The 57671-nt window shown below is 55.4% G+C and carries 51 protein-coding genes and 1 tRNA gene (1 of these 52 running past the window's edge); 18 read left to right on the forward strand and 34 right to left on the reverse strand.

Features of this window, described 5'->3' with window-relative positions:
• The 4 genes from VI215_03430 to VI215_03445 form a co-directional block, all read left to right on the forward strand.
• Positions 1 to 1119: PP2C family protein-serine/threonine phosphatase (locus VI215_03430; protein HEY6191358.1), on the forward strand; the 1119-nt coding region annotated here is incomplete at its 5' end.
• Positions 1120 to 1139: 20 nt separating this feature from the next.
• On the forward strand, positions 1140 to 2747 hold the full coding sequence (locus VI215_03435) for an ATP-binding protein (GenBank protein ID HEY6191359.1): 1608 nt from the start codon (positions 1140 to 1142) through the stop codon (positions 2745 to 2747).
• Between the two features lies 1 nt (position 2748).
• Positions 2749 to 3543 carry a methyltransferase domain-containing protein gene (locus tag VI215_03440; GenBank protein HEY6191360.1) on the forward strand — a complete coding sequence of 265 codons (795 nt, stop codon included), beginning with the start codon at positions 2749 to 2751 and terminating at the stop codon, positions 3541 to 3543.
• Between the two features lie 135 nt (positions 3544 to 3678).
• Entirely contained in the window at positions 3679 to 5472 is a 1794-nt protein-coding gene (locus tag VI215_03445; GenBank protein HEY6191361.1) for a serine hydrolase, read from the forward strand.
• Between the two features lie 171 nt (positions 5473 to 5643).
• Here VI215_03445 and VI215_03450 read toward each other — a convergent pair whose 3' ends face one another.
• The 9 genes from VI215_03450 to udk all read right to left on the reverse strand — a co-directional run bounded on the left by VI215_03450 (position 5644) and on the right by udk (position 19600).
• Positions 5644 to 9714 (reverse strand): FG-GAP-like repeat-containing protein, encoded by a 4071-nt coding sequence (locus VI215_03450; protein HEY6191362.1) that lies wholly within the window; start codon positions 9712 to 9714, stop codon positions 5644 to 5646.
• A gap of 171 nt (positions 9715 to 9885) precedes the next feature.
• Positions 9886 to 11361: a pitrilysin family protein gene (locus tag VI215_03455; protein HEY6191363.1), complete on the reverse strand. Its 1476-nt coding sequence runs from the start codon at positions 11359 to 11361 to the stop codon at positions 9886 to 9888.
• Between the two features lie 26 nt (positions 11362 to 11387).
• Positions 11388 to 12761 (reverse strand): pitrilysin family protein, encoded by a 1374-nt coding sequence (locus tag VI215_03460; GenBank protein ID HEY6191364.1) that lies wholly within the window; start codon positions 12759 to 12761, stop codon positions 11388 to 11390.
• Positions 12762 to 12998: 237 nt separating this feature from the next.
• Complete coding sequence (locus VI215_03465) at positions 12999 to 13517, reverse strand: NADH-quinone oxidoreductase subunit I (protein ID HEY6191365.1); 519 nt, start codon at positions 13515 to 13517, stop codon at positions 12999 to 13001.
• Entirely contained in the window at positions 13514 to 14533 is a 1020-nt protein-coding gene (nuoH, locus tag VI215_03470) for an NADH-quinone oxidoreductase subunit NuoH (GenBank protein ID HEY6191366.1), read from the reverse strand. Before nuoH ends, VI215_03465 begins: the two co-directional genes overlap by 4 nt.
• Positions 14533 to 16215, reverse strand: coding sequence for a molybdopterin-dependent oxidoreductase (locus tag VI215_03475; GenBank protein ID HEY6191367.1), 1683 nt, complete (start codon positions 16213 to 16215; stop codon positions 14533 to 14535). Before VI215_03475 ends, nuoH begins: the two co-directional genes overlap by 1 nt.
• Positions 16216 to 16281: 66 nt before the next feature.
• Complete coding sequence (ald, locus tag VI215_03480; GenBank protein ID HEY6191368.1) at positions 16282 to 17394, reverse strand: alanine dehydrogenase; 1113 nt, start codon at positions 17392 to 17394, stop codon at positions 16282 to 16284.
• 43 nt (positions 17395 to 17437) lie between these two features.
• Positions 17438 to 18661: a pitrilysin family protein gene (locus tag VI215_03485; protein HEY6191369.1), complete on the reverse strand. Its 1224-nt coding sequence runs from the start codon at positions 18659 to 18661 to the stop codon at positions 17438 to 17440.
• A 312-nt stretch (positions 18662 to 18973) separates the two neighbouring features.
• Positions 18974 to 19600, reverse strand: coding sequence for a uridine kinase (gene udk, locus VI215_03490; protein HEY6191370.1), 627 nt, complete (start codon positions 19598 to 19600; stop codon positions 18974 to 18976).
• A gap of 106 nt (positions 19601 to 19706) precedes the next feature.
• Here udk and VI215_03495 point away from each other — a divergent pair, with 106 nt between their 5' ends.
• The gene (locus tag VI215_03495) at positions 19707 to 20801 is read left to right on the forward strand and encodes a glycosyltransferase (protein ID HEY6191371.1); all 1095 of its coding nucleotides are present in this window, start codon (positions 19707 to 19709) and stop codon (positions 20799 to 20801) included.
• A 55-nt stretch (positions 20802 to 20856) separates the two neighbouring features.
• Here VI215_03495 and VI215_03500 read toward each other — a convergent pair whose 3' ends face one another.
• Both VI215_03500 and VI215_03505 read right to left on the reverse strand, forming a co-directional pair.
• On the reverse strand, positions 20857 to 21834 hold the full coding sequence (locus VI215_03500) for a sigma 54-interacting transcriptional regulator (GenBank protein HEY6191372.1): 978 nt from the start codon (positions 21832 to 21834) through the stop codon (positions 20857 to 20859).
• A 105-nt stretch (positions 21835 to 21939) separates the two neighbouring features.
• On the reverse strand, positions 21940 to 23040 hold the full coding sequence (locus tag VI215_03505; GenBank protein ID HEY6191373.1) for a hypothetical protein: 1101 nt from the start codon (positions 23038 to 23040) through the stop codon (positions 21940 to 21942).
• Positions 23041 to 23903: 863 nt separating this feature from the next.
• Here VI215_03505 and VI215_03510 point away from each other — a divergent pair.
• Complete coding sequence (locus VI215_03510) at positions 23904 to 24764, forward strand: site-2 protease family protein (GenBank protein ID HEY6191374.1); 861 nt, start codon at positions 23904 to 23906, stop codon at positions 24762 to 24764.
• A 184-nt stretch (positions 24765 to 24948) separates the two neighbouring features.
• Here the strand turns inward: VI215_03510 and VI215_03515 are convergent, their stop codons facing one another.
• The 6 genes from VI215_03515 to VI215_03540 form a co-directional block, all read right to left on the reverse strand.
• On the reverse strand, positions 24949 to 25644 hold the full coding sequence (locus VI215_03515) for a hypothetical protein (GenBank protein ID HEY6191375.1): 696 nt from the start codon (positions 25642 to 25644) through the stop codon (positions 24949 to 24951).
• A 474-nt stretch (positions 25645 to 26118) separates the two neighbouring features.
• The gene (locus tag VI215_03520; GenBank protein HEY6191376.1) at positions 26119 to 26343 is read right to left on the reverse strand and encodes a hypothetical protein; all 225 of its coding nucleotides are present in this window, start codon (positions 26341 to 26343) and stop codon (positions 26119 to 26121) included.
• Positions 26344 to 27450: 1107 nt separating this feature from the next.
• Positions 27451 to 28086 (reverse strand): response regulator transcription factor, encoded by a 636-nt coding sequence (locus VI215_03525; protein HEY6191377.1) that lies wholly within the window; start codon positions 28084 to 28086, stop codon positions 27451 to 27453.
• Positions 28079 to 28981 carry a sensor histidine kinase gene (locus VI215_03530; GenBank protein ID HEY6191378.1) on the reverse strand — a complete coding sequence of 301 codons (903 nt, stop codon included), beginning with the start codon at positions 28979 to 28981 and terminating at the stop codon, positions 28079 to 28081. Before VI215_03530 ends, VI215_03525 begins: the two co-directional genes overlap by 8 nt.
• A complete protein-coding gene (locus tag VI215_03535) occupies positions 28963 to 29625 on the reverse strand; it encodes a hypothetical protein (GenBank protein ID HEY6191379.1) in 663 nt (220 codons plus the stop codon). Before VI215_03535 ends, VI215_03530 begins: the two co-directional genes overlap by 19 nt.
• Positions 29626 to 29665: 40 nt before the next feature.
• Entirely contained in the window at positions 29666 to 30016 is a 351-nt protein-coding gene (locus VI215_03540) for a hypothetical protein (GenBank protein ID HEY6191380.1), read from the reverse strand.
• A 625-nt stretch (positions 30017 to 30641) separates the two neighbouring features.
• Between VI215_03540 and VI215_03545 the strand changes: the two genes are divergently transcribed.
• From VI215_03545 to VI215_03565, 5 genes are read left to right on the forward strand one after another with little or no spacing between them, the layout of a single operon-like run.
• Entirely contained in the window at positions 30642 to 31538 is an 897-nt protein-coding gene (locus tag VI215_03545) for a hypothetical protein (GenBank protein HEY6191381.1), read from the forward strand.
• Positions 31539 to 31543: 5 nt separating this feature from the next.
• A complete protein-coding gene (locus tag VI215_03550; GenBank protein ID HEY6191382.1) occupies positions 31544 to 33151 on the forward strand; it encodes a hypothetical protein in 1608 nt (535 codons plus the stop codon).
• 46 nt (positions 33152 to 33197) lie between these two features.
• Positions 33198 to 34124 carry a hypothetical protein gene (locus tag VI215_03555; protein HEY6191383.1) on the forward strand — a complete coding sequence of 309 codons (927 nt, stop codon included), beginning with the start codon at positions 33198 to 33200 and terminating at the stop codon, positions 34122 to 34124.
• Positions 34125 to 34127: 3 nt separating this feature from the next.
• Positions 34128 to 35036 (forward strand): PorV/PorQ family protein, encoded by a 909-nt coding sequence (locus tag VI215_03560; protein HEY6191384.1) that lies wholly within the window; start codon positions 34128 to 34130, stop codon positions 35034 to 35036.
• A 52-nt stretch (positions 35037 to 35088) separates the two neighbouring features.
• Entirely contained in the window at positions 35089 to 35631 is a 543-nt protein-coding gene (locus VI215_03565; protein ID HEY6191385.1) for a thioredoxin fold domain-containing protein, read from the forward strand.
• Positions 35632 to 35739: 108 nt separating this feature from the next.
• Here the strand turns inward: VI215_03565 and VI215_03570 are convergent, their stop codons facing one another.
• A complete protein-coding gene (locus tag VI215_03570) occupies positions 35740 to 37035 on the reverse strand; it encodes a type II toxin-antitoxin system HipA family toxin (GenBank protein HEY6191386.1) in 1296 nt (431 codons plus the stop codon).
• A complete protein-coding gene (locus VI215_03575; GenBank protein ID HEY6191387.1) occupies positions 37032 to 37388 on the reverse strand; it encodes a helix-turn-helix transcriptional regulator in 357 nt (118 codons plus the stop codon). Before VI215_03575 ends, VI215_03570 begins: the two co-directional genes overlap by 4 nt.
• Before the next feature lie 650 nt (positions 37389 to 38038).
• Between VI215_03575 and VI215_03580 the strand changes: the two genes are divergently transcribed.
• Positions 38039 to 38587: a DsrE family protein gene (locus VI215_03580; protein HEY6191388.1), complete on the forward strand. Its 549-nt coding sequence runs from the start codon at positions 38039 to 38041 to the stop codon at positions 38585 to 38587.
• Between the two features lie 21 nt (positions 38588 to 38608).
• Here VI215_03580 and VI215_03585 read toward each other — a convergent pair whose 3' ends face one another.
• The 6 genes from VI215_03585 to VI215_03610 form a co-directional block, all read right to left on the reverse strand.
• Positions 38609 to 39622: a glycosyltransferase family 9 protein gene (locus tag VI215_03585; protein HEY6191389.1), complete on the reverse strand. Its 1014-nt coding sequence runs from the start codon at positions 39620 to 39622 to the stop codon at positions 38609 to 38611.
• A 65-nt stretch (positions 39623 to 39687) separates the two neighbouring features.
• On the reverse strand, positions 39688 to 41100 hold the full coding sequence (locus tag VI215_03590) for an aspartate kinase (protein ID HEY6191390.1): 1413 nt from the start codon (positions 41098 to 41100) through the stop codon (positions 39688 to 39690).
• A 144-nt stretch (positions 41101 to 41244) separates the two neighbouring features.
• The gene (locus VI215_03595; protein ID HEY6191391.1) at positions 41245 to 41391 is read right to left on the reverse strand and encodes a hypothetical protein; all 147 of its coding nucleotides are present in this window, start codon (positions 41389 to 41391) and stop codon (positions 41245 to 41247) included.
• 348 nt (positions 41392 to 41739) lie between these two features.
• The gene (locus VI215_03600; protein ID HEY6191392.1) at positions 41740 to 42042 is read right to left on the reverse strand and encodes a ferredoxin family protein; all 303 of its coding nucleotides are present in this window, start codon (positions 42040 to 42042) and stop codon (positions 41740 to 41742) included.
• 133 nt (positions 42043 to 42175) lie between these two features.
• A complete protein-coding gene (locus tag VI215_03605) occupies positions 42176 to 42520 on the reverse strand; it encodes a carboxymuconolactone decarboxylase family protein (GenBank protein HEY6191393.1) in 345 nt (114 codons plus the stop codon).
• 77 nt (positions 42521 to 42597) lie between these two features.
• Positions 42598 to 42670 (reverse strand) — tRNA-Ala (locus VI215_03610).
• 455 nt (positions 42671 to 43125) lie between these two features.
• Between VI215_03610 and VI215_03615 the strand changes: the two genes are divergently transcribed.
• Complete coding sequence (locus tag VI215_03615; GenBank protein ID HEY6191394.1) at positions 43126 to 44469, forward strand: hypothetical protein; 1344 nt, start codon at positions 43126 to 43128, stop codon at positions 44467 to 44469.
• A gap of 25 nt (positions 44470 to 44494) precedes the next feature.
• Positions 44495 to 45199, forward strand: a complete 705-nt coding sequence (locus VI215_03620; protein ID HEY6191395.1) for a T9SS type A sorting domain-containing protein — start codon at positions 44495 to 44497, stop codon at positions 45197 to 45199.
• A 66-nt stretch (positions 45200 to 45265) separates the two neighbouring features.
• Here the strand turns inward: VI215_03620 and VI215_03625 are convergent, their stop codons facing one another.
• Both VI215_03625 and VI215_03630 read right to left on the reverse strand, forming a co-directional pair.
• The gene (locus VI215_03625) at positions 45266 to 46021 is read right to left on the reverse strand and encodes a response regulator transcription factor (GenBank protein ID HEY6191396.1); all 756 of its coding nucleotides are present in this window, start codon (positions 46019 to 46021) and stop codon (positions 45266 to 45268) included.
• A complete protein-coding gene (locus VI215_03630; protein HEY6191397.1) occupies positions 45921 to 48842 on the reverse strand; it encodes a two-component regulator propeller domain-containing protein in 2922 nt (973 codons plus the stop codon). Before VI215_03630 ends, VI215_03625 begins: the two co-directional genes overlap by 101 nt.
• A 267-nt stretch (positions 48843 to 49109) precedes the next feature.
• Here VI215_03630 and VI215_03635 point away from each other — a divergent pair, with 267 nt between their 5' ends.
• Together VI215_03635 and VI215_03640 are read left to right on the forward strand one after the other, a co-directional pair.
• The gene (locus VI215_03635) at positions 49110 to 49595 is read left to right on the forward strand and encodes an MOSC domain-containing protein (protein ID HEY6191398.1); all 486 of its coding nucleotides are present in this window, start codon (positions 49110 to 49112) and stop codon (positions 49593 to 49595) included.
• A 152-nt stretch (positions 49596 to 49747) separates the two neighbouring features.
• Positions 49748 to 50176 (forward strand): hypothetical protein, encoded by a 429-nt coding sequence (locus VI215_03640; GenBank protein ID HEY6191399.1) that lies wholly within the window; start codon positions 49748 to 49750, stop codon positions 50174 to 50176.
• A 206-nt stretch (positions 50177 to 50382) separates the two neighbouring features.
• Here VI215_03640 and nuoF read toward each other — a convergent pair whose 3' ends face one another.
• From nuoF to VI215_03675, 7 genes are all read right to left on the reverse strand, one after another.
• On the reverse strand, positions 50383 to 51681 hold the full coding sequence (nuoF, locus tag VI215_03645) for an NADH-quinone oxidoreductase subunit NuoF (GenBank protein ID HEY6191400.1): 1299 nt from the start codon (positions 51679 to 51681) through the stop codon (positions 50383 to 50385).
• Between the two features lie 8 nt (positions 51682 to 51689).
• Entirely contained in the window at positions 51690 to 52175 is a 486-nt protein-coding gene (gene nuoE, locus VI215_03650) for an NADH-quinone oxidoreductase subunit NuoE (protein HEY6191401.1), read from the reverse strand.
• Between the two features lie 157 nt (positions 52176 to 52332).
• Positions 52333 to 53604, reverse strand: a complete 1272-nt coding sequence (nuoD, locus tag VI215_03655) for an NADH dehydrogenase (quinone) subunit D (GenBank protein ID HEY6191402.1) — start codon at positions 53602 to 53604, stop codon at positions 52333 to 52335.
• Positions 53601 to 54083, reverse strand: a complete 483-nt coding sequence (locus tag VI215_03660; GenBank protein HEY6191403.1) for an NADH-quinone oxidoreductase subunit C — start codon at positions 54081 to 54083, stop codon at positions 53601 to 53603. Before VI215_03660 ends, nuoD begins: the two co-directional genes overlap by 4 nt.
• Entirely contained in the window at positions 54055 to 54591 is a 537-nt protein-coding gene (locus tag VI215_03665; GenBank protein ID HEY6191404.1) for an NADH-quinone oxidoreductase subunit B family protein, read from the reverse strand. The genes VI215_03660 and VI215_03665 overlap by 29 nt, the downstream gene beginning before the upstream one ends.
• The gene (gene ndhC / locus VI215_03670; GenBank protein ID HEY6191405.1) at positions 54582 to 54938 is read right to left on the reverse strand and encodes an NADH-quinone oxidoreductase subunit A; all 357 of its coding nucleotides are present in this window, start codon (positions 54936 to 54938) and stop codon (positions 54582 to 54584) included. Before ndhC ends, VI215_03665 begins: the two co-directional genes overlap by 10 nt.
• A 230-nt stretch (positions 54939 to 55168) precedes the next feature.
• Positions 55169 to 55984, reverse strand: coding sequence for an RNA methyltransferase (locus VI215_03675; protein HEY6191406.1), 816 nt, complete (start codon positions 55982 to 55984; stop codon positions 55169 to 55171).
• A 377-nt stretch (positions 55985 to 56361) separates the two neighbouring features.
• Between VI215_03675 and rfaE1 the strand changes: the two genes are divergently transcribed.
• Together rfaE1 and rfaE2 are read left to right on the forward strand one after the other, a co-directional pair.
• Complete coding sequence (gene rfaE1 / locus VI215_03680; protein HEY6191407.1) at positions 56362 to 57405, forward strand: D-glycero-beta-D-manno-heptose-7-phosphate kinase; 1044 nt, start codon at positions 56362 to 56364, stop codon at positions 57403 to 57405.
• On the forward strand, positions 57405 to 57671 hold the 5' portion of the coding sequence (gene rfaE2, locus VI215_03685) for a D-glycero-beta-D-manno-heptose 1-phosphate adenylyltransferase (protein HEY6191408.1). The gene runs 222 nt beyond the window's last position; only the first 267 of its 489 coding nucleotides appear in the window; the start codon lies at positions 57405 to 57407; the stop codon falls past the right edge of the window. The genes rfaE1 and rfaE2 overlap by 1 nt, the downstream gene beginning before the upstream one ends.

Here is a 57671-nt window from a genome sequence, read left to right on the forward strand (position 1 = left end):
AAGATCAAGGGAGGCCGGGCCTGGAAGTTCAACCCCAAGTCCGGCGCCTACCTGCTCCTCCAGCAGGTGGGAGAGATGGAACCGATAGAGCCCAACTATCAGGTGAAAGTCAAGGATTACCCCGTTTTTCAGCAGTTGTCGGAGATCCGAACGATCGTCGCCGACGAGCAGAATGAATACCTCCGGAACAGGGGCATTCTGCAATACTCCGCCACGGGTATCGGGGACAAAGTGCAATGGCGCGGTTACACGCTCTTTCCCTACGTCCTCGCCTTCAACGCCGATCACCTGGACGATAATCTTCCTTCGACCCTGAATATCATCAGCACCGCCGTCAGCTCCGTCCTCCGGAGCAAGAGGATCGAGCGGAAAGCCGAAGATCTCAGGCGGGACCTCGACAAGGCGCGCGACATCCAGCGAAGCATCCTCCCTCAGCACGAGATGCGGTTCCACAAGTACGAGCTCTACGGAATCTCGTTGCCCGACCGGATCGTCGGGGGAGATTTTTTCGATTATCTCCGCGTGGACGACGATACCGAGCGGCTCGGGGTGGTGATCGGGGACGCGGCCAGCAAGGGAGTTTCTGCCGCGGTGCAGGCGCTCTATACTTCCGGGGCCCTCCGGATGGGGTTCGAGTTCCAGACCAAAATGAGCGTCCTCCTCTCCCGCGTGAACAAGCTCCTCCACAAGACATTTTCCGAGGAGAAGTTTGTCTCTCTGTTTTACGCCGAGTTGACGGACGACCGGAGCGGCCTCGTCCTCTATGCCAATTGCGGACACAACAACCCGGTGTTTCTCCCCGCAAACTCGGACACCCCTCAGTTCCTGGAAGCGACCGGCCAGCTCCTGGGCCCGTTCCCGAACGAAAAGTTCAAGACCGAGAGCATCATGATGGGTAAGGAAGATATTCTGTTACTCTACACCGATGGCGTTTCTGAAGCCACAAACGAGCAGGGGGAAGCGTACGGCGAAGACCGGATGGTGAGATTGATCGTGGAGTTCCGCTCCCGGACACCAAAAGAACTCGCCTCGCTTATTATCGAGGATGTCGAGAAATTCAACACCCTCGGGACGCTCACGGACGACAAGACGGTCGTCGTCATCAAACGAATTTCTTAAAAGGAGGATCGACAGACCTCATGGCCAAATCTCATAAGCAGATAGGGACAATTTCGGCGGTCACAAACATGAGCCTGACCGCACACCTGAGCGACAACGCCCCTCCCGCTGCAAACGGCGGCGGCGCGGCTTCGACGGCCCTCCGGCTCGGCTCGTATGTCGTGCTGCCTGATGAAGACCGCCTCGTGATCGGAAGCGTCACCGGAGTGCGCGCCGCCGGAGGGCATTCTGCGGCAGACGGAAAGAGCTCCAATCGCGCGGCGGGACATGAGATAGACGTGCAGCTGATCGGGACCGTCCGCAACGACCGGTTCGAGCGGAGCGTGACCGCCTACCCGCTCGTCGGAGGGCCCGTCCTCCTCCCGGAACACGACGATCTCAAGAAAATATTCTCCGTCTACCGGGAAAAGAACTTCTCGCCCGGCTCGATTTCCATGCTCGAGGAAGAGCGCATCTATCTCGATCCGAATAAATTTTTCGCGAAGCATATCGCGCTCTTCGGATCGACGGGCTCGGGGAAATCGTGCACCGCCTCCTCGATCCTCCAGAAGATCAACAAGTTCGAAAACACGCACGTGATCCTCCTCGACCTGCACGGCGAATACGAGCAGGCGTTCAAGGAGAACGGAAACATCATCAAGATCACCGAGCTGGAGCTCCCCTACTGGCTGATGAACTTTGACGAGCTCGTCGAGACCTTTATTGACGAGAACGAGCCCTCGGCGAACAACCAGGTGATGGTGATGAAAGAGGCGATTCTCGATTCGAAGCGTGGAAAGAACAACGCCTTAAGAGAATTCCTCACGATCGACACCCCCGTCTATTTCGACTTCCTGGAAGTGAACGCGAGGATGAGGTCGCTCGACACCGAGCGGACGCTCGGTGGCAAGGAGGGCCCGTTCTACGGCCAGTTCACGCGCTTTCTTGTGAGGCTCGAGAGCAAGCTCACCGATAAGCGATATGAGTTTCTCTTCAGGCCGCAGAACTTCAAATCGACCGACACTCTTGTTCCCCTTCTGACCAAGCTCTTCGGGCTCGAAGGAGGAAAGCAGGTCACGGTCATCGACCTGAGCCGGGTGCCGTTCGACGTCATCAACGTGCTCGTCTCCCTCCTGGGAAGGGTCATCTACGATTTCAACCTCTGGAACAAGGCGAGGCAGGATTTCCCGATCCTGATCGTCTTCGAGGAGGCGCATACCTACCTCTCCACGCACGGCAGAAGCTCCGCCGCGCGCAAAACCGTCGAGCGGATCGCGAAGGAAGGAAGAAAGTACGGAGTGAGCTGCATGATCGTAAGCCAGCGCCCGTCCGAGATTTCGGAAACGATCACCGCGCAATGCAACAACTTCATCGCGATGCGGTTGTTGAATCCGCACGACCAGAACTATGTCCGAAAGCTGGTTCCCGACTCGCTCGCGAACGTCATCGACGTTCTGCCGACCCTCCGGCAGGGCGAGGCGTTCATTATCGGCGACGCCGTCCCGGTCCCTGTCCGCGTCATGATCGATATGCCCTCGCCGGAGCCGGCGAGCGGGGATATCAAGTTTTACGAAAAGTGGCAGAAGAAGACCGGTGAGACGGTGGTCGCGGACGTGGTCAATAACTGGTGGAAGCAGATCAGGACCTAGCATCGAAGGACCCAAAGATACCTGGGCAAGCGGCCTCCACTACGAACCGTTCATCGGCCGTTGGAGCCGGAAAGTAGCCGCGGAGTTTCTCGCCTGGATTTCACTCCCTCCGGGGAGCCGCGTGCTCGATGTCGGATGCGGCACCGGCGCTTTATCGCAATCTGTTCTCCAGAATACTTCCCCGGGTTCGGTTACCGGAATCGATCCCTCCCCCGAATTTGTCTCCTTCGCACGGCAACAAATCCCCGACCAGCGGGCAACCTTCAAGGTTGGTTCGGCAGAGTCCATGGAGTTCCCGGACGCCGCCTTCAATGCCACACTATCAGCTCTTGTCCTGAATTTTGTCCCCCATCCGGACCTGGCCGTCGCAGAGATGCGCCGGGTAACCCTTGCCAGTGGATTCGTCGCGGCATATCTCTGGGATTATTCCGGCAGGATGGAGCTTCTCCGGTATTTTTGGGACGCCGCCGGCTCACTCGACGAGAGGGCGCTCGAACTCGACGAGGGCCGCCGCTTTCCCCTTTGCCGGCCGGAACCCCTCCGACAATTATTCGATTCGGCAGAATTACGGAACGTGGAGGTGCGCCCTATAGACATCGACACGGTTTTTCGAGATTTCAACGACTATTGGGATCCGATTCTGGGCGGCCAAGGTCCTGCTCCGGGCTATGCGATGTCGCTTACGGAAGGGCGACGGGAGGAGCTTAGGGACCGTATCCGGGGGACTCTCCCCGTCTCCGGCGATGGTTCCATTCGATTGACAGCCCGGGCCTGGGCTGTACGCGGCACTCCCTGAACGTTTTGAAGATTGCTCCCGTCTAACCGAGGGAGTAGTCCCCAACCACCGTTCAAGGGTATTCAAGTGAACCTCTCTTCCGTTTTAAGCCATTTCCCGTTCACGAGGGCGATGCGAGCATTTCTCTGTTCTGGAATGTCGCTCGTTGTGATCCTTTCGTTTCTCCATCCGATGACCCCGAGCGGAGATGGTAGCGCCCCATCTCCGGGCGGACCCCCCCTTCCCCTCGCCGATTCCGTCCGTTCGACCTCAGCGCGCGATCTGATGGGCCTCTGGCAGGCGAAGCACCGGTACGGTCCCGACGTTCGCGGGACCCTGATCGTCACTCAGACGAACGGAGGGTGGCGGGCGGAGATCGCGGGCCAGACAGCGGAACCCACTCTGAACGGGGACACACTCCGTTTTGAATTGCGGGACGGAAAGAACGCCTTTCTCGGCAGATTCGATCCGGGCCGTGCGAAGATCGCCGGACAGTGGATCCAGATCCAGAACTGCACCTCGCCCGTCGCGCTCACGAAGTACGGCCAGGATACCTGGCGCGGAGAGGTGAAGCCGCTTGATGACGCCTTCACCTTCTACCTGATGGTCAAGTCGAGGCCGGACGGTTCGATCGGAGCCTTCCTCAGAAACCCAGAACGAAACATCGGCTACCTACAATACCCGGTGGACCACATGGAGAAGGTTGGAGACTCGGTAAGACTCTTCGCGGCAAATAAAGGAAACAGCCGGGGACGCCTCCTTGCGGAAGGAAAGTACGACGCGGAGAGGGAGCTTCTCTCGATCTACATCGCGAACCGGGGCGGGACATACGATTTCAGCCGGGTCAGTCCCGGCGAGGCGTGCGATTACTATCCCAGAGGGAGGCCGTCGGTCCCCTATGCGTACGCACCCCCGCCGGCGTTCGACGACGGGTGGCCGACCGGATCGCTTGAGTCGGTGGGCATCTCCCGGGATAGCATGGAACGATTCATCCGGATGATCATCGACAAACCGGGGGATTCAATCCTGGCATCGCAGGTTCATGGCGTCCTGATCGCCCGGCACGGCAAGCTCGTTCTCGAAGAGTATTTTCACGGCGAGAGCCGCGAGAAGCCCCACGATACCCGCTCTGCCGCCAAAAGTCTGACCGCGACCCTCATCGGAGCCGCAATGCAAGCCGGGGTTCCCCTGAACGTATCCACTCCCGTCTACCAGGCGATGAACGGCGGCACGTTTCCACCGGGCCTGGAGCCGCGGAAGCGCGCCGTCACGCTTGAGCATTTGATCACGATGTCCTCCGGGCTGGATTGCGACGACAGCGACCCCAAATCGCCGGGCGCCGAGGATTACGTGACCGACGAAAGCGGGGCGACCGACTACTACCAATACACATTGGCTCTCAAGATGATCCGCGAGCCGGGCGAGAAGTCGGTTTACGCCAGCATGAGCCCGAATCTCGCGGGCGGAGTCCTGAAACATGCCTCCGGGCGATCGCTGCCCGACCTGATGGAGGAGCTCATCGCTCAGCCACTCCACATGAAAACGTACTACCTGGGTCTGACCCCGACAGGCGACACCTACATGGGGGGCGGAGCGAGGTTCCTGCCGCGGGACTTCATGAAGCTCGGCCAGCTGCACCTGAACGGGGGGATATGGAACGGGCACAGGGTTCTATCGGCGGAATGGTGCCGCAAAGCCACCTCCCACCTGGTGTCAATCGGCACCCGGAAGTACGGGTACCTATGGTGGGTGGAAGAATATCCCTACAAGGGGCGTACACTCCGCGCCTTCTTTGCCGCGGGGAACGGTGGCCAGATCGTGATGGGGATTCCGGATCTGGATCTGGTGATCGCATTCTACGGGGGCAACTACGGCGACCCCGCGCTTTTCATCCCGCAGCGGGAGTACGTTCCGAAGTATATCCTGCCGGCGGTGGATTCAGACAAGTAAGGGGAATCCTTCGCTGGGGAACTCCAGCGCGAAGGGGAGCTGGACTAACAAAGAAGCCCTCACGACATCCGTGAGGGCTTCAGTATGATTTCAGAGATTACTATGAGTGAAGAGCGAGATCCTTCGCGGAGTTTACACTGAGCGAAGCGAATGTGCTCAGGATGACAAATCCTACTTCATCAGCACAAGCTTCTTCGTCGCCTGGTAGAGCTGCACTCCGGCCTTCGAACTCACGCTCAGGCGCGCGTAGTAGATTCCGCTGGGGGCTCCTGAGGCGTCCCAGTGCGCGGCGTAGTAACCCGCGGGATGATCGCCGTCCACCAGGCGCGCAATTTCCTGTCCCAGAAGATTATGGATCGTCAGTGTTACGCGTCCCTCCGCCGCCAGCCGGTACTGAATTTCCGTCGTCGGATTGAACGGGTTGGGGTAATTTTGCGCGAGCAGGAACTCGGTCGGAACGATCGACTCCCCTGCCGGGCTCGCCGTCAGGAGGATCGTCGCCTGGGATCCCGAAGACGACGCATTCACGACATACTTCCCGTTCTCTACAAGGTTTTTCCCGGCGCCACCGGCGTTGACGCTCCAGGATCGGGATTCTCCACCGTTCAGCTTCCAGGTGATCGTGAGCGGATAGGCCGCGTTGTCGACCCGTATGGGGAACGCCTGAGGGGCGTCTGCAAGCGCAACTTCGGCAAGCCGCTGCGACGCAAAACGGACGTCGAACGATTCTTCCGGCGCGGGCGGAGGGGCCTCATACCTTGAAATGACCGGCCGGGCATCGGGAGCCGAGGAGAAATAGAGGGTAGCTTTCCGGCCCTTGCTGTCCGTGAGCGCAAGAGAACTGAAGAGGTCGAGTTCATTCCTGCCCGCGGCGATCTTTGGCTGCTGACCAGGCGGCGCGTTCATCGAAAGCGTCCCACCTCCCGATTTTATCTTCACCCAGTAACCGTAACCGGGATCAAGAGATACGGCGGTCTGGTATGAGCCGTTGAACCCGAAAAATGGCGACGAGAGAATGCCCGATGGTGTCGCCACGATCGATCCGGTGCTGATCGACTTCGCGACGCTCCCGATCAGGTTCCAGCCCGTTGTCACAGTGACCGTATCGGCCAGAAAATTCTGCCCGTTGTAACCGAAGACCTGGGCGGTATCCATTTTTATCCAGTATCCCACCCCATTCTCGAGCGTGTCGCGCACGATATATGCCCCCTGATAGGCGAACGCTCTCGAAATGGCGTTGGGGTAGACCGAACTCTTTAAGAAGCTCGCAGGTCGAACCGGGAGAGAGACGAGGTTCCAACCGGTGAGTCCCGATGTAATGATGCTGTTCAGGAAGACCGAAACGGTGCTCGCTCCCCCGTTTGCGACGACGATATCCAAATCCCCGTCGCCGTCAAGATCCGCCACCGCAAGGCCCCTGGGGACCGACCCGGTGTTATAATCGGTGCGCGAAAAGCTCGCCCCGCCGCCGACGTTGTGGAGAACCGATATCGAACCCGTGGTGGCGTTCACCGCGCACACATCGATGTATCCGTCTCCGTCAAAATCTCCCGTCGCGACCGCCCAGGGACCCGAGCCGACCGTGACATCAGTCCGGTTCGCAAAGATTCCGTTGATGTCCTGGCGATAGACGCTGACCGAGGTTGTGCTCGAATTGGCCGCCGCAAAATCGATGCGCCGTTCATTCGTGAAATCCGCCGCTGCGACCGACCGCACGAACCCGCCCACCGTGGATGGGACCGGAGCGGCGACCTTGCCCGATCCGATATTGGAGAGATACGAAATCGTCGAGGTGGCGAGGCTGTTCGCCACGAGGAGATCGAGGCCCCCGTCCCGGTTGACGTCCGCGACTGTGCTCCACCACGGCTGATTTCCCGACGGGTAAGGATGGGGGGTGGAAAAATTGCCCGCGCCGTCGTTCATCAGGATCGCAATATTGTTCGACGAGGTGTTGGTGATGATGATATCGGGATACCCGTCGCCGTCCAGATCCGCAAGGGAGACGGAGGATGGGTTTCCTCCCGCGGAATAATCGACCCTGCCGGCGAGTGTGCCGTCGCCGTTATTCTTCAGGACTGTGACGGTCGTCGCGCCGCTGTTCGCCACGACAACGTCGAGGTCTCCGTCGTTATCGACGTCACCGAGGACGACCGCGTGGGGAGTCGCGCCGGTCGAGTAAGGAACGGCCGCGGCGAATGTGCCGTTGCCGTTATTGAGCGAAACCGCCGCCGCGCTCGGGCCGGAGACTGCGCTCACAATGTCGTTCCATCCGTCGCCGTTCATGTCCGCGACGGCGACCGCCCAGGGGCCCGAACCGACGGTGTAATCGATCCTGGGTGTGAAGGTACCGGGAGAAGAGGGGACGCCGATCGTAAACTGATCCGCGAAGGGCGAGAACGGAGACCCTCCCGCGCCATGCAGCTTATTCGTGGCATTCACCGTCACGACCTCGCCCGCCTGGAACGAATCGGCCGGGGTGAACGTGACTGTCGAGTCGCCGGCCCCGAAGACGAACGATCCCCGGTGCCTGCCGCTGGACGAGCCGCTGACGATCCACGAGGAGGTGTCGTTGAACTGGGTGACATCCATCAGCGTGTCGAACGCCGCGAAGATCGAGACCGTACGGGGAACATTATTCGAGTCCGGAGGGGGAACAATCCTCGTAATGTGGTGAGCCGTATGGTTTCCGAAATTCTTCCCCGTGAAGAATTTGTTGGCGAGCGAAACCGAAATATTGTAGCTGGGGGGATGCGGTGATGTCTGAACCCACCCGAGGTGCGCCTGTTCGCTCACGTTGTACGAGCCCGGAAACAAATCGCCGATCACGTAGTTGCCGCTGACATCCGAATGGATCGTCGCCGAGGTCTGGCCCGTCATAAGGACGATCCAGTCGAACAATCCGGGCTCGCCTCCGTTTTGCACGCTGTCGAGGTTCAGATCGTTAAAGACGGTTCCCCTGATTTCTCCGGGCTGGACGATGACATCTTTCTGGATGATCGAGTCGTTCAGAAGGACGATCGTGCGCACCTGGAACAGTTGCGAGTTGATAAACACGTTTGCCGTGAGCACGCTCGTGGTGTCGGGCGGGAATCGATAGAGGTCGAACCCACCCCCTTCAAAGGCGAGATTGAATGCCGCGCCCACCGGGTTGATGGTCAGGACTCCCGAGGCGATCGGCGCGTTCGTGAGGCTGTCGCGCACGACGCCTTCGACGCCAGCGTTCGCATTCGCAAGCTTGTAGACCCCGTTGTTCCCGAAGTCGCCGATCGTGCATGCGACGTAGATGTTCGTGCTATCGAGAGGGTCGACCTTCATGTTCCACATCGCGTAACCCTTGTCCAGCCCCTTATCGAGCTGCACCCACGTCGCGCCACCGTCCGTAGTCTTCGAAATGCCGCCGATGACCGGATCGTCAAACGCGCCGGCATAGACCGTGCCCGGATGCTGCGGATCGATGTCGATGCACCACATCGACCTCGAGGCGAGCGCCGTCAACGCCCAGTGCTCTCCGCCGTCGGTCGTTTTCCAGACGCCGTCGGAGCTGAGGGTCCCCGCGAACGCCGTCGCGTACGCGATCTGAGGGTTGGTGGGATCGATCGCGAACTTCGGGATCTCCTGCGAGCCGCCCGGTTTTACAAGATGCCAGTTCTGGCCCTGATTCGTGGACTTGGAAATCTGCCCGAATCCCGCTCCGGCATAGAGGATGTCACCGCTATCGGGGCGAACCACCAGCCCGCAAAGCCCGCTTGTCCCCGCATGGCCCTTGAGCGTCCAGGTGGATCCCCTGTCGGTCGAACGGAAAACGGCGGCGTCCGTGAAGTTTCCGGCGTACATCGTGTCGGGATGCGAGGGGTCGTAGCTGATGGACTCGCCGTCGATGCCGTAATTGGCGATGACCGTAAACCAGGTCGTGCCCCCGTTCGTCGTCTTTTTAAGGCCGTTAAACTGGTCGACCGTGAACATCGTCAACGTATCCTTTGGGTGAACGAGAATTTCGCGGAGCAACGATGGCAGGACCGGTGGGAGCGAGCTCCAGTTTGCGCCCCTGTCGCGCGACACCCAGATGCGGTTATCGTTCCCCTGCACGAAGACCGTGCTCGGATTGATGGGGTTTAATCCTACCGCCGCGCCCGGGCCGTTGAATTTCTTTTGCCAGACTTTGAACTGCGAATTGGATTCAGAAAAGGAGAGGAACAGAAGCGGGACGGCGCACAAGAGTGCAACGCGGTACGAAAGTTTCATAGTTCACACCTGAAGGCATAGAGGACATCAGAATCCGCTGATCGGACTGTTTTAATGTACCGAATTTCGGAAAAGAATCAAAGCAAAAAGATGCCAAACGGTGGGATTTTGAGGGGATTGGGATCAGGGGGCTTGACGCTCAATTCGGGGGAGCCCTCAGCAAAGCCGCGACTACCGGCCCCCCTCGGGCGCCGGCGCCGGGCCGAGCACGTCTTCGATCGTCAGATTCCTGATCGTCCCGAGGCTCAGTCCTGCGATCCCCTGTTCGACCTGTTTCCTGTCTCCGACGACGACAATCGCCATCTTTTCCGGGTCAAGGTACTTGCGCGCGACCCGCTGCACGTCTTCCTTTGTGACGGCGCGAACGCGGCTGTTGTACTCATCGAAGTATTCATCGCCCAGTCGGTAGAGGAAAAGATCGACGAGCTGGTCAGCCACCTGGGCGACCGACTGGAAGTTTCCGGGATATTTGAGCGTCAAATAGTTTTCTGCCCTCGAGAGCTCTTCGTCGGAGACCGGCTCGAGGATCCCCTTGATCTCCTTCATGAATTCCGTCAACGCCTTGTCCGTCACCGCCGTCTGGACCGAAGCGGCAGCGCGGAATGCCCCCGGATTCATCAGAAAATCAAATCCGGAAAACGCCCCGTAGGTGTAGCCATGGGTCTCCCGGAGGTTCTGGTTCAACCGCGACCTGAACGATCCGCCGAGAATCGTGTTCATCACGATCAGCGGGAAGTAATCCTCCGTTGCGCGCCTGGCCCCGATCCTTCCGACCGTGATCACCGATTGCGGCGCCCCCGGTTTGTCGACAAGGTAGACCGTCCGCTCCTTCACCTGTTCCGCCGCGGGAAACGGCTGCTGGTCGGTCTCTCCCCTTTCCCATTTGCCGAACGCGTCCTCCAGCCTGGGGAGGATCTCCTTCGCGGTGACGTCCCCGACAACGATCAGGGCGGAGTTGTTCGGTCGGACGTACTTCCTGTGAAATTTTCTCAAATCGTCCACCGACATCGCGCGAAGGCTCTTCTCGTTTCCGATCGTGATTCTGCCGTACGGGTGGTCCGGCCCAAAGAGCGTTTGGTTGAAGAGCACCCTTGAGATCTGCGGCGGATCGTCCCGCCACTGGGTGAGCGTGGTGAGACGCTCCTTCCTGTTCCGCTCAAGTTCTTCTGACGGAAAGGTGGGCCGTAAGACCATGTCCGCGAAGAGCGCGAGCGCGGAATCAACCTTGGAAAGCGAAGCGTGCATCACCACGCCGAGCGTGTGCTGCCCCGCGTACGGGGAGATATTCGCGCCGAGAAAATCGATCGCATCCGCAAGTTGCAGCGCGGTCCTCGAGCCGGCCCCCTCTTCGAGCATCGACGCGGTCATGTCGGCAAGTCCGGGCAACGCGGGCGGATCCATCGCAGAGCCGGTCTGAGCGACCAGTTCCATCTGGACAAGGGAAACGTTATGCTTCTCCATCAATATGACCTGGAGGTCATTCGACAACTTGAGATGCTGGATCGGAGGAAGTTTCAGCGAGGGGATCGGTCCGGGGGAAGGCGGTTTGCTCCGGTCAGGCGCCTGAGCGAAGAGGCTTGGTCCTGCCACAATCAGGACATAGGCCACGAAGCTCGCGGCCGCACGGATGAGCGAAGGGTCCAGCATTCTCATCTCCAAAGCGGGGTCAATCGTCACTTCACGCCCCCTTGTCTCGCCGGAGCCGCCAGATCCCTCTTCCCTTCCGGAACAATGCTCAGGACGACATTCCCGTCGTCCCTGAGAAATGTCCTTGCCGCGTTGCGGATGTCTTCGGGGGAGAGCGCCCTGTATCTTGACAGGTCCTCGTTGAAATAATCCGGGTTCCCTGTTTCGGTGAAATACGCGTTAAGCTGGTCGGCCTTGCCGCCGAACCCGCCGATCTGCTCCAGGCGATCGAGAAAGTTCGCCTCGAACCCGTTGACCGCCCGCTGAACCTCCCGGAGCGTGGGGGGTTCGTCCTTGATCCTTTGGAGCTCTTCGCGGACCACTTCCTCAAGCTCGGCAAGCGTATGCCCTGCCCGGGCGGTCACGACGATCGAGAATTTAGACCCGAGGAAGGACGACTCCTGTCCCGAGGAAACATCCTGTGCGATCTGAAGATCGTACACGAGACGCTTGAAAAGCCTTGCGTTCTTGCTTCCGGTCAGGATGTTCGACAGGACATCGAGCTCCGCATCGCCGGGAGCGAAATGCCGCGGGGTGATCCAACTGATATAGAGCCGGGGAAGCTGGACCTTGTCCTCATGCACGAGCCGCTTTTCCTGCGTGATCGAGGCCGGAGGTATCCCGAGCGGGGGGACGGGCTTCCCCCTGGGAACGTCGCTGAACCATTTTTGCACAAGGGTTTTCGTCCTCGCAGGATCGATATCCCCCGCGATGGCGAGGCTCGCGTTGTTCGGCACGTAGTATTTCCTGAAGAACTCCACGACGTCGTCGAAACTCGCCGCGGTGAGGTCCTCCATAGAGCCGATGGTCGGCCAATGGTACGGATGATCGGGGGGATAAATATTTTCGTCGAGCAGGATCGAGGCCATGCCGTAGGGCTGGTTCTCGTACGACTCGCGCCTTTCATTTTTGACGACATCGCGCTGGGCGTCCAGCTTCGCGGGCGTCATCGCGTCGATCAGGTGAGCGGCCCTGTCGGATTCCAGAAAGAGGGCGAGCTCGAGCGCGTTGCTCGGGACGTTCTCCCAGTAGTTCGTCCGGTCCGCGCTCGTGGAGGCGTTGTTCTGCCCGCCGGCCGCTTCGAGCCATTCGTCGAACATGCCGACCGGCACGTGGCCCGATCCCTCAAACATCACGTGCTCGAAGAGATGCGCGAACCCCGTCCTCCCCGGTTTCTCATTTGCCGACCCCACGTGATACCACATGTTGCACGAGACGACCGGAACCGAATGGTCCTCATGGAGGATCACCTCAAGCCCGTTCGGAAGAGAGAATCTTTCAAATTTCACGGCGAGCTGCGCTTGTGCGAGCGTGAGAACGAGAAACGTCGGCAGGACCGACGCAACAACCTTGGCTGTCATATGGACACCGCTTGGACATGGATGAATCAAAATCTGTAGGGTGGTCCGTCATCCTGACCATTTTTGGGTCGGGATTTTTGTCTAAAGCTGTCATCCCAACATAATTCAGGTCGGGATGTTTATGAAAGACCGTCATCCCGACATGCTTTAGGTCGGGATCTTTATACGTTTTTGTTTCTCGTACCAGTGCTCTCCTCCCTTGTCATTCTGAGGAGCGGAGCTCCGAAGAATCTCCCCTCACCGGTTCGCGCGCAGGAACTCCAACCGGTCCTTAAGCTTTTCCGCGGGGGTGAGCAACTTGTCTTTCCCGAAAATCGCGTCCTGCTGGCTCGTGAAGGTCAGCTCGTAATCCTTGCTCATCACGATCGCCTCTTCCGGGCAGACCTCCTCGCAAAACCCGCAGAAGATGCAGCGCAGCATGTTGATCTCGAACACGACCGGATACCGCTCCTTCGGAAGCTCGCTCTCGGAACCCTGCACCTCGATCGCGAGCGCCGGGCAGACTCGCGCGCAGAGGCCGCACGCTACGCAGCGTTCGATGCCGTGATCCTCCACGAGCACCGGCCTTCCCCGGAACGACGCGGGTGGATCCCACCGCTCCTCCGGGTACTGGCGCGTGAACTTGGGCCTGAACATCTGCGCCATCGTGATCCAGAGGCCCTTCGCGATTTGCGGGATGTACAGCTTCTCGAGGAACGAGAGATCCCTCTTGTGGACAATTTCGGGATGTCGCTTGGAGGCGTCAGTGGGGGTCATAGGACTCCAGCCAGAATCGCGATCCCTGTCGCCAGGAGGTTCACAATCGAGAGCGGCAGCATCACCTTCCACCCCAGCTTCATTAATTGGTCGTACCGGAACCGGGGAATTGTCCATCGAATGATAATAAAGAACAGGACGAGGAAGCACACTTTCAGACAGAATCCCAGCACCTGAATGAGAGCGACCCACGTGTCAGAAAGCCCGATATTATGGAGAAAAGGCACCTGCCACCCGCCGAGGTAAATGGTCGTGATGATCGCGCTCGCGGTGACCATGTTCGCGTACTCGGCAAGAAAGAAGAGCCCGAATTTGAGGCCGCTGTATTCCGTGTGATATCCGCCCACCAGCTCCGGCTCGGCTTCCGGCAGATCGAACGGGAGGCGGTTGGTCTCCGCAAAGGCTGAGATCACGAAGAGCACGAATCCCACCGGCTGGAGAACGATATTCCACCTCCACCCCGCCTGCGCCTCCACGATCTTGTCGAGCTGCAGCGTTCCCGCGATCATGATCACCCCTATGAGAGAAAGCCCCATCGCAAGCTCGTAGCTGATCATCTGCGCGGACGACCTGAGGCCCCCCAAAAGGGAATACTTGCTGTTTGACGACCACCCGCTCAACGTCACGCCGTAAACCCCCAGCGAGGTAAGCGCAAGAACGTAGAGTATGCCGATATTAACATCGGCGATCTGAAGCTTGATCTCCTGGCCGAAGAGAACCAGCCGGTTCCCGAACGGAATGACCGCGAACGTCGTCAGCGCCACCACGATCGAGATCACCGGCGCAAGGTCGTGGAGAAACGAATTGGCATTCGTCGGAACGATGTCTTCTTTCGTAACGAGCTTCAGGACGTCTGCGAGGGGCTGCAGCATCCCCTTCCACCCGACCCTGTTCGGGCCGATCCTGTTCTGTATGGCCGCGGCAACCTTCCGCTCGACCAGGACCGTGTAGGCGACCGTCGTGAGGAGGGCGCCAAGAACAATCGCGATTTTAATCGCCGCAATCAGGATTTCCATCAGGTCCGGACCGCGTTTGCCATTAAAGAACTCTTCCTGAGCTTCATTCCCCTCGATCCTATCTTTGCGTACGTCATGCCCTTGAATGCGCCGACAGTCGAGGCGATCTCGTTGAACACGTCCTCAGCCGTGTTGAATTTCCACCTAGAATTAAGCGCGCCCGCGACATTCGTCAAAATCCGCCAGGTGGGGCGCGCTTCGCGCTTCAAGGATTTGGTCCACCGGTCGTTCGGAGCGCCGAACTTGTCGAGGCGGCTCATCGAAAAGCCGTCGAGCGCCCTGTCCATCTCGGCAGTCGCCACGGCGGGCCGCAACCTTTGAACGTGGCCCTGAAAATTCACAATCGTCCCGTGCTTCTCGGCGTAGGTGGAGCTGGATAAGACGATATCGGCGATCTTTGTCGTTTCGTTCACGCTCGAGGCGTGCACGATCAGCAAATCCAATTTCGACAACACCTCCGCCACATCCGGGTCGGCGGCGAGATCCTCGTCGATGACGTACAGCGCCTTGATCGAGCCCGCGTTGATGCCCTCCAGGACGGATTCAAGGTCGAGCGCGGTCGTCCCGGAGGAGAGCCCGATCTCGGTGGCCCCGTATCCGTTCGGTGTCTTGTCCTCCCGGAGAAGTATTTCGTCCCCCGATCCTTCGATCACGTGTTTCAGAACGCCCATCCTCTTCGCCCCGAGAGAATCCATCAGCTTCATGAGCGCGAAGTTATCCTCGTTCGTCGCGTAGGGAGACGGGACCCCCGCTATTTCCGATCTCTTGAAGGCTTTCAGCTCGAGCGCGGTTCGCGAGATCGCCTCGTCCCAACCGACGGGGACGAGCTTGTCGTCTTTTCTGATCATCGGCTGGTTGATCCGCGTTCCCGCATCGACGGACTTGAAGGTTTCCAGCCTGCCGAAGTCGCACATCCAATAGTCGTTCACATCGGGGTTGAACCGTGGGGTCAGGCGGAGGATCTGGTTGTTGCGCACCCACATCTTGACGTTGCAGCCCCTTGCGCAACCCTGGCAGACGGTATCGGTCGCCGACATCTCCCAGACACGCGCCTTGAACCGGAAATCCTTGCTCGTCAGCGCGCCCACGGGACAGATGTCGATCGTGTTCATCGAATAAGGGTTGTCGAGCTTTTCGTCCGGGAAGGTCGTGAGCTCCACATGGTCCGCCCGCTGCGTGAAGACAAGCTGGGGGCTTTTCGCGACCTCGGAGCAAAACCTGACGCACCGCGAGCACATGATGCACCGCTCGGTATCGAGCATGACATTCGGGCCGAGTTCGACCCGTTTTGGCTTGCGGACTTTGTTGAACTCGAACCTGCTCTGCCCTACACTATAATTGTATGCGTAGTCCTGGAGCTTGCATTCGCCGGCCTCGTCGCAGATGGGGCAATCGAGCGGGTGGTTTATCAGGAGAAACTCCATCACCGCCTGCTGCGCGTTCACGACCCGGTCCGAATTTGTCTTCACGACCATCCCCTCGGCGACCTGGGTGGAGCATGCGATGACAAGCTTGGGAAGTTTCTCCACTTCCACGAGGCACATGCGGCAGTTCCCCGCCACCGAAAGGCGCGGGTGCCAGCAGAAATGCGGGATGGTGATGCCGTTCTGAAACGCCGCCTGGATGATGGTCGAAGTTGCTTCGACCTCGAGTTGCTTGCCGTCGATCGTTATCTTGGGCATCAGCTCTGAGCGGAGAAGATGGGAGATAGAATTGAGCTTGCCTGGGGGATATCCACCTGAGAGATACTAATCGAGGCCATTGAAGGGCTTGAAGGGCAATCCGAACGCGTCCGCCACTCCCTTATAGGTAATCTCTCCCCCGACGATATTGACTCCGAGCCGGAGCTCGTTGTTCGTCGCGACCGCGTTGGCGAATCCTTTGGCGGCGATTTCGGCCGCATAGGGAAGCGTCGCATTCGTGAGCGCCACCGTCGAGGTAAACGGAACGGCGCCCGGCATGTTCGCAACGCAATAGTGCACGACTCCCTCGACGACAAATGTCGGGTTCTCATGCGTGGTCGGCTTGCAGGTTTCGACGCAGCCGCCCTGATCTACCGAGACATCGATGATCACCGACCGGGGCTTCATCGATTTTAGCATTTCCCGCGTGACGAGGTGCGGGGCCTTCGCTCCCGGAATCAACACCGCGCCGATGACGAGATCGGCCTTCGCGATCATTTTGAGGATGTTGTACGGGTTCGACATCAGCGTCACGACGTTTTTCGGCATCACGTCTTCCAGGTATCGGAGCCGGTAGAGATTGTTATCGAGGATCGTGACTCTCGCACCCAGCCCCGAAGCGATCTTGGCTGCGTTCGTTCCGACAATGCCGCCGCCGATCACGACCACGTCGCAGGGCTCCGTTCCCGGGACACCGCCCAGGAGGACTCCTCTTCCCCCCATCGTGGATTCCAGGTACTTCGCGCCTTCCTGCGGCGCCATCCTGCCCGCCACCTCGCTCATCGGAATCAGCAAAGGGAGCGATCCATCTGTTTTCTGAACGGTCTCGTACGCGATCGCGATGCAGCGCGACTTGAGCATCGCATCGGTAAGCGTCCTGCTTGATGCAAAATGAAAGTAGGTGAAGACGATCTGGTCCTTCTTGATCAGAGAATACTCAGGTTCAAGCGGCTCCTTCACCTTCATGATCATATCCGACTGCGCATAGACTTCCGCAGCCGACTTGAGGATCCTCGCTCCGGCCTTCTTGTAGCTGTCATCCTCGAATCCGCTTCCGACGCCGGCATTCGACTCGACCAGAACCGTATGCCCTGCGCGCGTCAACGTCTGCGCGCCCACAGGGACGAGGGAGACGCGATTCTCGTTGGTCTTGATTTCCTTTGGGATTCCGATAATCATATGTTTTCGATCGATCTGGAAATACTGGGTGAAAAAGATGGTATCAGGCTACGGCCTTCGGGGGAACAGGTTTCTCCTCCTTCGAGGGCTTGATGATCACGGTGGAGAACTTGTCCACGTTGAACAATTTTCGAGCGGCCTCGAGGACCTCGTCCGCCTTGACCGAATCGATGGCGGCGATAATCTCCTGCAGGCCCACGAATTCCTCGAAATAAATCTCCCCGCTTCCGAGGCGCATCATTCTGTTCGACATGCTCTCAAGTCCGAGGACAATCATTCCTTTGAGCTGTGCTTTCGTTCGCCGCAACTCCTCCGCGCTGATCCGGTTCGCAGTAAGCTTACTGAGTTCTTTGTTTATCAGCTCGATCGAGTTGTCGATGTTCTTGGAATCGGTACCTATATAGACGCCGAAATTTCCCGTATCGCTGAGGAGATTGGCAAATGAAAAGACGTTGTATGCGAAACCATACTTCTCTCGGATATTCTGAAACAGACGAGAGCTCATTCCCTCACCAAGGAGGGTATTGAGAACCATGAGCGGGTAACGGATCTTGCTCCGTACTCCGTAGCCGACCGTTCCCGTGCAGACATGGGCCTGGAGAATCGGCTTTTCGATAACCTGGCGTCCCGGTCTCAGCCGACGAGAACCGACGGCGCGCCGGGCACCTGATCGCTTCGTGTCCAACCCGCCGAAATACCTCTCGACGATCGCAACGAGCTTTTCGTGCTTCAAGTTGCCAGCGGCGGCAACGACGATTCCACTGGGAACATAATAGCCTCGGAGGTATTTCTTGAGGTCCATCCGGGAAAAGGTTTTGATGCTCTCCGCCCTGCCGATAATCGGGTTCCCGAGGGGATGATCATGAAAGATCGTGCTATCGAAATGGTCGTGGATCAGCTCCTCGGGGTCGTCCTCGAGGTTTTTCAACTCCTCGAGAATCACCTTCTTCTCCTTTGCCATTTCTTTGACATCGAAGAGAGGATTCCGGACTAGGTCCGAGATCACATCGAGGGCTTTCAGGAGATTATCATCAAGAATGCGGGCGTAGAAGCAAGTTTGCTCTTTCGTGGTGAATGCGTTCAGGTAGCCCCCAACGCCCTCCAGGCTACGCGCGATCTGTTGGGCAGAATAGCGCTCAGTCCCCTTGAAAACCATGTGTTCGAGGAAATGGGAGATTCCGTTCTTGTGTCGGTGCTCATCCCGCGATCCGACATTGATCCACACGCCCACGGAGATGGACCGGACATATGGGATCTCCTCAGACACGATCCTGATTCCATTGGGCAATACAGTTTTGCGATAACTGAATTGCTGCATCGACTCAGAAGCTCGGATAATACTCGTGGAGGTCTTGGGCATCTTGATGGGTGGAACGTTCACTGGCGAAAATATATCATTTTCCGGCAAGAGAAACAAGTATTCATGCTCATGAGATGCAGATACCGCATGCGCGCCAATATAATCAGCTAAGAAGACGGTACTGATAGAGAGGTGGAACCCTTCGAAGACGATATGAAAAAGAACAAGTGATCTAGGGCAGAGCCCGCGAAGGATCGAATCAGATGGTTGGGATCCCAATTACAATTGCGGCAGCATCTCCCGAATTTTGGTCACCACCATGTCGATTGCAACAAGATTCTCACCCCCCTTTGGTATTATCACGTCAGCCCACCGCTTACTCGGCTCGACGAATTCCTCGTGCATCGGCTTCACGGTTTCAACATATTGCTTCATAACCGAATCTATCGTTCGCCCCCTCTCCAGAAGATCCCGACGAAGTCGCCTCAGAAGTCTTTCATCGGCATCGGTGTCGACAAATATCTTGATATCCATTAGTTCGCGGAGATCCCGTTCGATAAAAATAAGGATCCCTTCCACGATAATAACACTCCGAGGTTCAACGAGTGTAGTAGCCTTCAACCTCTTGTAGCTGGAATAGTCGTACAATGGCTGCCGGATCGGTTTTGATTGCCTCAAGAGTGAGAGATGTTCCACGAGTAGAGAATTCTCGAGAGCGTTTGGATGGTCGAAATTGATGCGTTCGGGGGGAAGGCCATCGAACGCCGAAAGGTCCTTATAATAGTAGTCTTGCTTTAGGAGCACAACTTTCCCAACGTCAAGCCGTTCTAGTATTTTCGTGGTCACGGTGGTCTTGCCCGAGCCCGTGCCACCGGCGATCCCGATCACGAGGGGAGTTTTTTCCATGCGCTATGAATATAATTCAATCGTTTTGGATTAGCAACCAGGCATTCGTTGTTTAGGAAGAATCCTTTCTCTACATTGCTCCTTCTTTGAATCTGAATCCATGATAATGGAAATTATTCTATTAGGCACAGCAGTCCTGTATGGAGCTTTGGTCGTCTTTCTCAGGTTGGGCCTATCGCGGGCTACCAAAATCAATGGAAGAGATCGTCATGAGCCAGCCATTTCGATTATTGTGCCGGCGCGAAACGAGGAAACTCATCTCGGAGAATGTCTTCAATCATTGTCAGAGATTGACTACCCAAAGGAAAAGCTCCAAGTGATCATAGTCAATGACGGCTCTGTTGATCGTACAGGGGAAATCGCCCAGTCCTTCGTCAGTATTCACTCATGGATGGAGCTCGTCTCAACCAGTAAAGGTGAAGGTAATCTTAGAGGAAAGGCGAACGCCCTTTCCGGTGGAATCGAAGTCGCTCGGGGGGAGGTCCTGATCTTCACTGATGCTGATTGCACCGTCCCCCGTCGCTGGGTGAGGGAAACAGTTCGTTCTTTTGGCGAAAGGACCGGCATCGTCGGAGGATATACACTTCTCGAAGCCGAGAGTGCTTTTGAAGGCATGCAGGCACTCGACTGGCTCTTCCTATTCAGCTTGGCCTCATCGACGGCCGGGTGGAAAATCCCATTGACCGTGATTGGCAATAATTTCGCAGTTCGCAGAACAGCCTACGACATGACTGGGGGGTACGGAAATATCCCCTTCAGCGTCACGGAGGATTACTCTCTTGTTCGTGCAATACTCGAGAAGAGCGACTTTGAAGTGCGATTCCCGGTTAATCCGGAAACTCTTGTGAAAAGCAAAGCCTGCCCAACATGGAAACAATTATACTGGCAGAAACAAAGGTGGGGAGTTGGTGGCCTGGAAATGATTTTTTGGGGAATGTTATTCATGGCTATCGGCTGGGCCTTTCGTTTTTCTCTGCTTCTAGGTTGCTTCTTCTGTTCCCCCTCCCTAGTACTAATGACCGCCGCCTCCTTAGGGCTGATGGACCTTTGGGTACTTTGGATGCCTCTGAGCCGGTTCGGACGACTGTCCTATCTAAAGTATTTCCCCGCCTTCGAGCTCTATTTTTTTCTCTATGCTTTGCTGTTACCAATTATTGCAAAGTTGAGCCGTAAAGTCGTTTGGAAGGAGCGAAACCTCTAAGCAAAAAAAATGCCCCTGATAACCAGGGGCATTGTCCAACATTCTTCCTCAGTCCTTACGCGCGCGCGCGGGAACTCGTAATGTTCAATCGTTTCAGTTTATATCGTAGCGTCTGCTCCGTCATCCCGAGAAATCCGGCAGCTTTTGATTGGTTGAACCCGAATTTTGACAAGGAGCGCTCGATAATCCCCTTCTCGATGGCATCGAGGGACTTGTCGAGGATGAAGTCCTGGCCTGTCGCGATATTGTTGATCATCTTCACGACTTCCGTCTTCTCGTCGACCAATTCCGGTGGCAGCATAAATCGACCACCATTGGAGAAGAGTACCGACTTATCAACAACGGCTTTCAACTCTCTAATATTTTCTCTCCAACTTTGGCGGACGAGCACATCAATCGCATTGATATCGATCACCAATTCGCCTATACCGATTTCCTTACAAAGTTCTGCTGCGAAATGCTTGACGAGAAGCGGGATATCTTCAGGACGTTCTCGGAGCGCGGGGATTTCGATCCGCTCGAAATCGGAAAGCTTATTAAAGAGGTCTTCCAGGAGCTTCCTCTTGTCCACGAGGGATTTAGGATCTTCTTTCACGGTTACGATCAGCCGGATGTCAACTGGTTCCGCACGAGAGCCGCCTATGCGTCTTGCCGTCCGCTCGTTCATGAAAGCAAGAATCTTCATTTGATTGCGAAAACTCGCCTCTTCAATTTCTTCAATTAGAACCGTGCCGCCATTCGCAATTTCGAAAAGACCCCTCTTTGTCGTGTACGGAAGTCCCTCTGTACCGCGATCATACCCGAACAGGACTGCTTCCAGTTCCTTGTCATCCAAGACGGACAGATTTAGAGACATGAAGGGGGTATTACTCTCGGGCGATTGCTCGAAAGAGTAGATGTTCTTGGCGATGGCGCCCTTACCCGAGCCGGCTTCCCCAATGATAACGACATCTCGCCGGATTTTGGAAAGGCGAGAAATTTGTTTTAGGAGTTGATCAACCGCACGACTTTTGCCGATGATAGCGTATTCCATCTCACCCGGCTTTCTCTCCTCAACGGTCCTCACCCTCTTATCCTTTTCCATATCTCCCTTTGTGTGTGAAATTAGAAATTATTCGTGATCTCGTGGGTTCGGCGATCACTTACCACTTGGATTCTGGAACAATCTACCATTAAATATCTTGAAATTGAAAAACTTTGCGAGGACTATCTCGTCCACCCAATCTCTCCAGCGACTGATCTGCTGGGGATTAGTAGCGAGCTCAGTCTCATAGAATTCTCCCTGCACGGAGGTGATGAACCGGAGTCTGAGGCTGAAAAAGAGGACCATCAATAGCTCGATTAGGATAGTAACATATTGACCTATTCGGAATATCTCGCCAAAAGAATTCCACTCTATGCTCTTAATGAAGCCCCAATTATGAACGATATCCATCGAACAAATTAGGAGAAACAGAAACATGATCTTATCGACGTATGCGCCTTGAGGGGGGTCCTTCTTGTATTGATAACCGAAGAAGAGGATGATGGATCCAATCATCAACACGTTCATGTAAATCGTATCTAGAAAAAGCGGCTTCCATAGAAGCACCATGTAGTTCTCACCCTCTAGGTATGGTGCGAGTACTTCAATTCTCCGAATATTTTCTCGTGGATAAAGATCACCTATAGGTTGCCCATTGCTCCAGTTTTGCAATCGGACCTTGGAGGCAAGCTCGGTGGCACTTGGGATTTCGTGCCCATCATCCACGAAACTAGAAAGAGTCTTGTATTGCTTGATATCTTCAGTCGAATACAAATAGAGAGGATCCTGCAACATTGGATAGAAATAGTAAACAAAGAATACCAACACCAAAGCCATCGTTGCGAGATATTTTTGATAAACCTTGAATTGCTGGAAAAGCAGATCCATCACCAGATATACAATTGCGATTGCCAACACCAGGACGTATCCAATCGCAGTGTACTGAAAGAAAATATGGGAGGCATACTTCTCTCTAAAAAAGGCCTCGCCCACAAAATCATAACCGAACGAAAGGATCGATAAGAAAAAATAGGCGGTAAAGTTGAGGAAGATTATCCGCGATCTACGCTGAGGCTCCCTCAGAAAAATAAATAACGATATAACGAAGAGAAGGGATTGAATGATGCGGTTTAAGAAGCTTGAAAGGGGAGCATCTCGATGGGGGAAAATTAGCAACGCGACAATATAAAGGGCACTGATAGATAACCACCCCAAGAAAATCTTCCTGGATATCTTCATAACTCAACCCTTCTAGAGTCCATCTTTGTTGCCTTGGTTCTCTTTGATGTATCGAAATATAGCGAATAGGTGTAACTTTGTCAAGAAAATTCGCAAATAATTTTCAATATGCGTAAAAACGTGACTTCAGGCACAGGCAAAATTTGGAGTACTTTTCTGCCACTCGTATAGGCCTTTTAATTGTTAATTCGAGCGTTGTTCGGTATCATTGTACTGCCTACTTGCTTACAAAACCGCCCGGTTTTCCATGCAAGTGCGAAAAACACAGTTTTGAACGATAAAGTAACCTAAAACCTTCAGATAGGAGTTAATATGGCGAATTCCACTTACCGCAATGTTAAACGTGTTGCTGCACTTGCCACTACTATCATTCTAGTGGTTGCAGTAAACTTAGCAATTTCCCAGGCCGCAGTATCTTCAAGCTCGATCGCAGGAAAACAAGGGTTGTCTTCACAGAGAACTGTGAACCCGAATCTTCCTTCATCGCCGAAGCCAAGAACTGTAAATCCAAATGTGCCGTCTTCGCCGAAACCAAGAACTGTAAATCCAAATCTGCCGTCTTCGCCGAAGCCGTAATATCTTCATCTCCAAGATAAGGCTCTAACCCCTAACCGGGTTAGAGCCTTTTTCATTTTATCCCCCGCCTTTCCTTTCTCACCTCTTTTCGTTATCATTTACTAAAGGGTTTCGAAGTTTCTTCATAGATGGAGGGGAACATTCCGGAGTATCCAGACCTATCGGTCGCCGCAGTTAGTCCCGCAGTCTCAAGAAATTGGTCGACCTATTCCCTACATACGATATTATTCCTCGCGACCTTCTTTACAGTCACTCTCGCGGGGGTGCAATGGTTGAATAAGGATCCATTCGACCTGGGGAATTTTCCCCTTGGCCTCCCCTATTCACTATGCCTTCTGACTGTACTTTCCTTCCATGAGTTCGGCCATTTCTTCGCGGCAAAGTTCCATCAGGTCAAAACGACGCTTCCATACTACATCCCGATCCCCCCATTCTTGCTGAATCCGTTCGGCACGATGGGGGCTGTCATCCGCATCCGATCTCCGCTCCACACAAAGAAGGCGCTGTTTGATATCGGCATCGCGGGCCCGATCGCCGGCCTCGTTCCAACTGTCATTATTCTCATGGTCGGGTTCCTGACCCTCCCCTCAAAAGAGTATCTCTTTTCCATTCACCCCGAGTACAGGGTTCTGGACAAGATTCCGGATACTGGGTTGACATTCGGCTACTCCGGGCTGTTTTGGTTCCTCGCGAAGATCTTCAGCACCAGGGGATTCGTTCCTCCCATGAATGAGATCTACCACTACCCGTTCCTTTGTGTTGGATGGTTCGGCCTGTTTATCACAGCCCTAAACCTGATTCCGGTGGGACAGCTCGATGGGGGACATATACTCTATGCTCTCGTCGGTCGAAAGCAAGGGATCATCGCCCGCGTCTTCTTTGTGCTGTTGATTCTGATCGGGGCATCGAGCTTCCTTCCACTCTTCGGACCGAACGTCCAGCTTGGGACCGTTGGGTGGCTCCTCTGGGCGGCGGTGCTCTACTTCCTCATAAAACTGCAGCATCCCCCTGTGGAGGAGCTGTCTGAGCTAAGTCCTGGAAGGAAACAGTTGGGGTGGGCTACGTTTGTTGTTTTCCTCTTGACGTTTCCCCCGATTCCCATATTTGAGGTGGGAGCGAAGTGATTGGAAGGCTCCATGAGAAGCAGAGCCCGTTTATGGATTCCAATTCGGCGGCCGGAGGAGACCTCAACTGGCATGTTTGGAGCATACCACTGGGGGAGCTTGTGTGGAAGCCGCCGATCGATTTCACGATCAACCAGCCTCAGTCAAAATTCAAGACTCCACGGCTGACTAAACGCGTTTCCACTCAAAAAAGAAAAATGAACTTTACTGAGATGGCGTCAAGATCGTCGTCTCTGAAGTAATGGTCGTTCTGAGGATCGAGCTGAGTGATGACCTGCCCCCGATCATCCGTCAATTGGTCGTGGGAGTTGACGCCCTTCCTCTCCAGGTAGTATCCGGTCAGCGAGCGATGAAACACCCTTTCATACGTTAGACCCAGCGAGAAATTGTCACTGAGCCTGCAGGCGACCCCGCCCCCGCCCTCGACATTTCTGTTAAAGTTACCTATGTTCCCGCTTGTCAGATCGACGAGATTTACATTCGCGAGAAATCCCACGCGGTACAAAAAGACGTCATTGGTATCCGTCCACGGAGTTATTAAGAGTACGCCCGATATAACCATCGAACCGCGGTCTCTCAGGTAGGTATCGAATTTGAAGCTGTCCGCTGAGAAGGTAGGTTCCTCGAGATGCTCACCGCCATTCGTGATACTCCTAAATCCCAAACTGATACCGAAGTGAAAGACTCGCCCGGATTTGCCTTCGATCGCTGAGACCCTTGCCTTGAGCGAGGCAATCGAATCGGACAAATCCTTCACCGTGGACTGAAGGCCAGCCACAGGCGGTGCTTCCTTCTGGGAATAGGAGGTGATAGGCACAACCAATAGAAAAACCATCGTCGCGAGACGACTTGGGTAGAAAAGTGATTCAGATAAGAACATGAACACCTCCTTGAGTTTGAGAAGACTGAGGTCAGGGCGTTGACGGGCACCAGTTTACACACCAACCCCACTCTAAAATTATTTCCAGTCTCAGTTGTCAGTCTCCGCCACTAGCACATGAAACGTCACCATGTGCGGACCCGGATTCGTCATCTCCATGTTAGATTGAAGCACTTGATTGCCACCCGGATCCGTCCACGTGGTGCTCCAGGTTCTCGTTACCTCCAGATCCTGCCCACCCGGAATCTGTATTAACCCACCCCCGGGTGGATGTACCAGAGAATCCGGAACAACATTGAAAATTCTTACTCGATCGCGGTCCCATCCCGACATGTAAAGTTGAAATGTCCAGCCGCCATCGATTGTCCCCACATACAGCTCGGAAATATTGAGTTCGTTCGACATACTCTACCCATCCTTCCTGGTTATTGATTGGTCTTTGAGCGAAGTTACAGGGCACACCTCGGCGACGACCTAAACGCCCCTTGGTACAATTCTCGGCTTTTCAGATGTGAGGTCAACCTTGTGTTTCGTGTGCAAATCGTGAAGGTAGCCGGGTAAGTCACTTTTCTTCAGATCGGTTTTTTCAAAGGCATGCACCTGACCGTCATGTGACGACTTGATATCGACGCCGGCACGATCTGATGCAAGAGTACCTCTAATGTTTCCGGAGCGGTCGTGTATCACAAAGATCTTCATGTTCGTACCTTTCGATTATTAGATACTTTGGATTAGGCGGTTTGCACCTATGAATTATTCTGACTACTACTTACAGCATCCTGCTGCCCATTTGCACCACCACCGACAGTCGCAGCCGCAACACGCTGAGGCACTCAACAAACAAGCGCCGCAACGAACGGCTACACAACCGAGATAGGCTGTCCAAGTTCCAGTGCAAGTCACTAACGAACCGACACAAGCGGTTCCACACTTTGATTTTACCCGCTCCTTCACACAGGACCACCAACTGTGGTTTCGTACTAGATTCAGACCCTTATCAACTCCATATTCCTCCACAGCCGTATCGGCAAAGTTACCCGAGGGAGCTATGACGAAAATGGAGCGGACCTCAGATCGCTCGCCAGATGAAACCCTGATCTGTACGAGCGCGGCCCGGTCTGACGAGCCGGCTTTAGAATAGTCTTGCACATAAAGTGTGATTTTTCCGGTCCGCGAATTCGCCCCGGTAAGCGTCGTCGTCCTCCCAAAGAAGTTGCTTGAGGCAGTTAGAGGCTTGAAGCCTCGACTAGAAAGTCCGGCAGCCAGTACTTTGACCTCGTCGTCACTTGTTAATACCTGGGCAAACCTGCTTCGCAGGGATGATGGTGACAGGCTTTGAGGCGGGGAAATGTGTACTTGAGCCAATGCGGCATCACTGGGATCTGTGAATTGAGCGGCCAAGGGAAACACAGACACGAACGAAAGAGCAGTTAGTGTGAGAAGAGCGCGAACAAGACTTTTCATACTACCTCCGAATAAGTGTGGCCAACCCCCGAGGTGAGACGTCAACTAAACTTTTGAAATCCGGACAAGCGACCGGACTAGAGCTTGCCCAGCGCAGAGTAAATCGTCGTGCTGGAATGCTTGTTAATACTTCCCCCGATCATCCGGGCTCTCGAAGAAGATTGAGAGTGGATGACTCCGGACAAATCTAAGATTACCTATTCAAAAATCAATGGGGTTGATACCTACTTTGAGGTGGGTTGATTTCTACCCTTCAAATAGGTCGACACCTACTCGGCAAATAGGAGGTTTGGTGGGAGGCTCGGAACGTCCGAGCTGATCTGGAAGGTATGAACTGAAGGGCTACAGCTCTGCGATCCCCTTGGAGATGGCAAACTTGGTCAGACCGACTACTTCATGGATGCCGAGCTTGTCCATGATTTGTTGACGGTACTTTTCGACCGTCTTGACGCTGATCTCGAGGTGGGTGCTGATCTCCTTGCTGGATTTTCCTTGTGCGACCAGGTGGAGCACTTCACGCTCGCGAAGTGTCAGCTCCCATTCCCTCGATCCATTCGGCGCCGCCGGCGAGAGAAACACCTTTGCGACTGACGGGCTAAAGAATGCGTTCCCCTTGGAGACTTCCCGAATAGCGCTCAGAAGCTCGCTCGTTATACTCTGTTTCACCACGTACCCGGAAACCCCGGCCTGGATGGCAAGCCGGACCGACTCGGGCTCATCCGACATGGATAGTATGATCACCTTGAGTTTGGGGTTTTCCTTGAGAATCGCGGTCGTCGCATAGAGGCCGTTCTTGTGCGGCATCGCGAGGTCCATAATAACGATCGATGGATCGCAGGATCGAGCGAGCTTGATCGCTTCGTCTCCGTCGGATCCCTCGCCGACCACCAGGATATCCTTTTCAGCGCTCATGAGGGAGACGAGGCCCTTCCGGACTATGGGGTGATCATCGACGAAGAGTACCCGAATTTTATCCATTGCTCGATCCTTTCCCTTTGCCTTCTGAAGTCTGATGGAGGGGGATACGGAGACTGACTCTGGTCCCCTTCCCCCTCACCGATGCTATGTTACACGTTCCCCCGAAACTCTTCACGCGCTCGCGAATTCCAAGCAGGCCGAACTTTCTATCGGCATTCCGGCCGGAACTGTTCGGCTGTCGCGTCTCACTTTCCGACTCGAAGCCGCAACCGTCGTCCTGGATCGCGAGATCAAGGTAGGCCTCACCTGTACTCTCGTCCTGGTCCTGGGTCATTTCGATCACTGCATGCTGCGCCTGCGCGTGCTTTGTGATATTGGTCAGGCTTTCCTGAATTATCCGGTACAGAGCGATCTTATGCGCTTCGCTCAATTGTTCAACCGCTTCGTCTTCGAGGAAGCTCACCGGGATCCCGGTCAGACTGGTATGCTCGCTGCAGAGGCGCCGCAGGGGCTCAAGAATTCCGACTTGACCGTCGCTCCCGGTTCCCCGGGCACTCTCAAGCACCACGGGCCGCAAGTCTTTAAGCACTTTTCTGATCCGGGTCAGGACATCCTGCGTCAAGCCTCGAATTACATCGATGCGACGGTTTTGTTGAGATGGACCCGCTTGAAACTCCTTCTTCAAGACGGTGAGATTGATGTCGATGGCGGCCATGAGCTGGCCGATCTCGTCGTGGAGTTCCCGGCTCACCTTCAGTCGATCCTCCTCCTGGGCGGTAAGGATCTGTTGCGACAAACTCGAAAGCTGCTCCTGCATGAGCCGCGCCTCGGAGAGCAGCTTGGTTGTTTTCCGGACGTGAAGGAGGAGCAAAGCAATAATCCCTCCTGCGAGCACGAGGAACATCGCCGACCCTATCGCGAGGATCCACCAGAGATCTACCGTGGCTTGAGGCACCAAAATGCGACTCCGTAACAAATGTTTGCGGTGATGTTCAGCCACCAGTGGAGGGTCCAAACCGTAACCGCATCCTTGAATTTGAGCCCAATGATCATCTCGCCCATCCCGAACAGAAACGTGTTTCCGGAAAAAAAGGAGAAAACCGCGACTAAAATCCAGAACTTGAAGGTCCGGTAGAGAGGCACCTCTCTGTTCGCCGATAAAGACTCGTTTCTCGCAAGGTCGATGAGTGTGAAAAGAGAAACCGCCACGAGCACCAATGCAGAAATAGTATGTGTGTACTGATCGAACCGTTTGAAGCTTTCGAACTCAACTTTGGCCACGATCCAGAGAATAGCGAAGAGTCCAATGCTCACGTAAAGCAATCGTTGCAGTAACGGATGCCCGGCCTCCTTCTGCCAGCCCGCAAGGAGCAGAATAAGGATCACGTACTCTAAGAGGTCATAAATATGGAGTATCCAGTGGTTATTGATGTTTAAAAAACCAGTTATGTAGCTCGCCACCTCGACGACCAGACACAAAACAACAAAACTGAAAAAAAGGGTTGCTCCCCCTCTCCAGTATGATTTACGCCCGATCCCCATCCCAACAGGGACGAAATCGGATGCCAAATTGAGCCACGAGGAAAGGGGAAGCACCATAAATTTGCGAGTTTAGATGTTCAGAGGAACTATCGAGACGTCAATGCTTCACCATCACCCAGTTCGTGTCGCAGAACGGCGGACACGGAAGTCCGTTCTCCAGAAGCTGGCCCATGGTCAGGTCGTGCCCGTCTCCTGTAACGCCGACCACTACGAATGCAGAAGATCCGTCAGCCTTCTTACCCTGGTAGATTCGAAGCCCAACACAGTTCGGTTGATTCAGGACTCCCATTATCCCATCGCGCCCGAAATACTCACCGAATATAGCCGCCTGGAATCTGTGCGTGAATTGGGTGGCGCTATCGAGCGTCGTGTTGAAATTCTCATGCCCTGTAACGACCTGCGCCGTGGCTTGCTGAAACAGGCCTGTCAAGGTTAGGAAAGATACCATAATCCAGCCATATATTCCAAACCGCCTTGACGATTTGGCGTGCTGGGGCGATTGGTGAACGTTGCGTTTTGACATAAAAACTCCTTCCGTGGTGGTGATTGGGATGTGGTTTATTTGGAGTGAACCCGAAGAAGAAGTTCTTCTTCTAGCGACAAGTCAGTTCCGCCTGACCTCTGCTTCCCCGCCGTTCAAGTCCAGCCAATGTGGAACCGCCGCTATCCCTATCACCCTCCATTGACGCCTCTCCAGCCAGGTATCACTTCAGTGTGACTAATCTAGCGATTCATGGGACGCCGGACAATGGGGTTGATACCTATTGGAGGGGTAGGTCTTTACCTACCCGAAGGGGAGGTGTTTACCTCCAATGGGGAAACCTCGGCTCCGACAAAGAGTTGGATAATGCTTTCATTTTCTTGACTTTATCCCCTAAATTGGTTAGCTTCGATATACTTTCAGCCAAAAATTCTCAAAGCCCAGCGCCTGATTCTTTGTTACTCGTTTAATTTGCCGTTCTGGTTGTTCAAACAGAGTAAGCGGGTAAAGTGGGCTTTGTATCACCGGGTGGTTCCCTGATCTTAGGACCGGATACAGAACCACGCGGTTTTTTTATTTATATTCGAATGGAATGAGGCGCTCTCTCTTTTATAGTATGGTTCTCTCCTCGGCCCTTTTCCTGCTCTCTTGTGAGAAGGAAAAGGACGGGATCGTTGATTCTTCACTCGATTCGCCTTTTCTTTCTTCCCTCCAGCTTAGCACTCCAATTGCCAACCTCGACACCACCACCGGCTCGGCGGTGGTCCACCTGGGCGGCGGATCCTACACAATCACAGAGTCGGCGACGGTCGTAGTGCGCGCACTCGAGCGGCTCGAGTCGATAAGAAAGATAAGCTATTTTCTTTATCAGCCCGGGGAACAGAGCTGGTTCGCATCCGGAAGCATCTTCTTCATCGTTGCGCCCCCGCCGGGAAAGAATAGCTTTCTTCCCTCCGGGACAATGGAACCTTTGCCGAACTACCTTCGGGATACCATCGGGACGTACAGAACTACCTTTTCATTCAATATTTCACGCTGCGACATCGGCGAATACAGAATTGTGGTGGTGGCCGAGAACCAGATTGGTTTGACAAGTAATTCCGTCAGTACTTCGCTCGTGATTGACCGAAACAATCTTCCACCTCAACTGGCCGGGCTTTCCGCACCCGACACGCTCCACAGGCCCGTAACCGGCAGAGTCCCTGTATTTTTCGCGGTCTCCGCCAGCGACCCTGATTGCGAAACCGATATTCTCAAGGTGTTCTTCAAGAGTATTAACTCCTCGAGTCCCAATTTTGAGTTTCAGCTATTCGACGATGGAAAATCGGGCGGGCACGGCGATTCCGTAGCAACCGACGGGCGGTATTCACTCGTGATTCCGATCGACTCCACCGCCACGCTCGGCACGAAGGAATTTCGATTCTGGGCCCGTGATAAGTCGGGCGCTTTGAGCGATTCAATTTCCCACACCATCACCATTCTCCCATGAGCCGGATGAACGGGTGGCACTTCTGGGTTGCGTTATCTCTCCTGTTGCTCATCAGCGAACCGCGATCTGCATACGGGCAGGCCAAATTCCTGGGTCAATACTCGCTTTCAAGCGCCGTCTCGGTTCATTCCTCCCTCCCCCCGAGTAATGGCGTCTCGCTTCTCACACTGCAAGATTCCAACATCATCTGGATTGGGACGAGCAAGGGAGCCGCGCGCAGTATCGATTTCGGGGCATCGTGGGAGAGTTACAAGTCAGATCCCGCGTTTTCCAACCTCGGAATCTTTTCGCTGACCACACTTCATGACACGATTTGGGCCTCCACTGGATTCGAGAAGGAGATCACCGACGGAACCGTACAGACAGGGACCGGGTATGCATTTTCGACTAATGGCGGCGCGCAATGGCAGCATGTCAACCAGACGAAGGACGCGCGGGGGGATAGCATCATTTCCTATGGAGTCAATGATTCGATCTGGATCCTCCCTGTCGTCGTCCCAGAACAGAACGTCACGTTCGATATCGCGCTCTCCCCGGGAGCTGTCTGGATCGCAAGCTGGGCGAGCGGACTGCGAAAGTCGACGAACAACGGAACGACGTGGGAACGAATCCTTCTCCCTGCCGATAACAGAAGCTCCCTCGACCCGACGGATACGCTCTGGACCTACCGCCCTACGGACACGCTCAAGCAACACCGGATCTACGACCGGTTCGACCCGAGGCGCAACAATAACTTCCTGGCGTTCGGGGTCCATACGAATGACGGCAACACCATCTGGTGCGGGACAGCAGGCGGAGTCAACAAGTCGACCGACGGCGGGATAAGCTGGAAACGTTTCACCCATCAGAACGAAGCTCTCCCAATCCTCGGAAACTGGGTGATCGCGATCGACGAACAACCTCTCCCGGGCCATACCAGGGTCTGGACGACGAACTGGGTGGCTCAGGATCCGAGTGAAGAGTACGGCGTCAGCTACACCGATGACGGCGGGCTCTCCTGGAAGAACCTCCTTCAGGGCGTGAAAGCGTATGCCTTCGCGTTCAAGGACTCTGTTGCGTATATCGTTTCCGACCAGGGAATTTTCCGGACACCCGATGGAGGCCTCAGTTTTTCACACGTCTCCACGATCACGGATCCCGCGAGTCATCAGGCGATTCTCGGAGCCAGCATGTTTTCGGTTGCCGTCATCGAGGATACGGTCTTTGTGGGGACAGGGGACGGCATCGCGACCACAATCGACAACGCTCAGAATAGCTTCGGGGCCCGGTGGAATGTCCGGAGAGCCTATCAACAAGTCGGGGCCACGGGGACGGCCTATGCGTACCCCAATCCATTTGCTCCCAACCTCGAGCAGGTTCGAATCCATTACGCCACGGGCCTTGCCGGAGCCTGCCTCTCTTGCAGCCCAGACGTCAGCATCGAGATATTCGATTTCGGGATGAACCGGCTCCGGAGCCTCATCAATCATGCCACCCGTTCCGGCGGGGAGTTCGACGAGATCTGGGACGGGCGCGACGATCAGGGTAGAACTGTCGCCAACGGGGTGTACTTCTTCAGAATCAAGACCGATACCGGCGATCCGGAATTCGGGAAGATACTGGTGCTCCAGTAACATGGCAACCATTGTGAGAGGCATCATCAGGAAAGCTGTATTTTCATTGCTCGGTATCTTGCTCTGCGTTGGGCTCAGCCGGTCCCAGATAGCCGGAAGCGCGGGTGCGTTCGCCCGGATGGGATCGGGCGCCAGGGGGATGGGGATGGGGAACGCCATGACAGCCGTCAACTTCGGGGATATCCAAACATATTATAATCCCTCATTGGGGGCCTTCGCCGAATACAGGTCGGCAGGGCTGACTTTTGGGATTCTCTCGCTCGATCGCTCCCTGAATTTTGTGAATTACACACAGCCGATCCATCCCACCGCGGGAGTATCGTTCGGAATTATCAACGCGGGCGTGAAAAACATCGACGGAAGGGATGGGGATGGCGAGAAGACGGGGGATCTCTCGACGTCTGAGAACCAGTTCTATCTCGCGTTTTCGAACCGGGTCTCGGACCGGGTTTCGCTGGGCGTGGCGGTGAAATTGTATTACAGCAAGCTCTACGACCAGGTCACGTCGACCACGGTCGGTTTCGATCTGGGATTCTCCGCACAACTCACGGATCTTCTTTCAATCGGAGGGGCGATACAGGACCTCAATTCGAAATACACCTGGGACACGAAGGCGATTTACGATCAAAACGGCAAGACGACCACGGACAAGTTCCCCACGCTCCGGCGGATCGGTGCCGCCTTGCGCCTTCCTTCGAACCTGGGTCTGATTTCGGCGGAGTTCGAGAATTCTTCACAACAGACGAACGTTTTCCGGGCCGGCGCTGAGTATTACATCATCGAATACCTCACGCTTCGCGCGGGAATCGACCGGATTGACCCGAGCAGCGATGCGACGGGGGCAAAACCGTCTCTTGGATTTACTATCAGAAATTCATTTATTGGATTGACGCCGGCGGTGACGTACGCGTACGTGTTCGAATCATTTGCTCCGCAGGGAATGCATATTATCACTCTTTCGACCGCTTTTTAATCCATGACCTACCGGTCTATCCCCGTATTGTGCGCCCTGGTTCTTGCCGCCCATTCCATGGGGGAAGGCCAGGTCGGCCAGACCGGACTTGCGTTTCTGAAGCTAGGCGTCGGGGCGAGATCGATCGGCATGGGTGAAGCGTACTCTGCGGTCGCATCCGACCCTTCGGCGATGTACTACAATCCGGCGGCGCTTTCACTCGACCACTCGTCGCAGCTACTTCTGATGCATAAGGAATGGATTCAGGACACCCGGACGGAGTATATCGCGGCAAAGGCCGCGATGAGCAAGCTGACACTCGGCCTCAGCGTGAACTCGACGAGCGTCAACAACATCGAGATTCGGGACCACCCCGGACCTTCGCAAGGCACCTTTGATTCGCATAACGCGGCCGTCGGAATTTCGGGGGCGTACATGGTCGATTCGTGCCTGAGCATCGGCGCCACCGGAAAGCTTTTGTACGAGAAGATTCTCGTCAACGAGGCGTCGGGGTTCGGACTCGATCTGGGCGGGTGGTACCAGACGCCCTGGAACATCCAGCTCGCTCTTGCCGTCAGTAACCTCGGCTCTGTGAACGAGCTCGACCAGGAGGCGTCAAAACTTCCGACGATCATCCGGGCGGGCGGGGCCTATGTCACGGGAATCGAATCCTTCGATGGAACGTTGACGCTGGCTTCGGACCTTGTCTCGTACACCGGCGAGAGTACGACACACCTGCATGTCGGCGCTGAAGTGAACTACCGGCAGGCGCTCTCTCTGCGCGCCGGGTACATGACGGGCTATGACGCGAGATCGTTCACGGCGGGTGTGGGGTTCAGATATTCGCAGTTCCAACTTGATTATGCGTTTGCGCCCACGAAGTTCGACCTGGGATCGACGCATACGTTTTCGCTCATGATCGAATTTAACTGAGAAATCGTTCGGAACGATAGGTGATTTGATGCTGTTCTCTCTTTGAGGCCATATGACAAAAACCTTTACTATAAAAATCATCTGTTACGCGGTTGTTTTGAGCGCACTGGGCATGCCCGCGTCGGGATTCGCGCAATCCACGAAGGAAAAGCCGAAGGCGGAATTGAGCTGGAAGCCGTTTGAAACGGGCTTCGCCAAAGCAAATACCGAGAAAAAGAAGGTACTTCTCGACGTCTATACGGACTGGTGCGGCTGGTGCAAAAGGTTGGACAAGGATGTCTATTCGGACAAGCGGGTGGTGGACTACCTGACCGAGCATTACTACGTCGTGAAGCTGAACGCCGAAGACACCGCGAGCGTCACGTATAAGGATAAGAAGTCGACGAAGCCCCAATTCGCGGGAGCGTTCGGCGTGAAGGGCTATCCCACGATCATCTTCTTCGACTCAAAGGGCGACCCGATCACTTCCCTCCCGGGCTACGTGGACGCCGATAAATTCCTGACCATCGCGAAGTTCATCGGAGAGGATTACTACAAGTCGATGACGTGGGAAAGCTACCAGAAGATGAACGAACCGAAGAACCCGAAGGAGTGAGGGAGGATAGTCCCTCGAAGGGGATCATTTGAAACCTCCAGATGCGCGAAGCGTCTGGAGGTTTTCTGTTCTTAGGGGGTAGAACGAATGGATGAGGCTCCCCCGGGTTCACAATTTGAGGAGCAGAGTCTTCTTTATTTGTTGTATCTGATCCGCATGCACATCGGCCTTCTTTGCATAAGTGACCCAATGTGAAACCGTTTCTAAGATTCGATCTATGATCTCCCCGGATTTCTTGACGTTCATACTCCGGGCAACTTCCAGAAGGTCACTACGCTTGATGCCATCGCGTTTTCCGTTCAAGCTCATCTGGTGCGCCTTCATCCATCTGTTTTTGGGGTCGTACGCATACGTGACATCGTACGCGGGGGACAGCTTCCAGGCGCCGTTTTCGTCCATCAGGAAAGAGATGTTCTTCGTATGATCGTCCTGGTTCCGGGCGATCACATTGAATGCCATTCGCCGATAGAATTCTTCCATATCGGTGTGGGGAAGTTTGAGCTGCCGCATGGCCTGGAACGACTGTTCGTACGAATTGGCGAGAGGATCGTTATAGTCCAGGTGGGCGATCGCGCAGAGCGTTTGCATGTGGAGCTTCTTTACCCCCTCTCGGTCGAATCGTTTGGACATGAAGTGAGCCCGGCCATCTTCTCTCAATAATTCGGCGTCCGTCATCTTGATTCCGCAATCCTGCGCCATCAGATGGTAAGCGTATTCGATCTTCCCGTACCCTTTGGGGTCTCCGAGCTGCTTATCGTTCACCCCGTCAAACTTGATGATCCAGTATTCGTAGTCTTCCAAGCCATCAATCTGACCTGAGCGAACATCTCCTGTTTTCTTATCGTACGCGATGATGGCTTTCGCTCTTGCTCCACCTGCCGAGGTTCCAACCCGGAAGATTTCCAAGAGTCCCTCGCCTGATTTGTCTCTAATATTGACTTTGAGGTTCTTTCGTTCTGCCAATATCGCCTTTGCCAGATCCACCAATTCCTTGATGTCGAGCTCGTGGGAGGTCTCATCAAATGGATGGATCGCAGGCTCATACTCCAAAGCACCCATGCCCCTCCTACCGGTATAGCAGAGCCGCTCCACAGAATTGAAACTATCGGGGTCGCGGCCCTGCTGGGAGAGCCAAGCTTCGATGAGCGTGTTTCCGAATCGATCGGGCAAGCTATCAGCCAACAGTCCCGGCAACCCTTTGTAGGTCTCCCTGCTCAGCGACGGAAAGGAATAGATCATCCTGCTCTTTCGCGCTTCTTCCAAGGGCATTCTGAGCGGAGATAAGTCAAGACCTTTTTTCAAGAATGACTCATCGAATTCAAACGTGGCAAGATCACGGGCATCGTCCCATGCAACTGCGCCCACCATGGTCCCCCATACATTGACCCTTGCGACTCTTTTCATTCGAGACGTGTCTTCCTGTCGCTTTTCGGGGCCCTGGGGCGGGGCGACGCTTTCATGCGCTGGCGCTCCTGGAGTTTTAGCAGCTGCAGGGGGCTCACCTGCGGCTCTTCGCGGAAGACCTTGAGAACATCCAGCTTATCCAGGGCCCTCAACACCTGCACCAGGGTGAGCAGCGTCGGCGCGCGACCGGTTTCCATCTTGCTTATCGTAACACGGTTCAGGCCCGACATTTGTGCCAACTGCGCTTGCGACAGGTTCTTATTCAGTCGAATCTGCCGAATGAAGCCTCCTATTTCTTTGACAATGGCGGGATCAGCCATTGCTTCCAAATTCTCCATGTAGCTTTTAGGCATCATTATCCTACATTATTTATCTGTTCGTAACTTTGAAGCTACATAAGATAACCAAGTTTTCTGAGCAAAGCAAATGTCAGTGTAGCTTTTAAGCTATGTTATCTGCAAGAAGTCAATATAATGAATAGTTTAAGCTACAACAAATAAAAAAGGGGCGTGTGGACTGTATTGCTCGTTGGTTCGGAAAGGATGGTTCGGGGGGGGTCCAATAAAAAGCGAAGGCCCGGGTTCCTATGATGGCCGGGCCTCAGCTTCCACTAATCTACCAATCCACATATCTACTACGCCACAAACATACGAAAGTTTCAGTGCCCCTATCAATCCCCCAAAGGGACGATAAGTGGGCTACATCCCCGCGTGAAAGAGGTCCCTGGTGAAAGCCGGGCCGCGCGCCATTACGAAGGGAATAGTGTCGCATTTTGATCTTTTGCCGTCATCACGACATGTTTCAGGTCGGGATCTTTCTAAGAGCGTTGAAAGATGCTGACCTAAAGCATGTCAGCATGACGAGCTGGAGAGATAGTCGGCCAAACTGAGGCACTACCCATGCTTCAGTCCGTTAGACATTTGCTTGCCAAGTCTTTATATTCGACGTCAGTCAAGTCCCCGGACATTGAGGGGAATATCAAGTCGATACAGAGGAGAAAACCATGTTAAGCGCCAGATCCGTCAATGTGGTCGCCTCATTCATTTTCGGTGTCAGCCTTGCATCGGCGCAATGGCCTGCACCTAAATCGCCGGTGATTCCGGAGGCCGATGGGTATATCTCCATACCCGGGGTGGCGATCCCTCTTGAGAAGGACCACGTCTATCGGGCGATCTTCAATGCCACTCTCGCGGGTTCGGATTCCAAACAGCTTCTTCCGGCCCTCAACAACGCAGGGTCGGAATTGAATGCGCTCGGCGTGGAGGGAATCCCTGTTGAGAAGGCGAAATTTGTGATAGTCTTTCATGGGCCAGCGATGGACGGAATTCTCGACGATGCCCACTACAAGGCCAAGTTTGGCGTGAACAATCCGAACTTGAGGGTGCTCACCGGATTGAAGAAGGCCGGCGTGGAACTATACGTGTGCGGTCAGAATCTTGCGGCTGAGAAGATCGACCCCAAAACAATATCTCCGGCCGTCAAAGTGGCGAGCGATGCATTGATCGTTCTGATGAAATATCAGAACAGGGGGTATGCCCTGCTCGAGTTTTGATCACTCTCCCATGGAGCGGCGTTATTTCGCGAGCATCCGGCCGACACCCGCGAATACCTCCTCCACCCCGAGCTCTTCCATGCAGGGGTTGCCGATCGGACAGATGGTGTAATTGCAGCCGAGGCAGACGAGCTTCTCATTCTGGACGATCTCGGACGGGACGCCCACCGGGCCCTGAAGCTCGGGATTTGTCGGGCCGAAGATCGCGACAACGGGCGTACCGACCGCAGCAGCGATGTGCATGGGCCCCGAGTCGTTGGTCACGAGCAGGTTGCACCGCTTGAGAATCGCGGCGAGCTGCTTCAGATTACTCGGCGGAATTAACATCGCCTTTGCACTCATGAGGTCCTGAATCTCAGCTGCCATTTTTTCCTCCCCCGGACCCCAGACGATTAGAATCTCGGAGTTGTGCGTCTTGGAGATCAGGTCTCCAAGCGCTGCGAACTGCGGAATCCGCCATCTTTTGGTCGACCACCCCCCTCCCGGATTGAGCGCGACGACTCGCTTGCCGGCAAGATGTTCTTTTTCGAAAAATGCCTTCGCAAACTCGTTCGCCTCAGAAGAAACCGGAAAATGCGGCAGGGTCTCCAGGACGGGAACTCCGATCCGCCTTACTGCATCGAGATTGAAATCGGTATTATGAAGCTGGTCTCCCCGCGGCTCCGTGAGGATGTTGTAGCAATGTTTGCGCCAGCCAAACCGGTAGCCCACCCGGTAGCGGGCGCCGCTTCCGAGCGTGACCAGCGCGCTGCGGGGGTTTCCGAAGAGGTCGATGACCATGTCGTATCTGCGCCGCCGGACCTTCAGGATCAATCCCACCCCGCTCTCGCGCCTGCCGTCGAACACGAGGACCGAATCGAGGTCGGGATTTCCCTCGACGACCTCCCGGCTCGGCCTCTCGGTGAGAAAATCGATGCGCGCCTCCGGAAACGCGGACCGGAGGCTCTTCAGGACGACCGTCGAGAGGAGGACGTCTCCGATTGCGCGGAGCTTGACCACAAGTATGTTTTTGACCAGACGGGGATCGACGGTCATTCAGTGATCGTTAATTGGACTGAGAGTGGAAGAATGAAAACCCGGGGTGGATCTTTGATCCGATCTCACCCCTGTTGCAGCGGGGCCTTGAAATGTTCGAGGATCTCGAACGCATCCTCCGCGACTGTGTCGAAGAATTCGCTATGGAGGCTCACGACGGCATCGGGGATGGCGTCATCGTCGATCACGAAGCAAAGGTTCGACCGCGAGGCGCCGAACGAAATCATCGAGACCGGGTACTCCGAGACGGACCCGAACACGCGCTCGACAAGCTTCGGCACGGCACTGATATTGGTGCCGACGAGACAGACGATCCCCTTCCCTCCGTGCAGATCGAGCGAACCGATTTCCTTCAGGCCCTGTGAGATGACCGTGAGATCGCAATTTGAATCGAGCACCACAGAGAGTCCGTAATCGGAGGATGCGGTCAGGTAGGCGATCGCGCCGGCTTCAGTCAACACATTGTGCACATGCCCCCAAAAGATATACGCGCCGTAACGGTTCTTCGGAGTCACCGTGAGAAGCGTCATATCGCGCTTGAAGGCGATCGATTTGACCGAGGGCGCGTCCGAGGGGTTCTTTTTGGTAATCAGCGTCCCGGCGAGATTCGCGCGTCGCGAGTTGTAGACATGAATCGGAATGTTTCTCTCGAGCGCCGGTAGTACCGTTTTCGGATGCAGGACCTTCGCCCCGAAATAGGAGAGATCGAACGCCTCCTCGAATGAAAGGGCCCTGACCTTCCGGGGTGCCGGCACGACCCTCGGGTCGGCTGTAAGAATTCCGTCGACATCGGTCCAGATCTGAACATCCTCGGCAGCTAGCGCAGCCCCCATGACCGAGGCCGAGTAGTCCGAACTTTCTCTCCCCATGGTGGTTCTATGGCCTGAGCGAGTCACGCCGATATACCCCTGCGTGACCGGCACGATACCCTGGCCGGTGAGCGGTGAAACGATCTCGGGGAGGCGTGCCATGAGGATTTCCATGACCGGCGAGGCGGCATTGTGCCGGTCGTCGGTCACCATGAACTCTTTGGTGTCGATCCACTGGGATGGAATACCGGATTCCTCGAGGGCGACCGCCACGATCCGCGAGGAGAGGAGCTCTCCGTACGAATAGATCGTATCGAGCGCCCGGGGTGTAAGCTCCCGCAGTATCACGACCCCCTTGAGCAGTTCTTCGAGCTCTTTGAGAGAAGCCCCGATAATGGCCCTCAGAGCGTGGTGCCGCTGCCGGTCCTTGATCAAGGCGTCGGTCATGTCATAGTGACGCTCGAAGAGCTTGAGGAGGGCGTCTCGGGACTCGCCCGGCTTCCCGTCGGCGGCAAACCTGCCCGCCTGTTCGAGCATGTTAGTCGCCCTGGCGATGGCCGAGATGACTACGAGCGGTTTCTTGTCGAGATGGTCCCGTACAATCCGGACGACGTTCCCGACCGCCTCCGCGTCCTGAGTGGACGTTCCTCCGAATTTCATGACAATCATCGCGTTCCTGCCCCGAGTCTTGACGATAAATTCGATTCGGTCAAATATAGCATTCGAGCACACCACTATCAACCGGAATAAAATCAAAAACCCCTCTCAAAACGCTTTGGAGGGGTTCCTGGAAAATCATGAATTCTGCGTCAATCATTGCTGGACACGCTTGCCCATTTCGTGGTGGAGAAACTTTTCCTTCCTCCGCTTATTGATGAGGAAAATCAGGTAGAGGAAGACCGCCGCGATCAATACTCCGACAATCACCACATTCAAGCCCAGGAATTCGACGATCTGCATGCTTGGTTTCTTCTTGTTATGTAGACGTGAAGCTCCGGCGATTCAGGTTTGCCGGTCTCTCTTATGGTACGGATGAGACGCGCGAAGGGTTCAGATAATCAGATAAAAGGGAGCTTCCGTTCCGCTTTCATGAATACCGGGACCGGCCGGAAATTAAGAACCGAATCACCTATAGATATGATAACAATCCGCCATCACTGTTGCAACAGGGACTACCGGGAGAGATGTGGCGAGAGTCGTGAAAGGTTCGTTCACGCGTTGTTTTGCCACAGGGGCAGTGTGGACGGGGACGACCGGAGTGTCCGCCCCGACGGTCACATGGAGGAATTCAGCGCGGCAGAGCGCAGCTTACTTTTTCTTGCACTCCTTGCCTGTGGTTCCGGCGAGAGCGTCTTTCTTGTGGGTGATCTGCGTTGTGACGGGGGCCTTTTCGTAGTTGATGGGGATCCAGCTCTTCCATTGCTCGGGGACATCGGCCTCCGCAAAGATGGCCTCCACCGGGCATTCCGGGACGCACGCGCCGCAGTCAATGCACTCGTCGGGGTGAATGTAGAGCATCTTGTCATCTTCGTAGAAGCAATCGACGGGACAGACTTCGACACAATCGGTGAACTTGCAATCGTAACAGGGTTCACAAACGATGTACGTCATGTTGGATCCTCAAAAAGAACGTGGTTGATGAAATTGATTGCTATATGTACGGAGATATTTGCAAAATGTCAAGTAGGTTTCGCGCGGAAAGAGAGGTGCCGCACGGGGGTACGAACACAGATTGCCGATGGCATTATGCTTCGTTCAGCTCGTCCAGAAAGGCGACGGCACGGCGAAGGTGGGGTATGACGATGGAACCGCCGACGGTCAGCGCCACGCTGAAGACTTCGAACATCTCCTCCTCCGTGACCCCGTTTTCCTTGCACTTCTGGATGTGGTAGGAGATGCAATCGTCGCAGCGAAGAACCATGGATGAGACAAGGCCGAGCATTTCTTTCGTGCGGACATCGAGCTTCCCCGGCTCATACGTGAGGGTATCGACGCCGAAGAACCGCTTGATCGCCCGGTTGTCCTGGGAGAGGATGCGCTCGTTCATCTTCTTGCGGAAGGATTGGAATTCCTTTACTCGCTTGCCCATAACCTGGTGGAAGACGCTGCGATTGTGGAGGGATACTGGCAGGTAGTACGCCGGATGCCTTCCGGCCAACCTGGTAGTGGAGCTGAAGGGGATCGGACCCTCGACCTCGTGAATGCCATTCACGCGCTCTCCCAACTGAGCTACAGCCCCATACTGTAAAGAACACTGCGACTTGCCGAAAAATTTCTGCCGGGACGACGGGCTGGCAGGGAAAATACTGCTGTAAATATACAAAGTTTGGGTCAGGGAATCAACTGAGGGGCGGGGGCCGGGAGGGTCTTATTTTGTCATCCTGAGTCCCGCCTGCGCGGGATAAACTCCGCGAAGGATCTCGCAGAGCGGGAAAACGAGATCCTTCGGTCGCTACGCTCCCTCAGGATGACACGTTAGGTGAAATTCAGACATGATCCGCAAGCCCGCTCCGTTGGAAATCCGAGTCCCGGGAAGACGAAGCGACATTTTTAGGTAGATATGTTTTTCGTTTCGATGGGTAAAAGTACCCACTACGAGGGAAACTACCTATAGCGTTGGCCCATCTTTTCTGCTATCATTCACGCGATCAAACTCAGCCGTCATCCCTCCAGTATCTTTTGAAAGGAGTTGCCATGAAAACCGTGGTTCAAATACTTGCGATCTTTTTTTGTTTGCATGCCATTTGCAATGGCCAACAAACGATGAATTACATTCCGAAATACTCCTTCACTCCGCCCTCCACCCTAAATTCACTTCTGTATGATAATGGAACAACGGTAGGCTTGGGCCCGGGAACTAACTTCCACTGTCGTTTTCACATTAAGCCTTCTAATTCCGTTTGGGAGTGGGGGGGGTTGTTATTCAACACTGCGATTGAAACAGGGACTGACTATCAAGTTATCGGTGGAAATGGTGGTGCGGGGCTCCAATTGACAGGGACGAAGAATAATAATGGTTATCCCTCATCTCAAATCTCCCTCGACGCGATGTATGGCAACATAATTTTTGGAATCGGCGTCGGTATTTCTGCACCGACGACTAAAATGACTGTCAATCAGTATGGTTTGACCATCGGGACTTCAACGAACCCCACTGGATTGACAGTATTGGGAAATTCTGAACTCTGGGGCTGGTTGGCTATTCACTCGAGTGACCCCTTGTGGGGCATTCACGAAGCACACTCCGGTTCGATGACCGGCACAACCTATGGCCTTTCTGTAGCCGAAATGTCAACATCATCGACTCCCAATATCACCCGGTACGGCGCCGAGATACAAGCAACTGGTCCATGGAACGGCACTGGAGCGACAAATATCGGCTTGCACGTCAACGCGTCAGGGGGCACAATCAACTACGGAGCGATCATCGAAGGTGGAAATGTCGGGATCGGTACAACCTCTCCGACCGCTTTGCTGCATACGGTCGCTTCAGGATCACAATCCGCAAGTTACACCGGAAATTTACTCACAAATGTCGCCACATCCTCGGCAACGAATGCTGTAAAATATGGAGTCGAGATTCAATCCACAGGCACATGGAACGGCTCGGGGGCATCAAATATCGGCCTCCATGTCATGGCCACAGGGGGAGCTAACAACTACGCCGCCAGATTTGACCAGGCCGTCGGAATTGGTGCCAACCCCTGTAGCACGGACATGCTAGCCGTCAACGGCCAGGTGCACGCGTCATCATACATCACCAACTCGACCTTCTGTGATTTTGTGTTTGATCAGGGCTACAAGCTGATGCCGCTGGAGGAAGTCGAACAGCACATCAACGCCGACAAGCACCTCCCGGGCATCCCTTCAGCAAGAGAGGTTGAGGAAAAGGGATTGAATCTCGGTGATATGGAAGTAAAGATGATGCAAAAGGTCGAGGAGTTGACCCTTTACGTTATCAACCAGCACAAAGAATTGAAGAGGCTTCAAAAAGAGAACGAGGCACTAAAGCTACGCGTTTCTTCTATCGGGAAATAACCATAATTCGATCAGGAGAAAAACCATGAATAATAAGATGATTCCGTTAGCCATTCTGCTTCTCTCCCTGACGGCACCGGTGTTAGGTCAGAAAGGCGCGACTCATTCGAACGAAGCCCCGGGAGTTGTAAGCTCTTCTCCGAAGGTCAATGTCATCGATAGCCGCACCTCTCTCAAACTCGAGGACATGGCGTTCAAACCCGGGGAAGACTACCTGGTGAAGGGCACCCTGAGTGTGGGCGGAGGCCAAGCCCTGGAGTTCGGCAAGACACAGAACTTCACAGTCACCGGCTCTGCGAACGTTACGCTTCATGCCGCCAAGAGCATCTATTTCGGCCCCGGATTCAGGGTGGAAAAGGGGGCGGTTTTCTCCGCGACTGTAGACCTTGGGCCACAAAAGCCAGGGTTGGAGAGAAAAGAGGCGAACAAACCGATTCTCAATGCTCCGACGGAACAAAGGATGCCGACAGCCTTCAGCCTCGCTCAAAACTACCCGAATCCATTCAATCCGACGACACGTGTTGACTATGCCTTGCCGAGTGACGAACGCGTATCGATCAAGATCTTCAATACGCTCGGTCAGATAGTGGCCACGTTGGCGGATGAGAATCAGAGCAGGGGTTACAAGTCGGTGGTGTTCGACGCAAGCGCCCTGCCGAGTGGAATCTACTTCTATCAACTCCAGGCGGGCGAGTTTAGAGATATCAGGAAGATGGTCCTGATGAAGTAACTACTGCGGGAGCGTTAAGCACAATGGCGGTGAACCTTCATCGACCGGAAGGATCGCCGCCTTTTTTTATCTTTCGAGCGGCGTGAGGCCCTCCCGGATAGCGAACTTGGTAAGCTCGGCGACCGAGTGAATGTCCAGCTTTTCCATGATTCTCCCCCGGTGCTTGTCGATGGTTTTTGCGCTTACCTTGAGCCTCTGCGCTATGTCCTTCGTCGGCCTGCCTTCCGCTACAAGCTGCAGGACCTCCCGCTCCTTTGATGTCAGAACATTGGAGGCAATGAAGTGTGGGATCTCCGATCCGTTGAGAACAACTTTTTCCACGGGGAATCCGAGGTTTGGACTGATGTAAATCTTCCGTTTCATTACCACCCGGATCGCATCGGCGAGCTCTTCAAAGGCGCAATCTTTCGGTAAGTACCCGCGTGCTCCGGCATTCATCATCTTTCCGATGATATGCATGTCGAAGTACATGGAGAGAGCTATGACGTTCGTCTCCGGAACCTCGGAACTGATCTGCCGCGTTGCCTCGATACCGTTCAAATTCGGCATATTGATATCCATCAAGACGATATCCGGGAGCCGCTTCTTTACTCCGCTCACCGCGCCTATGCCGTCTATTGATTCGCCCACAACCTCAAGATCGGGTTGGCGTTGCAGCAGCGCCTTCAGTCCTTCACGAACGATATTATGATCGTCGACGATCAGAACACGAATCTTTGCATCACTTTGCATGGGGGAGGCCGGCCGGTAACGTGATAGGAACTGAAATTGATATGCGTGTTCCCGACTTGGGCTTGGATGAGATTTGTATTTTTCCCCCATAAAACCGTATGCGTTCGCGGATGTTCAGCAATCCAAACCCTCCTCCGTCATGGATCCGTCCCACAGCGCCGGGGTCAAATCCGATCCCGTCGTCGGAAACTTCGATTTGGATGGAATCCTGGATCCGTCTTAACGAGATCTCGACACTCTTCGCAGAGGAGTGTTTGACGATGTTTGTGACGAGTTCGCGAACCGCATGGAACAGAAAGAGGCGCAGTTCGTTCGGGAGTGGTTTCTGTTGACCGTCATTCTCCACGTAAATGAGGAGATCGTGTTTCCGCTGCATTTCGTCCCCTAGCCAGGAAATCGCATCCTCAAGGCGCATATCGGCGAGCATGGGCGGACTCAGTTGCCGCGTGATGGATTGCGTATCTCTGATCGCCGAACTCAGATGCTCGTTAAGTTCGTCAACTGCCTTGGGGTCGAAGGTTTCCCGAAGGGCGCCGAGCTTGTTCTTGCAAAACGCGAGCGATTGTCCGATTGTCTCGTGCAGGTAGATTGCAAGTTGTTGGCGCTCCCTCTCCTCGGTGGTCGACAGGCTTGCGGTCAGCGCGCGGAGCGACTGCGTGTACTTTCTTTTGTTCACGTACTGGTTCAACGCCAGCACAACGATCACAAGGAATCCCGCTCCCGCCGGCAGGAGGAATGCCGCGCGCTCATAAAACGGCGGCTCGATTACGAAAGAAAGACTCTGTTCCCCTTCCGAGATGCCCCCGAAGAAATCCAAGCCCCGGATGTGGACCAGATGTGTTCCCGGGCTCAGACTATCGAGTGTCATATTGTCCCGGAGCGCCCAGTCGGTCCAGGGCTGATCATCCAAGCGGTAGGATGTCTTGATATCCTGCGTTCGCTGCTCTTCCCAGAAGGCAAACGCGTTCCAGCGAAGCAATGCGGACCGGCCGTCCACAATCGGGGGATAGGGATAGATCCGTACCTTGTGGCTTGCCCTGTCTGAAATATCCAACGCGTCGACGCCGCTCCCCTGCGTGCCCACGTAGACAAGGTTGTTCATGATGGTGACCGGCCATAACTGGATTTGAGCCAGTCCCGATCGATCGTCGAACGACAGGAATGTCCCTTCCCTATAGCTTCCCAGCCCCTCTCCTGTGGCGATCCAGAGAGTCCCATCCGGACCTACAGCAAGATCCCAGATTACATTCGACACCAGACCACTTTCAACCGTAAAATAGCGCAGACGCAGCGTGCTATCGACCCGGCAAAGCCCGTTATGACGGTCCCCGAACCAAACCGTGTTGGCGCTGTCGATGGCAAGGGTGAATACCTCGGGAAACTTCAACTCATCTTCCCTCGTCCAGTGTTTCCATGCGCCGTGATGCCACCGGCTGAGCCCTCCACCGGTGCCGAACCACAGGCTGCCGTCCGATCCCTCGGCAAACGAGTAGACCCGGCCGTTCAGCAATCCCTCCCGGACTCCCCAGGGTTCAAAACGCCCATCCTTGAGGACGTACGCACCCGGTGGTGTCGGATCGACGCCCGGCGCCCCCCTCGTCAATCCCAGAAACCACAAATTGCCTTCGCGGTCCTTGCTGATTCTATGTATTCGAATCCCGCTCGAATCGGGAGTGATGTTCGCATGGTCCCATTTGTTCCCGTCCCAGCGGAAGGCGCCGCCCAGCGCGCTTCCGCTTGAAATCCAGATGTTTCCATCCCTGTCCTGAGCAAGTCCCGTAATCGCGTGAAGCCGTGTCGACCCGATCCGGTCGTAGAATTTCTCGCCCCCTCCGGCCTTATACACCTTTACACCGTCGGAGGTCCCGAGCCAAAGGTCTCCGTTCTTCGCATTGAGTATTTCGCATATGACATTGCTCGCGGCGCGCGAGGAATCCTTCCAGCTTCTCCACCGCGTGGAAGATTTTTTGAAAAGATAAAGCCCTTCGGTGCTACAGATCCAGAGGTCCCCGTTCCCGGACGGCTGGAGGCTCAGTACGTTTCTCACCTGAAAGCTCAGATACTTCAGAGGGCTCCATTCTCCCTCCCTTCGCAGGAAGATTTCGCCTGAGATCGTCAATCCATATCTTTCACCATCGCTGCCGAAGACAAATTGCCTGAAGACATGCTCGTTGGAGGTTGATCCGGGCTGCGGGGTAGATTTTCCGCTCCATGTCCACAACTCTCCGAATCGATCGCTGTAATCGATGGAAGCCATGCCCGACCCGCCCGAGTCTTCATCGATGCCGCTGACCCAAAACCTTCCGGTGCGAGCGGGGATCGCCACCCTGAGGTTGTTCGACTCCCAGCGGTATAACCCCGAGACTAGATTTACCCAAATCGTACCGTGCAGGGTACGGAATATGTTGACTGTCTTTCCCCGGGTAAGTTCTTGGTGTGGGAATTCCTGCAATACTCCGTCACGCAGGATAAATAGCGAGGAAAGCTCCTGGATCAGCAACGATCGCTCATCAATTTGAAGCACTGTCGTTACATGAGTCGGGCCTGCGATCATCCTGAAGCGGTGGTTGTTTCCGGAATACAGGGTTCCCCCGGTTGTAACGAGGACATCGCCGTCCTGGAGGGCGACCAAACCCGTGGCCGGAGATTGCGGGAGCCCCAGACTTTCGGGAACGGCCGTCCACCTGAACCCGTCATACCACGAGACGCCCTTCGGACCAGCCGCCCAGATCGTTCCGCCTCTCCCCTCCGCCACCGCGCTGACTTGATCGGCGGGAAGCCCGTTGAGGTGGGAAAATCGTACCAGCCTCCAGCTTTCGCTAAAATCCCCGTCCTGGGAGATGGCGATGAGCGGAAGGCAGAATGGGGTGAGTGAAAGCTGGAATCGCAGAATCCAAAGAAAAGTTTTCAAGGGGCTTCTTCCAAAAAATCGGCGCACGAGTGATCCCCCCAGCTGGATGGCGACGGAGAAAGTTTCTTCCCGAAACGATAGCCAATTTAGGGATTAGAGTCAAGAATGAGGGCGTGCCACTCGGGTTGCATCATATGATTATACTCTCTATTTTGTGAATGTGAGAGAGACATGGACGGAACCCACCGCGAAAGAGTCTCAGAAATGAAGGTCGTGTCAACGAACATCGGCGAGCCAAGGCCGGTCATGTGGCAAGGTGAGGAGGTCTTGACCGGAATCTACAAAGATCCGGTCAAGAGCATCACAATCCGCAAGTTCTCCGTCGAGCAAGATACTGTCTCGGACCTGCAAGTCCACGGGGGGGAGCGCAAGGCTGTGTATGGATACCCCTCCGAGCATTACGAATTCTGGCAGAACGAGTTTCCTTCGATGAAAATGCCCTGGGGGATGTTCGGAGAGAATATCACCACGGAGGGGCTGTTCGAGAAAGAGCTCATCGTCGGGTCGGTGTACCGGATCGGCACGGCGTTGCTCAAAGTTACCCAACCGAGAATACCCTGCTTCAAGCTGGCAATCAAGTTCGGAAGGATCGACATCATCGAACGCTTCCTGAAAAGCCGGCGATCCGGTTTCTACTTTACTGTCGTGAAGGAAGGCAAAGTGAAGCCGGGTGACAGGATCAAGCTGGAAGAAACCGGCGAGGGGAAAAACACCATCCTGGATTTGGCGAATAGGAGGTCGCGTCCGGAGTGAAAAGGTCCCGTAATGTTCGGGAATCGGAGGATCGAACCCTTTGTTCTGGAGAATGCGGGGAAGAGAGGGAATCGAAACAATCGAGTGCAAAGAGTAGAAAGATCCCGACCTAAAACATGTCGGGATGACGAGCAGCTAGAATGTATGTCACAATGAACGATAGTGCGGGAAAATACTTGGCGGGAGCGATCTTCCTGGTTTACGCCAGTTGGAGCTTCTGGAGTTGCAAAGATGACATCACAGGGACGGTGGATATCGTCTTTCCGAAAACCCACGTCAGCTACGGCACGTACGTTCAGCCGCTGTTCGACCGGGGTTGCGCGTTCAGCGGTTGTCACGGGCCGGATACATTTGAGGCGAGAGGATACTCGCTCGACTCCTACCAGCATGCCACGGCGAGGGTTGGGATTATCATTTATTGCTTTCCCAACGAGGCATGCAATCCGGAGAATGCTATTTTAATCAGGAGGATCGAGGGATTGGACGGGCTACCGCAGATGCCGTTGTTCCGGCCGGCTTTGACTCAGAATCAGATCGATGGAATGAAGCAGTGGATACGGGAGGGGGCGCAGAACAATTAAAGCGGAGATCCTTCGGTCGCTCCGCTCCCTCAGGATGACAGAAAAGAACGCAAGCTGAAGCTTGCGGCTACCGATTCGTCGAGGGCACGTCGAAAAACGCAAGCTGAAGCTTGCGGCTACCGAGTCCTTGAGGGCAGAACCAAGAACGCAAGCTAAAGCTTGCGGCTACCGAGCCGGCGAGGGCAGAGCGAGGGACGAAAACTGGGTTAGACTGTAACGAGGTGGGGGGGCGGAACGTGCTGGGGTGCGGGGGGTGATTTCAAGGCGCGCTTCTCGAATTCACCGCGGAATTTTTTGATAAAGCTCTGGACGGGCCAGGCGGCCGCGTCGCCGAGGGCGCAGATCGTATTCCCCTCGATGTTGTTCGCGACGTCCAGGAGAAGATCGACGTCTCCCATCGTCCCCTCCCCGTTAAGGAATCGCTTCAGAATCTTCTCCATCCAACCGCACCCCTCGCGACAGGGTGTACACTGCCCGCACGATTCGTGATGGTAGAAGTGTGTGATCCGAGTCAGCACCTTGAGGATATCGGTATCCTCATCCATTACGATCACGCCGCCGGTCCCGATCGAGGTGCCTGCCGCCTTCAAAGAGTCCGCGTCCATTCTCACGCCATCAATCTCGCTCCCCTTCAACCACATCGTCGACGAGCCGCCGGGGATCACCGCCTGGATTTTCTTATCTCCCGGGACGCCGCCTGCATGATTATATATCAGATCGCTCAACAGGACCCCGGAAGGGAGCTCGTACACGCCGGGTTTGTTCACATGCCCGCTCACTCCGAACAACAGGGTCCCGGGATGTTTCGGCGATCCGATCTTTGAAAACCACTCCCAACCCCGGTTGATGATATTGGGGACGTTCGCCAGAGTTTCAATGTTGTTGATCGTCGTCGGGCATCCCCATAAACCGTATTGCGCCGGGAACGGCGGCTTGATGCGGGGGTAGCCGCGGTCCCCTTCGATCGAGGTCATGAGCGCCGATTCTTCGCCGCAAATGTAGGCGCCGGCGCCCTTGAAAATCATCAGATCGCAGTTGAAGGCTGTGCCGAGGATCGAGTCCCCGAGGTAATTCTTCGCGTAGGCATCGTCGACCGCCTTCTGCAGCATGCGGATTTCGGTCGCATATTCCCCGCGCACGTAGACATAAATCTTCGTGATGCCCATGCCGTACGCCGCGATGATCGCGCCTTCGATGAAGAGGTGCGGGTTTAGTTCAAAAATGAACCGGTCCTTGAACGTGCCCGGCTCGCTTTCGTCTCCGTTCGCGCAGAGGTATTTCGTCTTGGTCGTGGTCTTCGGCATGAATGTCCACTTCAGGCCCGTCGGAAAACAGGCCCCCCCCCGCCCGCGCAGGTTTGACTTCTTGACTTCGTCGACTACCGCTTCGGGCTTCATCGCCACTGCTTTCCGGAGCGCCTGGTAGCCGCCGTTGGCCTCGTAGACGTCGAGCCGGTGGAGATCTTTGATATCGGGGAGAATCACTCTTTCGAACGAATCGGGCATCGGGCTTCCTATTTGAGACTCTCGATCATCTGTTCGACCTTCTCTACCGTGAGGTTCGTGGCGTACTCTTCGTTCACCTGAACGACCGGCGCCGTCCCGCACGAGCCCAGGCATTCGACTTCCGTGAGCGTGAACATGCCGTCGGGTGTGGTTTCCCCCGGGCGGATCTTGAGCCGCTCGGAGAGATGGTCGCAGATCTTTTCGCCGCCGACGAGGCCGCAGGAAATATTCGTGCACACCTGGAGGTGATACTTGCCGACCGGGCGGGTGTTGAACATCGTGTAGAAGGTCACGACGCCGTAGATATGGCTCACAGGCAATTGCAGCAGATCGGCGACGTACTTCATCGTCTGGGGTGAGATCCAGCCGAACTGGTTCTGGGCGAGCCAAAGAACTGGTATCGTGAGAGCTTTGGAGGTTGGATAGAGCCTCCGAAGCTTTTCGAGTTTTTCGAGGTTCTCGGCGTTGAAGGTCATTGAAGTCGTAGCAGCCATTCAGAAAGAATTAAGATCCCGACCAAAAACATGTCGGGATGACGAGCGGCAAAAAGGTCTCGACCAGAAGCATGTCGGGATGATGAGGATGGAGATCCTTCGCTGCGCTCAGGATGACAATCCTGACCATTTCGGGACGACGATCTGGGATGGGCGATCACTTGTCCGCCTCCCCCATCACCGGGTCGATGCTGCCGATCACGGCGACGACATCCGAGATCATCCCGCCCTTGAGCATGGGGGGAAGGGACTGAAGGTTGGCGAATGAAGGGGAACGGATCTTCAGCCTCCACGGATACCCTTCGCCGTGGCTCACGATGTAAAAGCCGAGCTCCCCCTTCGACCCCTCGATCGCGTGATAAATCTCTCCGATCGGGGGGTTGATCCCGAAGTTTACGATCATGAAATCATGGATCAGCTCTTCCATCTTGCCGTACGTCCGCTCTTTTTTCGGGAGGACGCGCTTGGGATCGGCCGCATTGACGGGGCCCGCCGGCATTTTCTCGAGCGCCTGCCGGAGAATTCTTGCGCTTTCCTTCATCTCCTCGATCCGGACGTAGAAACGGGAGAGCACATCGCCGTCGTTATAAACCGGGACATCGAACTCCAAATCCTTGTAGACCAGGTACGGCTCGTCGCGGCGCAGGTCATGCCCCACCCCGCAAGCCCGGAGCATGGGACCCGTAAGTCCCAGATTGATTGCGGCTTCCTTCGAAATGTATCCCACGTTTTCGCACCGGTCGATGAAGATCCGGTTTCTGACCAGGAGCCGGGTGGATTCGGAGAGAGCCGCGGGGAAACTGTCGAGGAACGTCCTGATCATTGTGATCGCTTCGCCCGAAATGTCGTTCGCCATTCCTCCGACGCGCGTGAAGCTTGTCGTGAACCTGACTCCCGTGAGAACATCCCAGATGTCCTGGAGCTTCTCGCGCTCGCGGAAGCCCCATAGCAGGACGGTGACCGCACCCACGTCCATCGCCATCGTCCCCAGCCAGACCAGATGGGAAGCAATGCGGGCAAGCTCGGCGCAGACGACCCGGAGGTACTGCGCCCTCGGCGGCGCTTCGATTCCCGCCAGCTTCTCGACAGCGAGAACGTATGCGACGTTGTTGGCGAGCGGGGAAAGGTAATCGAGCCGGTCGGTGTGCGGAATGAACTCATGATACGACATGTTCTCGGCGAGTTTTTCATACCCGCGGTGGAGGTATCCGAGGTCGGGAACCGCCGCAACGATCGTCTCGCCGTCGAGGCGCAGCAGGATGCGCAGGACTCCATGAGTCGCGGGGTGCTGCGGGCCCATGTTCAGCACCATATCATGCTCGAGCGGATCGTCGAACATGACGCTCGTATCCTGATCCTCCAGGGCCCGGAGGATCCTCTGGCTTGCGTGGTCCGCGGATTTCTGCCCGCGCTCAGGCGTCCGGGTCATTTCCTCGGCAGCGGAAGTGAACCCGGGATGCCCATGAGGGGAAAGTCTTTGCGGAGAGGGTGATACTCGAATTCCTCGGGCATGTAAATGCGCCGGTGGTCCGGATGCCCGTCGAAGAGGATGCCGTACATGTCGTAGGTTTCCCGCTCGGGCCAGTTCGCCGCCGTCCAAACGCCGGTGACCGAGGGAACGTGCATGTCGGATTCGTCGACTCGAACTTTGAGCCGGAGACGGAAGAGATTCTTCAGGGAATAGAGGTTGTAGACGACCTCAAACCGGTCGGTGGGCCGCGAGTAATCCGCGCCGCAGACATCCCGGAGCGAATCGAAACTGAGTTCCTCATCGTCATGAAGGGATTTGCAAAGCCGCCCGATGTCGCTCTTCTTCACGACGAGCGTCAGCTCGCCGCGGTACTCGTTGACAGACTCGATCGAATCCTTAAATCCGGCGTTAATTCGTTCGAGGATCTTGTCTTTCATGAAGGTCGGCAGTTTCTGGGATATAGATTTTTTCCCGCTGGCCGGGCTTCTCACCCCGCTTGATTTTCGCCTGGACCTCCATCAGACCCTTCAGGAGATTGTCGGGACGGGGCGGACAGCCGGCGACGTAGACATCGACGGGGACGAAGAGATCGATCCCCTGCACCACGGAATAGGACCGGTACATTCCGCCGGTGGAAGTGCACGCTCCCATGGCGATGACCCATTTCGGATCCGGCATCTGATCGTAGATCTTCCGGACGACGTGGGACATTTTGTAGGTGACCGTGCCCGCGACGATCATCAGATCGCTCTGGCGGGGCGAAAATCGAAAGGCCTCCGACCCGAACCGGGCGACGTCATACCGGGGGCCGGCGAACGACATCATCTCGATGGCGCAGCAGGAAATTCCCATCGGCATCGGCCAGAGGGAATTCTTCCTCGCCCAACCGATCAGATCGTCCAACCGGGTCGTGACAAAGCCTTCTTCGGCGCTTCCTAATCCCATTCGAGGGCTCCTTTTTTCCAGAGGAAGAGGTATCCGAGCATCAGGATGAGGATGAAGACCAGCATCTCCACGAATCCGGCAATTCCGAGCTTCCGGAATTCAACCGCCCAGGGGTAGAGAAAGACCACTTCGATGTCGAAGAGGATGAAGAGCATCGCGACCATGTAATACTTGACCGAAACGCGCTCGTGCGCGCTCCGGACCGGTTCCATGCCGCTCTCGTAGGTGGAGAGCTTTACCTCGCTGGGGTTCCTCGGGCCGAACCACACGCTTGCTTTCGACATCACAACGCCGAATGCCACGGCACAGATGAAGATGATTCCGATGGGGATGTAGTTTGCCAGCACGAGGGTCGAATCGCTAAATTTGAGTGTCTTCCTGAGAAAAGTTAGGCAAAAAAGGGGGGAAATGCAAGCGGCGCGCAGCGCCGCAAGCAGGTTGGGACGCGGAGCGTCCCGGTATGCGTTCCCACGCAGAGCGTGGGAACGAGGAGATTGGTTGGAATGATTGCCGCACCGGGCCGGCAGCCGCAGCCTTCAGGCTGCGGTCTTTTCGCAACGCGACCTGAAGGTCGCGCCTACCGACTCAACGGTCGTTCTGCTTTGCCAATGGTGTTGGGAATCCGCAGGCTCCCGAGAATCACGCCGCAGGCGATGGCGACGTTCAGCGATTCCGCCTTGCCGAATTTTGGGATCGACACGCGCCCATCCGCTTCCCGCATGATCCCCGGACTCACCCCGTGGGCTTCGTTGCCGAAGATGAACATGCTCTTTTCAGGGAACGGGGTCGACGGAAACCCGGCTTCCCCCGAGGAAGTCGTGATGAAAACCTGGTACCCGAGGTTTTTTGCAAACCGGAGCGACTGAAGCAGGTCAATTTCGGTAAGAACCGGGAGATGAAAAATCGATCCCATGGCCGACCGCGTCACCTTGGGGCTGTAGAGCTCGACGCCGTTCCGGTCGATCAGGACTCCGTTGACGCCGAACCAGTCGCATGTCCGGAGCATGGTGCCCGCGTTTCCGGGATCTGAAATCCCGTCGAATCCGACGATGACCGATTGCCTGGGAAGACTGCTCCAGAAGGCTTCCGGCTCTTGTTCTTTCATCGAAACGACCGCGAGGACTCCCTGGGAGGTCACGGTCTCCGAAAGTTTCCGAAGTTCCTCTTCCGAGATCTCATAGACGGGGATGTTTTTCTGTTGCGCCGACTTGAGCGCGTTGACTCCCTCCATCCCTTCGAGCGCCGGTTTTGCGATCATCAGCATTTCGATGGCCCAATCGGACTTTAACGCCTCCTCCACGAGCCGGGACCCTTCGATGAGGAACTTGCGTTCTGCCTTTCGGAACTTCTTCTGGGTCAGTTTGAGAACCGACTTGAAGGTCGAACGGGACATGCGGGCGACTTGCTTCATCATGCGGTGAATATAAACAAGTGAAAACCAAGAACCAAGGTCTCTACCTCGGCGGTGGTGGCCGGCACCTGCCGGACTGAAAGAACGCAGGCTAAAGCCTGCGCCTACCGAGTCCGAGAGATCGGTAGGTGCGACCTTCAGGTCGCGTGCAGCTTGACGCAGGCTAAAGCCTGCGGCTACCGAGTCCGAGACATTATTCGTTCCCGCGCAGAGCGGCGGAACGAGAATAAAGATCCCGACCTAAAACATGTCGGGATGACGAGACGAGATGAATTGGCGGTGCTCCGGCGGGGCTAATTACTTGATTATCAAGGCGGTTCTGCCTATATTTTGAAGGAAATTATTTTTTAAAATTGACGATGATAGCAGAAAAACGCCTGACAGAACTCCTGTCGAAGATGAACGGGAAACGGGTCGCGGTCGTGGGCGATCTGATGCTCGACCGGTACTTCTGGGGGTCGGTTTCGAGGATCTCTCCGGAAGCGCCGGTGCCGGTCATCGACCTCGAAACGGAGCAGGACCGTCTCGGCGGGGCTGCGAACGTCGCCCAGAACATCAAATCCCTCGGCGGCGAACCGCTCCTCGTGGGGGTCGTCGGCGCCGACAACAGCGGGAACCAGCTCTTCAACCTCATCAAGGAGAGCGGATTCTCCCGCGACGGAATCGTGATCGACGGATCGCGCCCCTCCACCGTCAAGACCCGCGTGATCGCCCACAACCAGCACGTCGTCCGGATAGACCGGGAATCGAGGAACGACGTCTCGCACATCATCCAGGACAAGATTCTGAGCGTGCTCCGCCGGAACATCGACTCCCTCGACGGCATCATCCTGGAGGACTACAACAAGGGCGTGATCGTGAAGACCCTCATCAAGCAGATTATCACGCTCGGGAACGAGTGCGGCAAGACGATCACGGTCGATCCGAAATTCAAGAATTTTTTCGACTACGGGAATGTGACGCTCTTCAAGCCGAACCGGAAAGAGGCCGAAGAAGCGATGGGCGTCAAGCTCGATAGCCCGGAGGATATCGCATCCACGGGGCGCGCATTGCTGGACCGCCTCTGCGCGAAGGGAGTCCTCCTCACGCTTGGAGCCCAGGGGATGTCGCTCTTCGAATCGGACGGTTCGGTCAGCAACCTTCCGACGATGGCGCGCACCGTTGCGGACGTGTCGGGGGCGGGCGACACCGTGATCTCGACGCTCACCATGGCGCTCGCCGCCGGGGCGACGCTCAAGGAAGCGGCGACACTTGCGAATTTTGCGGGGGGCATTGTCTGCGGATATGTCGGGATCGTTCCGATCGACAAAAAGGAATTGACGGAGCATGTGCTGCGGGAGATCCTGAGGGTGCAGTTGATGCGGGACACGAAGAACCAGCCTCTCGCAGGCGGCGCCGCTTGATGGGGAGAGTCGCCGGCATCGGAGAATTGAAATCGATCAGAGCCGGGCTCCGGGAGGACGGAAAGAAGGTGGTGTTTACGAACGGAGTGTTCGACCTCATTCACCGCGGACACATCGAGTATCTCAGCAAGGCGAAGGCGCTCGGAGATGTCCTGATCGTCGGAGTGAACGACGACGCCTCCGTGCGCAGGATCAAAGGGAGCAACCGGCCGGTCGTGAATGAATCGGACCGCGCCTACATCGTGGCAAACCTCTCACCCGTCGAC

It is taken from the genome of Bacteroidota bacterium, from assembly GCA_036522515.1.
Classification (GTDB): Bacteria; Bacteroidota; Ignavibacteria; order UBA10030; family SZUA-254; genus VBOC01.

What these genes read in the sequence shown, in the direction of transcription:
- VI215_03665 (HEY6191404.1), bottom strand. Translation starts at nt 54,591, where the DNA reads ATGGGATTAGGAAGCGCCGAAGAAGGCTTTGTCACGACCCGGTTGGAC.
- VI215_03520 (HEY6191376.1), bottom strand. Translation starts at nt 26,343, where the DNA reads ATGAAGATCTTTGTGATACACGACCGCTCCGGAAACATTAGAGGTACT.
- VI215_03450 (HEY6191362.1), bottom strand. Translation starts at nt 9,714, where the DNA reads ATGAAACTTTCGTACCGCGTTGCACTCTTGTGCGCCGTCCCGCTTCTG.
- VI215_03580 (HEY6191388.1), top strand. Translation starts at nt 38,039, where the DNA reads ATGTTAAGCGCCAGATCCGTCAATGTGGTCGCCTCATTCATTTTCGGT.
- VI215_03660 (HEY6191403.1), bottom strand. Translation starts at nt 54,083, where the DNA reads ATGAAAGACAAGATCCTCGAACGAATTAACGCCGGATTTAAGGATTCG.
- VI215_03455 (HEY6191363.1), bottom strand. Translation starts at nt 11,361, where the DNA reads ATGCTGGACCCTTCGCTCATCCGTGCGGCCGCGAGCTTCGTGGCCTAT.
- VI215_03465 (HEY6191365.1), bottom strand. Translation starts at nt 13,517, where the DNA reads ATGACCCCCACTGACGCCTCCAAGCGACATCCCGAAATTGTCCACAAG.
- VI215_03570 (HEY6191386.1), bottom strand. Translation starts at nt 37,035, where the DNA reads ATGAAAAGAGTCGCAAGGGTCAATGTATGGGGGACCATGGTGGGCGCA.
- nuoE (HEY6191401.1), bottom strand. Translation starts at nt 52,175, where the DNA reads ATGGCTGCTACGACTTCAATGACCTTCAACGCCGAGAACCTCGAAAAA.
- rfaE1 (HEY6191407.1), top strand. Translation starts at nt 56,362, where the DNA reads ATGATAGCAGAAAAACGCCTGACAGAACTCCTGTCGAAGATGAACGGG.
- nuoD (HEY6191402.1), bottom strand. Translation starts at nt 53,604, where the DNA reads ATGACCCGGACGCCTGAGCGCGGGCAGAAATCCGCGGACCACGCAAGC.
- VI215_03495 (HEY6191371.1), top strand. Translation starts at nt 19,707, where the DNA reads ATGGAAATTATTCTATTAGGCACAGCAGTCCTGTATGGAGCTTTGGTC.
- ald (HEY6191368.1), bottom strand. Translation starts at nt 17,394, where the DNA reads ATGATTATCGGAATCCCAAAGGAAATCAAGACCAACGAGAATCGCGTC.
- VI215_03550 (HEY6191382.1), top strand. Translation starts at nt 31,544, where the DNA reads ATGAACGGGTGGCACTTCTGGGTTGCGTTATCTCTCCTGTTGCTCATC.
- VI215_03545 (HEY6191381.1), top strand. Translation starts at nt 30,642, where the DNA reads ATGAGGCGCTCTCTCTTTTATAGTATGGTTCTCTCCTCGGCCCTTTTC.
- VI215_03575 (HEY6191387.1), bottom strand. Translation starts at nt 37,388, where the DNA reads ATGCCTAAAAGCTACATGGAGAATTTGGAAGCAATGGCTGATCCCGCC.
- VI215_03605 (HEY6191393.1), bottom strand. Translation starts at nt 42,520, where the DNA reads ATGGGCAAGCGAGTAAAGGAATTCCAATCCTTCCGCAAGAAGATGAAC.
- VI215_03565 (HEY6191385.1), top strand. Translation starts at nt 35,089, where the DNA reads ATGACAAAAACCTTTACTATAAAAATCATCTGTTACGCGGTTGTTTTG.
- VI215_03590 (HEY6191390.1), bottom strand. Translation starts at nt 41,100, where the DNA reads ATGATTGTCATGAAATTCGGAGGAACGTCCACTCAGGACGCGGAGGCG.
- VI215_03640 (HEY6191399.1), top strand. Translation starts at nt 49,748, where the DNA reads ATGAACGATAGTGCGGGAAAATACTTGGCGGGAGCGATCTTCCTGGTT.
- VI215_03460 (HEY6191364.1), bottom strand. Translation starts at nt 12,761, where the DNA reads ATGACAGCCAAGGTTGTTGCGTCGGTCCTGCCGACGTTTCTCGTTCTC.
- VI215_03560 (HEY6191384.1), top strand. Translation starts at nt 34,128, where the DNA reads ATGACCTACCGGTCTATCCCCGTATTGTGCGCCCTGGTTCTTGCCGCC.
- VI215_03535 (HEY6191379.1), bottom strand. Translation starts at nt 29,625, where the DNA reads ATGGTGCTTCCCCTTTCCTCGTGGCTCAATTTGGCATCCGATTTCGTC.
- udk (HEY6191370.1), bottom strand. Translation starts at nt 19,600, where the DNA reads ATGGAAAAAACTCCCCTCGTGATCGGGATCGCCGGTGGCACGGGCTCG.
- VI215_03500 (HEY6191372.1), bottom strand. Translation starts at nt 21,834, where the DNA reads ATGGAATACGCTATCATCGGCAAAAGTCGTGCGGTTGATCAACTCCTA.
- nuoH (HEY6191366.1), bottom strand. Translation starts at nt 14,533, where the DNA reads ATGGAAATCCTGATTGCGGCGATTAAAATCGCGATTGTTCTTGGCGCC.
- VI215_03620 (HEY6191395.1), top strand. Translation starts at nt 44,495, where the DNA reads ATGAATAATAAGATGATTCCGTTAGCCATTCTGCTTCTCTCCCTGACG.
- VI215_03540 (HEY6191380.1), bottom strand. Translation starts at nt 30,016, where the DNA reads ATGGTATCTTTCCTAACCTTGACAGGCCTGTTTCAGCAAGCCACGGCG.
- VI215_03525 (HEY6191377.1), bottom strand. Translation starts at nt 28,086, where the DNA reads ATGGATAAAATTCGGGTACTCTTCGTCGATGATCACCCCATAGTCCGG.
- VI215_03595 (HEY6191391.1), bottom strand. Translation starts at nt 41,391, where the DNA reads ATGCAGATCGTCGAATTCCTGGGCTTGAATGTGGTGATTGTCGGAGTA.
- VI215_03675 (HEY6191406.1), bottom strand. Translation starts at nt 55,984, where the DNA reads ATGTCCCGTTCGACCTTCAAGTCGGTTCTCAAACTGACCCAGAAGAAG.
- VI215_03625 (HEY6191396.1), bottom strand. Translation starts at nt 46,021, where the DNA reads ATGGGGGAAAAATACAAATCTCATCCAAGCCCAAGTCGGGAACACGCA.
- VI215_03615 (HEY6191394.1), top strand. Translation starts at nt 43,126, where the DNA reads ATGAAAACCGTGGTTCAAATACTTGCGATCTTTTTTTGTTTGCATGCC.
- nuoF (HEY6191400.1), bottom strand. Translation starts at nt 51,681, where the DNA reads ATGCCCGATTCGTTCGAAAGAGTGATTCTCCCCGATATCAAAGATCTC.
- VI215_03585 (HEY6191389.1), bottom strand. Translation starts at nt 39,622, where the DNA reads ATGACCGTCGATCCCCGTCTGGTCAAAAACATACTTGTGGTCAAGCTC.
- VI215_03600 (HEY6191392.1), bottom strand. Translation starts at nt 42,042, where the DNA reads ATGACGTACATCGTTTGTGAACCCTGTTACGATTGCAAGTTCACCGAT.
- VI215_03515 (HEY6191375.1), bottom strand. Translation starts at nt 25,644, where the DNA reads ATGTTCTTATCTGAATCACTTTTCTACCCAAGTCGTCTCGCGACGATG.
- VI215_03475 (HEY6191367.1), bottom strand. Translation starts at nt 16,215, where the DNA reads ATGCCCAAGATAACGATCGACGGCAAGCAACTCGAGGTCGAAGCAACT.
- VI215_03445 (HEY6191361.1), top strand. Translation starts at nt 3,679, where the DNA reads ATGTCGCTCGTTGTGATCCTTTCGTTTCTCCATCCGATGACCCCGAGC.
- VI215_03435 (HEY6191359.1), top strand. Translation starts at nt 1,140, where the DNA reads ATGGCCAAATCTCATAAGCAGATAGGGACAATTTCGGCGGTCACAAAC.